The organism is Thermoflexus sp., from assembly GCF_034432235.1.
Taxonomy (GTDB): Bacteria; Chloroflexota; Anaerolineae; order Thermoflexales; family Thermoflexaceae; genus Thermoflexus.
This window is the reverse complement of sequence record NZ_DAOUCJ010000028.1, coordinates 1-41,459: the sequence shown is the minus strand read 5'-3', so window position 1 is coordinate 41,459 and position 41,459 is coordinate 1. Positions and strand designations below refer to the sequence as shown.

The following is a 41,459-nucleotide window of genomic DNA, read 5'->3' as shown; positions in this document are numbered from 1 at the left end:
GGCGCCGCGGGGGTCGGCGGCGGTGAGGTCGAAGACGAGGGCCAGGCCGGCCTGGCCGGCGCCCAGGCGGCGGATCGCCCGGGCGGCCAGGCGGAGGCGGGCGATGGGGGCGACGGGGGGGCACCTCCACCGTGACCCGCCCGTCGAGGAAGCGGGCGGCCGTGCCGGGGGTGACGGGGATCTCCTCGGGCGGCGGCAGGGGAAGGGGAGGCGGCAGGGAGGGGGCAGGCGCAGGCGGGGTGGGCGGCGGCAATGGGCTCTGGAAGGATGGCGAGGCCCGAGGCCAGGATGCGATCCGTCCAGGGGCGGAGGCGGAGGATCTCGGGGGGAACGCCAGGGGCTGCCCCACCAGGCTCATCACCCCGATCATCGCCACCAGGGAGCGCCATTGGACCATCCGAACTCCTGCGAAGAAGGACTCCAGGGAAAATTGTAAAAAGGGCAAATCGGTCGGTCAAGCCAGCGGTGCGGGAGGGGAGAGAAGCCGCTGTCCTGCCCATCCGGTAAAGGAGTGGGAGCGCCGGGCGCTGCATCCCGCTGAGCGCGGGCTTCATTGGGCGGGCTCGAGAGCGGAAAACGCCGCGTTCTTTCTGAAAACTGAAAAGGGCTGGCGGGATCCCTGGAAGTGTAGTATACTTCCCCCCTGGTGTCGGATCCCACACACCCTGGACCGGTTGGGGCGTGCCGGCGGTGCGCCGGCTCCCGCCGGGGAGAAGGGGTGGCGGATCAAAACGCATGCGGAGGAGGGTCTATGCCGCTGGTGACGATGAAAGAGCTGCTGGAAGCGGGGGTGCACTTCGGCCACAAGACGAACCGCTGGCACCCCAAGATGAAACCCTACATCTTCACGGAGCGAAACGGCGTCCACATCATCGACCTCCAGCAAACCATCCGCGCCCTCGAGAGCACCTATGCCCTGGTCCGCGATCAGGTCGCCCGGGGAGGAGTGATCCTGTTCGTGGGCACCAAGCGCCAGGCCCAGGAGACCATCGCGGCGGAGGCCCAGCGGTGTCAGATGCCTTATGTGAATTACCGCTGGCTGGGCGGCACGCTCACCAACTGGCGCACGATCCGGGATCGCATCCGTTATTACATCCAGCTGGATGAGATGATCCGCAACGGCGGGCTGGAGACGATGCCCAAGAAGGAGGCGATCCGCCTCCGTCGGAAATACGAAAAGATGCGCCTCAAGTTCGAAGGCCTCCGCCTGATGAAGCGCCTCCCGGACATGCTGTTCGTGGTGGATACCATGCGGGAGGCGACGGCGATCCGGGAGGCGAACGCCCTCAATATCCCGGTGATCGCCATGGTGGATACCAACTGCGATCCGGATCCCATCGACTACATCATTCCAGCGAACGATGACGCCATCCGCTCGATCAAGCTGGTCACCCGTCTGATCGCGGATGCGGTGGTGGAGGGCCTTCAGCTGCGCGAGAAGATGGGCGTGGCGGAGGCGATCGAGGAGGAGGTCGAGGAAGAGGAGCCGGCGCTGGAGCTGCGCCGTGTGTTCGAGGCCGAAGAGGAGGGCGAGGAGGCCGTGGGGCTCGAGGAAGAAGAGACGTTCGAAGAGCTGGAAGCCTGAGGATTCTTCCAAACCCCTGGATCCGGAGGGAGGTCCCTTGAACATCTCAGTGGACATGGTCAAGCGTCTTCGGGAGATGACCGGGGCTGGCATCCTGGATTGCCGCAAGGCCCTGGAGGAGACGGGCGGGGATTTTGAGAAGGCCATCGATTACCTGCGGGAGAAGGGCCTGGCGCGGGCGGCCCGGAAGCTGGAGCGGACCGCCCGGGAAGGCCTGGTGGTCGCCTATGTGCACCCGGGCAATCGGGTGGGGGTGCTGCTGGAGCTGAACTGCGAGACGGACTTCGTCGCCCGCACTCCTGAGTTCCAGCAGCTGGCCCATGACCTGTTGCTCCAGATCGCAGCCACCAGCCCCCGCTATATCCGGCGGGAGGAGATCCCCGCGGAGGTCCTGGAGCACGAACGCCAGATCTATCTGAAGGAAGCCCTGAACGAGGGCAAGCCCCCTCATATTGCGGAAAAGATCGCGGAGAGCCGGCTGAACCGGTTCATCCAGGAGGTTTGTCTTCTGGAGCAGCCCTTTATCAAAGACGAGGATCGCACGGTGGGCCAGGTGATCATGGAGACCATCGCCCGGGTGGGGGAAAACATCGTGGTTCGCCGGTTCACCCGTTATGAGCTGGGGGAGACCGTTGAGTAAAATCAAAGGCCGGGCCCGAGGCCCGGCCTTTGATTTTAACCCGATCGGGGAGGGGAAAGTGGTCTCGATGTCAGGCCCCAAATATCGCCGGATTCTCCTGAAGCTGGGGGGGGAAGCGCTGGCGGGCCCCGGGGGCTTCGGGATCAGCCCGGAGCGGGCCGCGGAGCTGGCCGCTCGCATTAAGGCGGTGAAGGAAATGGGGGTGGAGATCGCGATCGTCATCGGGGCTGGCAACCTGTGGCGAGGCCGCGATGGCATCGCCCACCGCATGGACCGGGCGACCGCGGATCAGATGGGGATGCTGGCCACGGTGATGAACGCCCTGGCCCTGCGCGATGCGCTGGAGCGCCTGGGGGTGCCTACCCGCGTCCAGACCGCCATCGAAATGCGGGCGATCGCGGAGCCCTATATCCGACTGCGGGCGATCCGCCACCTCGAAAAGGGCCGCGTGGTGATCCTGGGGGCCGGAACCGGAAATCCCTACTTCACGACGGACACCGCCGCCGCTCTGCGCGCGATGGAGATCCACGCGGACGTTCTCATTAAGGCCACCAAGGTGGATGGCGTGTATGACGACGATCCGATGGTGAACCCGAATGCCCGCAAGTTTGATAAACTAACATATATAGAGGCCCTGAACCTGCGCCTGAAGGTCCTGGACAGCACCGCCCTGTCCCTCTGTATGGATCACAACCTGCCGATCATCGTCCTCGATCTGTGGCAGCCGGATAGCCTGGAGCGGGCGGTGCGGGGGGAGCCTGTGGGAACGCTCATCGATGGTTGATGACCATGAGGCCAGGCCTTGCCCCGCAGTGCCCCCGGCGGCCTATCGGGGGACGCCGTGGGTTTCTTCCCGGGGGCGTTCGGAACGGGCTCGGTTCTATTCTTCTGGCTCGATGGCCCTCGCTCAGGCGGAGGGAAATCCGTTGTTCATGCGGGCGTTCCACCTCAGTGCCTTTGCGTTCATCCTGGATGGAGGTGAAGACCCGCGATGATCCCGAAACAGGTTTTCCGGGATGCGGAAGAGCGCATGCGCAAGGCCATCCGGGTGTTTGAAGACGAATTGAAAGGCATCCGCACCGGGCGGGCCTCTCCGGCCCTGGTGGAGCGGATCCCGGTGGAATACTACGGAACCCAGGTTCCTCTGGAACAACTGGCGATCATCCGGGCCCCCGAGCCCAATCTGTTGACGATCCAGCCTTACGATCCAAAGGCGCTGCCGGAGATCGAGCGGGCGATCCTCAAATCCGATCTGGGGTTGACCCCCAGCAACGATGGGCGGATCATCCGCTTGGTCCTGCCCCGGCTTACGGAGCAGCGCCGGCAGGAGCTGGTGAAGCTGGTGCATAAGCGCCTGGAAGAAACCCGCATCGCGATTCGGAACATCCGAAGGGATGCGCTGGAGGAGCTTCGAACCCGGCATAAGAACAAGGAGATGTCTGACGACGAGCTGGAGGAAGCCCGGGAAGAGGTCCAGAAGCTCACGGACCGATATATCGAAGAGGCGGAGAGGGTGGCTCAGGCCAAGGAGAAGGAGATCATGTCGTTCTGAGCCCCCTCGCCTTCTCATTCTCATCTATCCTGCATCCCGGGTTCCTGCCGTCGGCATCCAAGGAGGGGGTTTGTGAGGGAGAAGAACGGTCAGCAGATGGAGACGATGTTGAAAATCCCGACCCATATCGCCATCATCATGGACGGCAACGGCCGGTGGGCGAAAGCCCGGGGGCTCCCTCGGTTGGCGGGACATCGGGCGGGGACGGAGAACCTGCGCCGGGTGATCGAGGCGTGCGCCGACCTGGGCGTCCAGATCCTCACGATCTATGCGTTCTCCACGGAGAACTGGCGTCGCCCCCCCGATGAGGTGTATGGCCTGTTCGGCCTGCTGGAGCAGATGATCGATCGCGAGCTGGATAACCTGCACCGGAACGGCGTGCAGATCCGCCATCTGGGCAGCCTGGAGGGGGTGCCGGAGCGGCTTCAGCAGAAGATCCGCATGGCCATCGAGCGGACGAAGGGGAACTCCCGGCTGATCCTGTGTGTCGCCTTCAATTACGGGGGACGTCAGGAGATCGTCGAGGCCGTCCGCCGGATCATCGCCGATGGCGTCCCTCCGGAAGCGGTGGATGAATCCCTGATCTCCCGTTACCTGTATACGGCCGGGTTGCCGGATCCAGATCTGATCATCCGCACCAGCGGGGAGATGCGCCTGAGCAACTTCCTGCTGTGGCAGGCAGCTTATTCGGAGTTCTACGTGACCCCGGTTTACTGGCCGGATTTCGATCGGGAAGAGCTGCTGAAGGCGATCGAGGCCTACAGCCGGCGGGAGCGTCGTTTCGGGCAGATCAGCGAGCAACTGGCCCCTTCTCATCCATCGCGTTAGCCGTGCTGCGCCAGCGTCTCCTCGTTGCCCTCATCGCGATCCCTCTCCTGACCGCCCTGGTTCATCTGGGCGGATGGCCGTGGGCGGTAACGGTCAGTCTGATCCTGCTGGCTGCCGCCTGGGAATACACCCACCTGATCCGTCGCATCGGGTTCTCTCCCTCTCCGGGCTGGATCGGGCTGATGATCCTGGGTTTCCTGGGAGACGGGATGGCTTTCCTCCCGGGCTCCCGCGTGGCGGAGCTGACCCTCACGCTGGCCCCCCCGATGGCCCTGGTGTGGTTCTGGTGGATCCGGCGCACGGAGCATCCGGTTGCGGACTGGGCGTTCACTGCGGCCGGAGGTCTTTACCTGGGGTGGTTGGGGCGCTCCTTTGTCTGGCTCCGGAATCTGCCGGATCCTCACGGGCGCTGGTGGGTGGCTTTCGTGCTGTTCACCACCTGGGCGGCCGACACAGGGGCCTATCTGGTGGGCCGGCGATGGGGCCGGCATCGGCTGGCCCCTCAGTGGAGCCCCGGCAAAACCTGGGAGGGGTTCTTCGGAGGATGCCTGGCCGGCATGGGAGTGGGCGCGGTTCTGGGCTTTTTCATAGAGCTGGGCGCAGGGCCCGGAGCCCTGCTGGGGCTTTTGATCGGCAGCCTGGGGACTCTGGGGGACCTCTCGGTCTCGGTTCTGAAGCGACGGGCCGGGGTGAAGGATTCGGGGAATCTCTTCCCCGGGCATGGGGGGGTGCTGGATCGACTGGACAGCCTGCTCTGGAGCGGCATGCTGGCCTATCTTTACGCGCACTGGATTCAGGGCTTCTGACGCGGGAACATGGGGCCATGCGCGGCTTCTTGATTACCTTTGAGGGTCCTGAGGGAAGCGGCAAGACGACGATGGCGCGCTGGCTGAGCGGCTTCCTCCAGGGGAAGGGATATCGGGTGCTCTTCACCCGGGAGCCGGGCGGCACGCCAGTCGGGGAGGCCATCCGTGCGCTGCTTCACGCCCACGAGCACACGGACATGACCGCCCGGGTGGAGGCGTTGCTGTTCTGCGCCGCCCGGGCGCAGCTGGTCGAGCGGGTCATCCAGCCCTTTCTGGCCGAGGGCGGGGTGGTGATCTGCGACCGCTATGCGGATTCCACCCTGGCGTATCAGGGTTACGGTCGGGGCCTGGATCTGGAGGAGCTGCGGCGTCTGAACCGGTTCGCCACCGGCGGCCTGCAGCCGGACCTCACCTTCCTGCTGGACGTAGAGGTGGAACAGGGCCTGGCCCGCCGCCGGGCCTCCGGCGAGGCCTGGACCCGCCTGGACGCCATGGACCTGGCCTTCCATCAACGGGTGCGGGAGGGCTATCTCGCCCTGGCCGCCGCCGAGCCCGCCCGATGGGTGGTGATCGACGCCTCCCAGCCCATGGAGGCGGTGCAGGCGGCGATCCGCGCCCACCTGGCCGACCGCCTGGGCCTCCGCATCGAGTAGAATGAAGGCGAATCCCTTTCCCCAGGAGGAAGCCGATGGGCGAGTTCGACCCCCGACGTCCTTCTCCCTTCACTGCGTGCGAGCGGCAGCCGGTGACCGATGCGGGCGCCCGGGGCGCCTCCATTCGATGGATCATCGACACCCGACATGGCGCCCCGACCTACCGCCTGCGGGTCATCGAACTGGAGCCGGGCGGCCACACCCCGCTCCACGCCCACTGGTTCGAGCACGAGAACTTCGTCCTCAGCGGGGAGGGGGAGGTGCAGATCGGCGATCAGGTGTATCCGATCCGGGCTGGGGATGTGGTGTTCGTGCCACCCCACGTAACGCATCAGTACCGCAACACCGGGCAGGAGCCCCTGCGGTTCCTGTGCGGCATCCCCGCCGAATGGGTCCGGGCGGCGCGGCCCGATGTGTATGGGGAGCCCTGAGGGGGCATCCCCTTTATCCCGGGATGTCCTTGGAAGCGCAACCCGAGGGGATAGGAGACCAAACCCTCAGGGGATCCGGAGCACCACCTTGCCGAAGACCCGCCGATCCTCCAGGTAGCGATGAGCATCCGCGGCCTCCTCCAGAGGGAAGATCCGATCGATGACCGGGCGGAAGATCCCCTGTTCCACCCGCTCCATCACCGCCTGGAAATCCGCACGGGTGGCCCCGAAGGATCCCAGGATCTCCGCCTCCTTGTAAAAGACTCCCCAGAGATCGGTCTCTCCCCAGCGCCCGGTGGTCGAGCCGCAGAACACCAGCCGGCCCCGGAAGGCCAGCGAGGCCACGCTTTCCTTCCACGTGTCGGAGCCCACGTGCTCGAAAACGATATCCGCTCCTCGCCCCCCGGTGGCTTCCATCACCCGCAGGCTGAAGCGCGGATGTTCCCGGTAATTGATCAGCACATCGGCGCCCAGGGCGCGGGCCTTTTCCAGTTTGTCGTTGTTGCTCGCCGTGGCGATGACGCGGCATCCGAAGTGCTTGGCGATCTGGATGGCCGCCGTGCCGATGCCGCTGCCGGCGGCCAGCACCAGCACCGTTTCCCCCGGTCGGATGCGCGCCCGGCTCACCAGCATATGCCATGCGGTCCCGAAAGCGGCCTGGATGGCCGCGGCCGCCTCATATGAGGTGTTCGGCCCCAGGGGCATCAGATTGGCGGCTGGAGCCACCACATACTCGGCATAGCCACCCCAGCGGTCGACGCCCAGGATCTTCCGCCGCTGGCACAGATTATCCATCCCGGCGCGACAGAACTCACACTCCCCGCATACGATGAAAGCGCCCACCAGCACCCGATCTCCCACTCGCCATCCGGTTACGCCCTCCCCGAGGGCTGCGATCTCCCCGGCGGGCTCCAGGCCCAGGATATGGGGGAGTTTCGCCTTGCGGCCCTGCGCGCCGGCCCGGGTATAGAGATCGAGATGGTTCAGGCCGCAGGCATGCACCCGAACCAGCACCTCGCCGGGCCCCGGGCTGGGGGTGGGCACTTCCTCCACCTGCAACACCTCCGGTCCTCCTCGTCGGCGCATCAACACGGCTTTCATGGAGCCTCCCCTTGTTGCAGCGATCGGCATCTACGGTTGACCTCGAAGCCGCTTCAGCGGCGATGTCAGGCCGAGCCTAAGCGTCGGGGCTAAACTCAGGCCCCTCCTGCAGGCCGTATTTCGGTGCAAATATCACACGGGGGAGCTGGCGCTCATCGATCCGCCGGCATCCTTCCGGGCCCAGCTCCTCGAGCTGCCTCAACAACCGCAGGGCATCCTCCCGCAGGCGCGCCACGTCGATCCCCTGACAGTGATCCGGCACCGGGGCCAGGTGGGCCAGGCCGCGTCGCAGCATTTTCAATGCGCCGGCATAGTTGCCCCGCTGGATCTGATAGCAGGCCACGCCGATCTGCAGGATCCCCTGATAGAGCTCGCGGACCGGCCGGGTCTCCGCGCGCCATGCGTGCTCCAGCGTTTCGTGCTGTTCGAAATACTCCCCGGCGTTGAACTGCTCCAGGCCGCGCCGGACCTCCTCCGGCAGCGGCTCCGCGCAGCACGGCCATTCCCCGCTCATGGCGGTTCGCCCCTCCTGAGAAAGTGTATGAAAAACTCCCGAAGATCTCTCCTCTCCGCACGTTGCGCGACGCGGGGAGGGAGGAAATGTTCGGGGGGCAGGCGTGCCGAAGGCACCCGCCTGCCCGAAACGAGGGGATAAGCGAGCGCTGTTTTGCGGCAGGCGCGTAAGGGCTGAAGCGGCCCGCCTCATCAAACCGGACGGCGTGGGATGACCACGTATCCATGTTCCAGATCGCCGATCTGCTCATAGCCGGCCGGGCCGTGGAACCACACGTAGCCCGCGATATAAGCGCAAAAGGCAGCATCCAGCCGGTCTTCCCAGGATTTCAGGCTTCGCCGGGTTCGGGCTTCCGGCGGGGGGGCGCGCCAGGTCTCTGGCCAGTGAAGCGGAGGGTTGAAGCGCTCCAGCGCAAGGAGCTGGCGGTGCCACCGACGCAGCCCGCGAATCCACGGGCCCCGGCGCAGGCGCTTATAGCGAATGATCCGCCGGAGGCCGAACAGGGCAATCGCCGCGGGATGAGGGAAGACTTCGATGACGGCGCGGATGGGGGCCCCTGGGTGAAGGGGCGGCTGTAGCGTGAACCCCCAGATCGTCAGGATCTGGGCCAGGGCTTCCCCCCGCAGGCCGCCGAAGGAACGGAGCCAGCGCCGGTTCACCGGGTAGCCCCCGGCATGATGGCGTCCGAACCGGGAGGCGACCCACCGATCACAGGGCCGCGAACCCTCCTCGTTTGGGACGATCAGCGGCGCATCGATCCCGATGATGCATGGGTCTTCCCGATAAGGAGCCAGGAAATCCAGGATCTCCGCGTCGGAACGCAGGTCATCCGCCCAGGCCTCCATGGCCCAGTGATCCTCATCCCAGCGAAGCACCACCGCGGCCGTCGGGTTCCGTGGAGACCAGGCCAGATCCACACCGATCGCCCGCATGGCGCATCGACTTCTCCCCATCCCAAGATGTGCGCCCCTCTCCTGGAATCTGAGCCTTCCGGTATCCATATTTTCAGGTTTGCGAGGGGTCCCTCCGCTATCGCTGGCAACCCGGGCAGAAATAGGCGCTGCGGCCCTGGAGGACCTGACGGATGATTGGGGTTCCGCAGCGGAAACATGGTTGCCCCGCTCGCCCGTAGACCCGCAGATACCGTTGATGCTCTCCGCTGTCCCCCTCCGGCCGGCGATACCACTGGATGGTGGTCCCGTGATGGCGCAGGCCGGCCAGGAGGGCCTCTCGAATGCCTTTCCAGAGGCGTCGGAGTTCCGCCCCGGTCAGGGAGTTGGCGGATCGCATCGGATGCAGCCGTGCTCGCCAGAGCGCCTCGTCTGCGTAGATGTTCCCGATCCCGGCCAGCACCGATTGATCGAGCAGCAGCGCCTTCAGGCGCCCCCGGCGGCCGGCAAGCTGTCGGGCGAGATCCTCGGGCCGGAACTGCGGATCCAGGGGCTCCGGCCCCAACGGACGGAAGATGGGCTCCGGATCCGCGATCCAGTATAAACGACCGAACTTGCGGAGATCCTGGAACCGGAGGATGCGCCCGTCGTCCAGGATGAAATCGGCCCGGGCATAAGGATCCGGCGCGGAAGCGGGAAGCAGGAACAGGCGGCCGGTCATTTTCAGGTGGACCAGCCATGCTCCCGCGTCCAGGACGAACCAGAGGAACTTGCCCCGCCGCCGGACCTCCTGAATCTCTCGCCCTGTCATCCGCTGGACGAACTGGCAAGGGGCGGGAGTGGCCACACATCCAGGCCAGTGCAGGATCACATGGCCGATCCGGCGGCCCGTCACATGGGGGCGCAGCTCTCGAACCAGCGTCTCGACTTCGGGAAGCTCCGGCATAGTGGACGCCTGCTGAGCCCTGGGCTTTCAAAGGGATGGGTTCCATCCCCTCGCGTTCAGTCCATCAGCGGGACCTCCGCCAGGCGCACCGGTTCACCGACCCCCCGGGCCCGTGCTCGTTCGTAGACCAGGGCCGCCACAGCCACGTCCTCCAGAGCGATGCCCAGGGATTTAAAGAGCGTGATTTGATCGGGATGGGTGCGCTGCACCCGCCCGGCGACCACATCTTTCAATTCGTGGATCCGCTCCCATTGTAACCGTCCCCGCTCCAGAGGCTCCAGGAGATCGCCCGCTTCCCCTTTCCCCTGGTCCCGCGAATCGATGACGATCAAATCCGCTCGAACGATGGCTTCCTCATCCAGTTCCCGGCGGATCCACGCGTTAGAGCCGGCGGCGTTGATGTGCACCCCTGGCCGCAGCCAGGCCCCCCGCAGGACCGGCTCGCGGGCAGAGGTGATGGTGATCAGGATGTCCGCCTCCTCCGCGACGGCCTCCGGCCGATCCACTGCATGCACGGGGATCCCGAGGGTCTCCGCCATGCGGCGGGCGAACGCCTCTCGACGCTCCCGGGTCGGGCTGTAGACCCGGGCTTCCGCGATATCCCGGATGGCACAAACGGCCATGAGCTGCGTGGCCGCCTGACGCCCCGCTCCATATATGCCCACCCTTCGAGCATCCGGGCGGGCGAGGTAGCGGGTAGCCAGGCCGGTGGCTGCCCCGGTTCGCAGGCGGCCCAGCATATCGGCTTCGATCAGGGCGACCAGCGCTCCGCTTTCGACGTCGAACAACAACACGACGAAGCGGGCCTGCCCCCCGACGGTGGTGTAGGCCTTCAGGCCGACGTAGCCGACCCCGGGCCCCCCAGCGGCCATCACGTGGAGGGCGCCGCGGGGCCAGCGGACGCGAGCGCGAGGCACGTTGGTCGCCTGACCCTCGGCCTGGGCGCGGAAGGCCCATTCCAGCGCCTCGATAGCGTCGGCGATCGGCAGCAAGGCCCGCACATCCTCCTCGCGAAGCAAGAGGGCCATTCGGATTCCTCCGCGTTGCGGATTGAAGCTCTCCTGATCGGATAGAATCGTATTGAAGTCATCCCGGGAGCGCGCCGCGTGTCTTCCCATTCTATCGGAATTCGAATCGCCCTGAACGCCCAGCTGCTGGCCGGCGAGGCGTCCTATCGCAGCGCCGGGATCCATCGGTATATCGATGAGGTCCTGCGACGCCTTCCCCGGGTAGCCCCTCATATCGCCTTCACCGCGTTCATCGGACCACGTTCCTGCGCCCCGGAAGCGCCGGGGATCCGCTGGGTCCGGACGACCTGGCCGACCCATCGGCCGGTGGTCCGGATCCTGTGGGAGCAGCTGGTCATGCCGCTTCTTCTCGCCCGGGAGCGTTGGGATCTGCTCCATGCGATGGCCTTCGTCGCGCCGCTGGCGGTTCGCCTGCCGGTGGTGGTCACCGTATATGATCTGAGCTTCGTTCGCCACCCGGAAGCTTTTCGGGCGTGGAATCGGATCTATCTGCGCCTCTTTACCCGGCTGACCTGCCGGCGGGCGGCGGGGATCCTGACGATCTCGCAGGCGGCCCGTGAAGATCTCATTCGCCTCTGGAAGCTTCCCCCGGAGCAGATCGAAGTGGCCCATCCCGGGGTCGATCCCCGTTTCCGGCCGTTGCCGGAGGGGGAGGTGGCCGCGTTTCGGGCTCGATACGGCTTGCCGGATTCGTTTATCCTTTATGTGGGGACGCTGGAGCCACGGAAGAACCTGGGGGTTCTGCTGGAGGCCATCGCCCGACTTCGCCCATCCGTTCCTCTGATCCTGGTGGGCGGGCAGGGATGGAAACCGGCTTTTCGTCCCCGTTTGCAGGCCCTGGAGCGGGAAGGTCGAGCCCGCTGGATCGGATTCGTGCCGGACGCGGAGCTCCCCCTCTGGTATAATGCGGCCACCCTCCTGGCTTATCCATCCCGGTATGAAGGGTTTGGGATGCCGCCGCTGGAGGCGATGGCCTGTGGAACCCCGGTGATCGCCGCCCGGGCGTCCTCCCTCCCGGAAGTGGTGGGGGAAGCCGGCTTCCTGGTCGATCCCGACGACATCGAGGCCTGGGCGGAAGGGATCCAGACGCTGCTTCGGGATCATGCGCTTCGAGAAATGTTACGGGCTCGTGGGCTGACGCGCGCCCGCCAGTTTTCCTGGGAAAGGACCGCAAGGGTCATCGTGGAATTTTATAATAAAATCGCGCAGCGTTCCGTTTCCGGCCTGGATCCATGAACGCTTCCGGGGCCAGGAGGGAGCCAGAGGGGCTTTCCCTCAACGGGACTTCCTTTCCCGTCGCAGCCCCTCAGGCGGCAAATGGAGAGAGACCCGGAAAGAGCGCTGGCGGATGGGTCCTATGAGCGATCGAAGGATTCCGTGGTGGTGGCGATGGATTCGCATCGGCCTGGATCTCATCGTGATCCAGGTTGCTTTCGTGCTGGCTTATCTGATGCGTTACCGGTGGGAATGGTTCCGCGAGATCACCTTCGACGCCCCGTTTTCCGCTTACATCCCGTTCCAGATCGCCTGGACGGTTCTCCTGGTGCTGATGTTCCGCCTGGACCGGGTGTATCCCCCCCAGATGGGGGCGCCGTGGCTGGAGGAGATGTATCGCATCCTGAACGCGGTGGCCAAGAGCACCCTGGTCCTGATGGCGGTGGTGTTCTTCTCCCAGTCCCTTTTCTATTCCCGATTGATGTTCCTGGAAGCGGCCCTGCTGGTGGTCCTGTTGCTGGGGATCCTGCGGCTTTTCGAAAGCCGGGCGGAGCGGATCATGCGCCGGCGGGGTATCGGCGTGGTGCGGGCGTTGATCGTCGGGGCGGGGGATCTGGGGAGAGCGGTGATGCGGGCGGCCTTGGCTCGGCCGGAGCTGGGGTATCGGATCGTGGGGTTTGTGGATGATGATCCGGAGAAAGCCCGCACCGATATCGGCCCCTTCCGCGCTCGGGGCACCCTGGAGGATCTGCCGAAGGTCCTCCAGGAAGACCGGGTGGATGAAGTGATTATCACCCTCCCGATGGCCTTTTATGACCGGATCCAGGAGGTCGTCCGGCACTGTGAGGCCCGGCGCATCCCGGTGCGGATCGTCCCGGATCCTTTCCAGCTCACCCTAAGCCGCCTGGACGTGCGGGATCTGGATGGGATCCCTCTGATCGGCATCCGGGAGGCCCGCTTCTCCCCCTGGCAGTTCCGCATCAAGCGGGCGATGGATCTGGTTCTGGCGGCCCTTCTGCTTCTTCTCTCCGCCCCGCTGATGGCGCTGATCGCCCTGGCCATCAAGCTGGACTCTCCGGGCCCGGTGATTTTCCGCCAGGTGCGGGTGGGGAAGGAGGGTCGTCTGTTTACGATGTATAAATTTCGAACCATGCGGGTGGGGGCGGAGCAGGAGCAGGAACGCTTGCGGGCGCTGAACGAGGCCAGCGGCCCTCTTTTCAAGATCCGGAACGATCCGCGGGTCACCCGGGTCGGGCGGATCCTGCGCCGGCTGAGCCTGGACGAGCTGCCGCAGCTGATCAACGTATTGAAAGGGGAGATGAGCCTGGTGGGGCCGCGCCCGCCGGTGCCGGCTGAGGTGGAAGCCTACAAGCCCTGGCAACGCCAGCGCCTGGCCGCCGTGCCGGGCATGACCGGCCTCTGGCAGATCTCCGGCCGCAGCGATCTCACGTTCGATGAGATGTGTCTGCTGGACATCTATTACATCGAGAACTGGTCGCCGCTGCTCGATCTGGAGATTATGCTCCGCACGGTCCCGCGGGTCCTTATGGGACAGGGAGCGTATTAAGCCCTCTTTCCTCCCTCGGGATTCGTAGATGGCGTGATGGCCATGTCCACCTCCGGCGGATCTTCCTGTTCATCCAGTTCGTCACCCGGACCGAGAAATCCGGCGTGATTTCTGGGGTCGCATTTTCACCGTATCCTTCTATCGCTTCTCTGTGAACCCTCGTCTGGTCGATGCCGCCCTTCATCGATTGGTCTATAAAGGCCCTTTCGACAACGGGATAACGCCATGGGTTGGTAAGGAAAGGCGGCTTTTCCAGAAGGCAGCCCCTGTGGTATGCTGCTTCCTGCTGAGACGGAGGGAACCCCGGGATCTTTGAGGCCGGCGATGGACGAACCGCTGCTTTCCATCATCATCCCTGCTCACAACGAGGAGCGCCGGCTGCCCCGCGCCCTGGAGGCCATCGACCGCTTCCTGCGGTCCTGGGGCCAGCCGGCCGAGGTGATCGTCGTCGAGAACGGCAGCACGGATCGAACGGCGGAGATCGTGGAGGCCTTCGCGCGGGATCATCCGTATGTCCGTCTGATCCGTGACCCCCAGCGGGGGAAGGGGCGGGCGGTCCGCCAGGGGATGCTGGCCGCCCGCGGCCGCTATCGCTACATCTGCGATGCGGACCTTTCCACGCCCATTGAGGAGGTGGTGAAGTTCCTCCCGCCGCAGCTGGACGACTTCGATGTGGCCATCGGCAGCCGTGAGGCGCCAGGAGCCCGGCGGATCGGGGAGCCTCTCTACCGCCACCTGATCGGCCGCGTCTTCAACACCATCGTCCGCATCCTGGCGGTTCCCGGCTTCCAGGATACCCAGTGCGGCTTCAAAATGTTCCGCGCCGAGGCGGCGGAGGATCTCTTCCGGGCACAGCGGCTGGATGGCATGAGCTTTGACGTGGAGGTGCTGTTCATCGCCCGCCTGCGCGGCTACCGGATCGTGGAGGTCCCGGTGATCTGGTATTTCAACCCGGAAAGCCGCGTCCGGCTGTTCCGGGACAGCCTGAACATGTTCCGCGAGCTGCTTCTGATCCGCTGGAACGCGTGGAAGGGACGCTATGCCCGGTCGGAGTCGGTCTCGCCATCGCCGGCCGACGCTCGCTGAGGAGATGGCTTTCTGGCGTCGGGGCGTTCAGAACGTGGCGGGCCTGGATGAGGCGGGGCGGGGGGCATGGGCGGGTCCGGTGGTGGCGGCTGCGGTGATCCTTCCGACGGATCCCAGGGGCTTGCGCCGTGGGCTAGCGGGGGTGCGGGATTCCAAAACCCTGACCCCTGAGCAGCGGGAGGCCCTCTTTCCGGAGATCCTTCGGATCGCCCGGGGGGTGGGCATCGGGATGGCGAGCCCGGAGGAGATCGATGCCCTCGGCATCGTCCCGGCGACCCGCCTGGCGATGCTGCGGGCCCTGGAGGCGCTGCCGATCCCTCCCGAGGCGCTGATCGTGGACGCCATGACCCTGCCCGTCCCGCTGCCCCAGCGGGTTCTTTTTCAGGCGGATGCCCGCTGCCTGTCGGCGGCGGCGGCGTCCATTGTGGCCAAGGTCGCCCGGGATCGATGGATGGTGGAAATGGATCGGATCTACCCGGGATACGGCTTCGCAGGGCATAAAGGCTACGGCACGCCGGACCACCGTCGGGCGCTTCGGATCTACGGCCCCAGCCCCATCCACCGCCGGTCCTTCGCCCCGGTTCGCTCGCCTTCCCTGCTTTAGCCGGGGAGATCCTGCCTGCATTGCACAGGGAGCCCATGCGCGTCGCGCTGGTCCACGACTGGCTCAATCAGATGGGAGGCGCGGAGGCGGTGCTGGAGGCCCTGGTGGAGGCCTTCCCCGGCGCTCCCATCTACACCAGCATCTACGCCCGGGATCGGATGCCCGCTCACTATCGGGGCTGGGAGATCCACACCACCTGGCTGGACGCCATGCCCTTCATTCACCGGCATCACCAGCTTTACCTCCCGCTTTATCCTTTAGCGTTCGATGGGCTGAACCTCTCCGGATACGACGTCGTGATCTCGAATAAAAGCGGGTTCTGCCATGGGGTGGTCACGGGACCCTCCACGGTTCATCTCTGCTACTGCCTGACGCCGACCCGCTATGTCTGGGCCTACGAGGAATACATCGCCCGCGAGGGCCTGCCGGGGCCGCTGCGGCGCCTGCTGCGGCCGCTGATCACGTTGTTGCGGATCTGGGATCGGGCGGCGGCGGATCGGGTGGATGCCTTCATCGCCATCTCGCGGGAGGTGGCCCGTCGCATCCAGAAGTTCTATCGACGTCCCTCGATCCTTCTCCACCCGCCGGTGGATGTGCAGCGCTTTCAGCCTGCCGCCCGCACGGAGGATTACTTTCTGATCGTCTCCCGTCTGATCCCCTACAAGCGGATCGACCTGGCCATTGAGGCGTTCAACCGGTTGGGGCTGCCCCTGGTGATCGTGGGGGATGGCCGGGATCGTCGGCGTCTCCAGCGGATGGCTGGGCCGACCATCACGTTCCTGGGGAGGGTTCCAGCGGAGCAGCTGACGGAGCTTTATGCACGCTGCCGGGCCTTTGTGTTCCCGGGGGTGGAGGATTTCGGGATCGCGCCGGTGGAGGCGATGGCCGCCGGGCGGCCGGTGATCGCCTTCGCGGCCGGCGGGGCGCTGGATACGGTGGTGGAGGGCGTGACCGGGGTCTTCTTCCATGCGTCTACGCCGGAGAGCCTGGCGGAGGCGGTGCGCCGCCTCGAGGACCTGCGGTTCGATCCCGGGGTGATCCGACGCCACGCAGAGCGGTTTGACAAACAGTTGTTCCAGGAAAAAATAAAGAAAATCGTGGAGCTGGCGTGGGAATCCGCCCGTCGGGGCCATGATGTGGAACGGACCCTGCTGGATCGCTGGGGAGCTTCGCTTTCCTGACGGAAGGTCCGATGACGTTTGAGGAGCTGCTTCGAGTGTTGAAACGATGGGGGTGGCTGGTCCTGATCCCCACCACGCTGGGGTTCTTCGGGGCCGTGCTCGATCGTCCCCCAGCGCCTGCCTATCAGACCTCCATCCGTCTGGCGGTGGGGATCCGGCCGGAGGGCCGCGGGGATTACGACTACGAAGGCTACTACCGCTGGCTCTCCAGCGAATACCTGGCCGCGGCTGTTTCCGCCTGGGTTCGAAGCCGGGACTTCGCGGAACGGGTGGCGGCGCAGTTGCAGGCGGAGGGTCTCACCCTCTCGCCCCCCGCGGTTCAGGGGGCCCTGGCTTCGGATTATCAGCGGTCCCTGGTGGTTCTCTACGTCACCGCTTCGGATCCGGGGGTGACGGAGGCGATCGCCCGGGCGGCGGTGGCGGTGGCGCGTCGGGAGGTCGACCAGGTCTGGCCCCAGTCAGGGGAGGGGATGGCCGTGCTGACGCCGCTGGATGTCCCCGCCGCCTCGCCCACCGCGCCTCCCCTGCGCGCCCGGCTGGGACCGCTCTTCCGGATCGCCCTGGGCCTCCTGGGGGGATTCACCATGGCCTTCCTGGCCGATTTCCTGGATCCCCGCATCTGGGATCGAACGGATGTGGAGCGCCTGGGCTTCCGGGTGCTGGGGGAGATCCCTCGACGCCGGGGAAATGAATGAGCTGTTCGTCGAGAGGGGAGGAAGCCTCCTCGAACCCCAGGCCGGATGGCCTGAGCCATGTGAGGGAGCCCGATGAGCCTCTGGGATCTGATACAGATTCTGCGGCGATGGGGGTGGCTGATCCCGGTCCTGGCCATCGTGACCGCCCTGAGCGCCTTTGTCTACAGCCGGCTGCAGACGCCGGTGTATCGGGCGGTGGCGACGATCGCGGTGCAGCCGGCGCGGCCGGATTTCGGCCAGAGCCAGGCCGCCAAAACCCTCCTGAGCAGCTACGTGCAGATCATGTCCAGCGCATATGGGGGCGGGGATCTCCATCAGCCCTCGGCCAGCCGGGTGATCCAGGCCCTGCAGCTGGATATGACGCCCGAGCAGCTGCGGCGCAGCGCGATCTTCTCGGCGGATGAGCGCAGCCTCCTGATCGAGCTGGAGATCCGATCTTACGATCCGGAGATGGCGCAGCGGATCGCCCGGACGTGGGCGGAGCTTTTCATCGAGTGGCGTCGAACGGAAAACCAGACGCTGCGCCAGGAGGACCAGATCGATGCGCTCCTGGTGGATCAACCGGTCGCCGGCCGATTCCGTCCGCAGACGACCTTCAATGTGGCGGCCGGGGCGTTGATGGGGATGGTGCTGGGAAGCGCGCTGGCCCTGCTGATCGGCTGGATGGAGCTGGGGGCAGCCCGGGCGACGGAACACTGGTTGCTCCTCCAGCATTACCTTCGGCTCCTGCGACGGCGGGGGTGGGCGCTGATCCTCTTCCCGGTGGCCGCCGCGGGCCTGGCCTTCGTCTACAGCCGGCTGCAGACGCCGGTGTATCGGGCGGTGGCGACGATCGCGGTGCAGCCGGCGCGGCCGGATTTCGGCCAGAGCCAGGCCGCCAAAACCCTCCTGAACAGTTACCTCCAGATCCTCTCCAGCGTCTATGGGGGTGATGATCCCGCGCAGCCCTCCGCCCGCCGGGTGATCCAGGAGCTGGGCCTGGCGATGGCCCCGGAGCAGCTGCGCCGGAACATGTCCCTTTCCCTGGATGAGCGCAGCATGGTGATCCGTCTGGAAGTGCGCGCGCTAAATGGAGAGCTGGCTCGACAGATCGCCAAACGATGGGCGCAGCAGTTTGTGGAGTGGCGACAGAAGGAGAACGAGCGGCTCCGGCGGGAGGACCGGATTGACGCGCTGCTGGTGGATGAGCCCACGTATACCCGGTTCCGCCCTCAGACCCGCCTGAACGTCGCCCTGGGCGGCCTGGGCGGACTGCTGATCGGGCTGATCGTGCTGTTCTTTGAGGAAGGCCTGGAGAACCTTCGCCGATGGGTGGAAGCTCCTTCAGGAACCCCGCGGCGGGAGGAAATCCCGGAAGTCCTTTCGTGAACCTCGCATCCGGCAGCGGCGATGGAACCCCGATCCTGGCCGATGATATCCGAAGCCTACCGGATCCTGCGAGCGAACCTGGAGGCGCTGCGCCTGGAGCACCCGCTTCAGGTCTTGCTGCTGACGCCGGCATCCCCCGGAGAGCCGGCGGCGGAGGTCGCGCGGGATCTGGGCATCGCCTTCGCAGAGGCAGGCCGGCAAACCCTCCTGGTGGATGCGGATCTGGAACGGCCCCGGCTCCACGAGGAGCTGAGGGTTTCCTCCTCGCCCGGTCTTCGCGGCCTGCTCACCGGGATGGGAGGATCGATCGATGCAGCCCTGGTCGAGACCGGGATCCCCGGGCTCATCCTGTTGCCCGCCGGCGCGCCGGGGCCGGATCGACAGCCTCCCGGCCCGCGGAGGGTGGGGGAGCTCCTCCAGGCCCTCCGGCGACGGGCGGAGCGGATCCTGATTTACGCGCCGCCGGCGCAAACCGTGAGCTGGACCCTCACGCTGGCGGAGCACAGCGATGGCGCGCTCCTCATCGCGCGCGTCCGCCGCACCCGTCGGGCCCATCTCCTCCAGGCCCGCGAGGCCCTGGAACGGGTCCACGCCGCCGTGCTGGGGGTGATCCTCTGGGCGGGATAAGTGCCCCTGGTGGAAAGAGGAGCAGAGCTCCATCGGATCAACCAGCGTGAGTCCTCTACGTTACCCATCGACTCTTAGCATCCGCGCCAGGTTTTCCCTCGTCAGCAGGGCCACCAGGTGATCTTTCATAGGGCTTCGTAGGCTTCTTCTTCTTGCGCTTTCAGGGCAAGAATGAGATCCACTGCCCGGCGGAATTTGACCGCGCCCGAGCGCCCGGCGAACTCGTGCAGGCGCTGGGGATCGAGACGCTCCAGGTTCTGCAAGCGCAGCTCCCGCAGATAGACATCCAGGTCCCTCTCGGGGCGCAGGTAAATCAGGTCCAGCAGCGCCTTTTCCGGGAGGGCGATGAACGCCCGCTGGCCGGGGGCCACCTCTTCCAGCCGATAACCGAAGAAGAAATCGGAGCGCACGCGACGGTAGAGGGGAGTAGGGCAACTGCTTGCAGTTGCCCTACAGGGAATGCGGAACGCCGAACCGCTGCCCGAGCGTCGGATTGTCGGATAGAATGGAAAACGCTGGAGGTGCGGCGGGGTTCGGTCGGCCGGATCCCGCCCGCAAGCGCCCGAAGGGGGCGCAGGTGGGAGGGGATAGATTCCTACTAATCCCGAAACCCCAAGAGGAGCGGGAGATCCATGAAAGCGCTGATCCTGAGCGGAGGGAAGGGAACTCGCCTGTATCCTCTGACCTTCACCAGCGCCAAGCAGCTCATCCCCATCGCCAACAAGCCGGTTCTCTTCCGGGTCATCGAAACGGTCAGAGACGCAGGCATCACGGATATCGGGATCGTGGTGGGGGATACGGCCCCTGAGGTGATGGCGGCGGTGGGGGATGGGAGCCGCTGGGGGGTGAAGGTGACCTATATCCGTCAGGAGGCGCCCCTGGGCCTGGCCCACGCCGTGAAAATCTCCCGGAGCTATCTGGGGGACACGCCCTTCGTGATGTTCCTGGGCGATAATGTCATCCAGGGGGGGATTCGCCATCTGGTGCAGATGTTCCTGGAAAGCGACTACGACGCCCAGATCGTCCTGAAGGAGGTCCCTGACCCCCAGCACTATGGAGTGGCGGAGCTGGAAAACGGCCGCATCGTGCGGCTGGTGGAGAAGCCCCGGGAGCCGCGGAGCAACCTGGCGCTGGTGGGCATCTATCTCTTCCGGCCGCCGATCTTCGAGGCCGTGGAAGCCATCCGCCCCAGCTGGCGGGGCGAGCTGGAGATCACGGACGCCATTCAATATCTGGTGGAGAAAGGCTACCGGGTTTATCCCTATCTTCACACCGGGTGGTGGATCGATACGGGGAAGCCCATCGATATGCTTGCCGCCAACAGCTTGGTGCTGGAGGAGCTGGAGCCGCGGGTGGAGGGCTATGTGGATCGGGATTCCATACTGGAAGGGAAGGTGGTCATCGAGAAGGGCGCGGAGATCATCAACAGCCGGATCCGTGGCCCGGCGATCATCGGTGAACACACCCGCATTGTGAACAGTTATATCGGCCCCTTCACCAGCATCTATCATCACTGTGAGATCGTCAACAGCGAGATCGAGCACAGCATTGTGCTGGAGCATTGCCGCATTGAGGACATCCCGCGGATCGCCGACAGCCTGATCGGCCGCCGTGTGGCGATCACCCACTCGCCGATGAAGCCGAAGGCGTATAAATTCACCCTGGGGGACTACAGTCAGGTGGGGATCATCTGAGCAGGGATGCCATCGCGGGGATGTTCCCGGATTTTTGAGGCCATGGGGATCGCCCCCGGCGATCCGACCGGCCTCAAAATGATGTTTCGCCCTTCCTGGATGAAGCTTTACGGAGATGGATGAGAGAGCTCCATAGGTTGCCCCGGATGAGCCAGGTGTCGCTTTCCCGTTCGGAAAACCAGCGGGTGGTGATCACCGGGATGGGGGCTCTTTCCCCCCTCGGCCTGAACGTCCGGGCGTTCTGGGAGGGCCTGATCGCCGGCCGCTCCGGCATCGGTCCCATCACCCAGTTCGACGCCTCAGGGCTCCCGGTCCGCATCGCCGGCGAAGTGAAGGGCTTCGATCCGACCGTTGCCCTCCCCTCGAAAGAGGCCCGGCGCATGGCCCGCTGTTCCCAGTTCGCCGTGGTGGCCGCGCTGGAAGCCGTGCGGGACGCCGGGTTCGATGGGTTCCCGGATCCCGAGCGGGTGGGGACGTTGATCGGAGTTGGGATGGGGGGCTATGAGGTGGCTGACCGTCAGATCCAGATCTTCCGCACCCAGGGGCTGGCCCGAGTGAGCCCTTTCGCCCTCGTCGCTTCGATCCCCAACATGCCGAGCCACCACGTGAGCGTTTACTTCGGAGCGAAGGGCCCGATCGCCACGGTCGCTGCGGCCTGTGCCACTGGTGCCCAGGCGATCGGCGAGGCGGCGGAATGGATCCGCCGGGGCATCGCGGATGTGGTGATCTGTGGCGGGGTGGAGGCCCTGATCACCGATTTCGCCATCGCCGGCTTTGCGGCCATGCGGGCCCTTTCCACCCGGAACGAGGAGCCTGAGCGGGCCAGCCGCCCCTTCGACGCCCATCGGGATGGCTTCGTTTACGCCGAGGGCGCCGGGATCCTGGTGCTGGAACGGCTTTCCCATGCCCGCGCCCGGGGCGCCCGGATCTATGCGGAGGTCCTGGGTTACGGCAACGCCGCCGACGCCCATCACGTCACAGCCCCTGAGCCGGATGGGGCCGGAGCAGCTCGCGCGATGCGCTGGGCCCTCCAGGATGCGGGGCTCAGGCCGGAGGAGATCGACTACATCAACGCCCATGGGACCTCCACCCGGTTAAATGATCCGATTGAGACGATGGCGATCAAGCAGGTGTTCGGGGAAACCGCTTACCGGATCCCGATCAGTGCCACCAAATCCATGATCGGTCACACGATGGGCGCGGCGGGGGCGCTGGGCGCCATCGCCACGACGCTGACGCTGGTTCACCAGATCATCCATCCCACCATCAACTATGAAACCCCGGATCCCGAATGCGATCTGGATTACGTCCCCAACGTGGCCCGCCGCGCCCGGGTGCGCCGGGCGCTGGTGAACGCCTTCGGTTTCGGGGGACACAACGTCTCGCTGATCCTCGGGCGCTGGGAGGGCCCAGAGAGGGAAGCCCACGGTTGAACGTAGATCGGCATCTTGCCCTCTCCGTTCATGCTCAACCCCGTCCGTCTGGATCGGGATACAATACGGTTCCGATAGCGAGCTCGTGGTCTGGAAAGGGAGGTCCGGCCATGATCTGGCGCAGGATTCGGGAGCTTCTGGGCGGGGAGATCACTGAGGTTGATCCCGACGCAATATGGCTCTACGTGCAGTGTGAGCGGTGCGGGGCTCCGGTTGCCGTTCGGGCCGACCGCCGGTATGACCTGAACCCCGAGGAAGCCGGAACCGGCTATGTGCTGATTAAGGAGATCATGGACGACCGCTGTTTCCAGCTAATGCGAGCGGAAGTGCATCTGGATGGCCGTTATCGCGTGGTGAAACGAACTGTTGAGGGAGGGCGCTTCCTGACCCCTGAGGAGTATCATCAACTGCGCGGTGCGTGAAGCGCGCGTTGCCTACCCCTCAAAACGCATCAAACGGTGGGTCAGAGGATCGGTTTCCACTCCGGAGTGAGGGCTGGCGCTCTTTCGATCCCCTACTTCAATCGGGAGGCCTGAAACCGATGAAAGTCGTGCGCAACGAACGATATATCCAGCGTCGGGCGGCGATTGGCAACTGGGCCTTCCCCATCGGCTATATCATCCTGATCCTCGGATTGGTGACCTCTCTGCTATATCCTCAGCTTGCTTTCATCCCGGTCATCGCATTTTTCGTGGGGTTCGGGCTGACCCAGATCGGGATCTATTACATCCATCGCTTCGTGCGCCCGGACCGGCCAGAGGCGGCGTTGACCCAGGCGCTCAAAGGCTTGGATGATCGATATGTGCTCTATCACTATATGCTCCCCGCGGAGCACGTCCTGGTGGGCCCGGATGGGGTGCGGACCTTTGTCGTCAAATGGCAGCGGGGGGAGATCCGCTGTCGGAACGACCGGTGGTCCCAGCCGATGGGGCTTTTCCGGCGTTTCCTGCGCTGGATGGCTCAGGATACCCTGGGGAACCCGACCCGGGAAGCCCAGCTGGAGGCCGAAGCCCTCCGTCGTCATCTCGCCCGTCAGCTGGACGGGAGGGAAGTCCCGATCCAGCCCGTTATCGTCTTCACCCATCCGGAAGCGCGCCTGGATGTGGAAGGTAGCAGCATCCCGGTCGTTCACGCGCGGAAACTCAAGGAGTGGCTGCGAAAAGAGGCGCGCCAGAGCGCCCTCCCCAGGGATCTCCAGGAGGCGCTCCGGCGGATCCTCCCGGCGCCGGATTCGGAGGAGTGAGGGATGAGGGCGCGGGAGGCGCCCTCAGGCTCCCCGAACGCCTCAGCGGCAGGGCATCCAGGCATAACGGGTTCGCCGATGGAAATCGGCCTTCCGAGGCGCTAACGCGCCCCGCGTTGGCCTGTGCCGACGTGAGGACGCTTTTTGGCCGGCCGGTGGCCGGAGGCCTCTAAAGGTCGAATTCATTCGACGCCCTCCGCGCCGGGCGTCGGCGGGCGCGCCGATGGAAATCGGCCTCGTGAGGCGCTTTGTGCCCCGCGTCGGCTTGCGCCGACGCGTTCTGGCCGGCGCCGGCCGGCCGCTGGCCGGAGGCCCCCAGGTTGCATTCATTCGACGCATCTTGCCCTGTCGCCGCGGAAGCAGCTTCTACGGATTTAATGGGACAATTCGCCCGCGGCGGTCAGGGCCGGGTAGCCCTGGTGTTCCAGCTCGGCCAGGAATTTCTCCGCCTCCATGGCTGCCATAGCCCCGAATCCGGCCGAGGTGATGGCCTGACGGAACCATCGATCATGCACTTCGCCAGCGGCGAAGACCCCGGGAACGCTGGTGTGCAGTCGCTCGTTGACTTTGATATAGCCCGCCTCATCCATCTCCAGCTGCCCCCGGAACAGCGCGGTGTTGGGCTCGTAACCGATGAAGATAAATACGCCATCCGTGGGGAATTCCCATTCCTCCCCGGTCTTCACGTTCCTCAGCCGCACTGCCCGCACTTTGCCGTCGCCCAGGATGGCGGTGACGACGGTGTTCATCAGGAAGGAGATCTTCGGGTTGTTCCGGGCGCGCTCCTGAAGGATGGGCTGGGCGCGGAACTGATCCCGCCGGTGGATGATGGTCACCTTCCGAGCATAGCGGGTGAGGAACAGCCCTTCCTGGAAGGCGCTATCGCCCCCGCCGACCACCACCACTTCTTTGTCCGTGAAGAAAAAGCCATCACAGGTGGCGCATACAGAGACGCCCCGCCCCCAGAACTCCTGCTCGCCGGGGACGTTCAGGCGGCGAGGGGTCGCCCCTGTGGCCACGATCACCGCCTTCGCCTCGTATTCCTCGCTATAGGTGCGCACCCGGAAAGGATGACGCCGGAGGTCGACCTCGATCGCCTCATCGAACTCGAAGCGGGCGCCGAAGCGTTCCGCCTGTTGCTTCATGCGTTCGGCCAGCTCGGCGCCGCCGATGGGCTCCGGGAAACCCGGGAAGTTCTCCACCACATCCGTGGTGGCGATCTGGCCGCCGACGCTGTTGCCGGTGATGACCAGCGGCGAGAGATTCGCCCGTGCAGCGTAGAGGGCCGCCGTCAACCCGGCAGGCCCGGCTCCCAGAATGATCAGATTCTCCATTCGAGCTTCCCTCCGAAATGGACTCATAGGGTATACCATTGAGCTCGCATGCAGGATGACAGGATGTTCTTTTCCCCTCCTGGAGCCCTGCGAGCCCCCGGGGAAAAGATGCTTTAGAGGCCGAGCTGCCCTCGAACTCCCTGAAGGAAATCCATTCCCTGAGCGACGCCTGGCCCGGCGCCCCTTAATGACCCGCGCCGGGGGAAACACGGGCCGGGACGGGCTCCGGGATGGCCTCCCGGGCTGGCTGAACGCGCCAGATGCGGGTCGGATCCGTGATCCGGTCCGGGAAGAGGATGCCGTCCAGATGATCGATCTCATGCTGGAACACGCGGGCCACCAGGCCTTCCGCCCGGATTCGAACCCTCCGTCCATCCCGGTTCAGGCCCCGCACCATGATGGACCGGGCGCGGGGAACCCAGCCATACCATCCGGGGATGGAGAGGCATCCCTCCACCCCTTCGACGATCTCCGGGGAAGCCTCCACGATCTCCGGGTTGATCACCACATACAGCACGCCGCTCCCGGGGACCTCCTCATCCTCCGGGACCTCCACGACGATCACGCGGAGGGATTCTCCGACCTGGGGCGCGGCCAGGCCGATCCCCTCCGCCGCCCGCATGGTTTCGACCATATCATCGATCAGGCGCCGGAGGGCCGGCGTGATCCGCGTGACGGGCTCTGCCTTCTGCCGCAGGATGGGTTGATCCGCCAGGATGATCGGTCGCACGGCCATGGATGGCCCCTCCTCCTTACACTCCTCGAAATTTGATGCGCCTATCCCTGAAAAGGTGACATTCCATCTGACTTCTGATTTTAGGGGAATTGTGCTCAACCGGCTACCATTGGGTTCGGGGAATCCGGTCGCGCCTCTCTCCGGCAACGATGGGTTTTCTGGCGGAGCCTTCGCAGAGGGCCGGTCGCCCTCGGCGGCCTGACCGATCTCTAAAGCTCTTAGGGGATCAGGAAGGGGCTGTCCCACCGGGGAACCCTCATCCGGGGCCCGACGTCTTTTCTGTGAGATCCACAGAAAGAGGGGAGGTTCCCATGCGTTTGCTGCTTCCCGGGATCGTTTTGGGGCTGCTCCTAACCGCGTGCGCGCCGGCCGCGCGGCCTACCCCGGCGATGGCCCCTCCAGCGCCGGTAGGGGCCCGGCCTCAGATCGAGCGGGCGGGCGGGCCGGTGGCGGAGAATGCGCAACAGCTGAAAGGGGCGCCGTCTGTTGGAGCGCCTGCTGCCACGCCAGTCGCTGTGAATCCCCCGGGCGTGCTCCCCAACCCTGCCGCCCGCATGATCATCAAAAACGCGGAGATGCGGCTCGTGGTCTCCAGTGTCGATGAAGCCCTTACCCGCATCGAGGGGCTGGTCACAGATGTCGGCGGCTACATCCTGAGCAGCCGCACCTGGTTCCAGGATGAGGAAAAATATGCCAGCCTGACGTTCGCGGTGCCTTCAGAACGTTTCGAGGAGACCCTGGGCCGGTTGCGGCGCATCGCGATGAGGGTCGCGGATGAGAACACCTCCGGCCAGGATGTCAGCCAGGAGTATGTGGACCTGGAGGCCCGGCTGGCCAACCTGGAGGCAGCGGCGGCCCGGCTCCGGGAGTTCCTGAAGGAGGCGAAGTCGGTAGAAGAGGCCCTTCAGGTGGAAGCGCGGTTGCGGGAGCTGGAGGGAGAGATCGCCCAGGTGAAAGGCCGCATGAACTTCCTGAAGGGACGCTCCGCCTACTCGCTGATCACGGCCATCCTGGAACCGCTGCGCCCGACGCCGACCCCCACCCCCACACCGACGCCCATCGTCTGGAATCCTGGGGAAACGTTCCGTGAGGCCACCGGTGTGCTGGGGATCCTGTTGCGGGGCCTGGTGGATATCAGCATCTGGATGCTGGTGCTGGGCGGCCCCTTTGTGCTCCCGGCCGGGGCGATCGCCTTCGCAGTTGATCGGCTCCGGAATCGCCACCGGCCGAGGGCGTCGTAAATCCGTAGGGTGGGTTTCGGCCGGTTTGGAAAGCGCGGGATCTCTCCAGGTGGGGTCTAGGAGCTTGCCCGTGTTCCCGCTGAATCTGGAGCCTTTGACCAGGGCACGCTGACGCCGGAAGATAGGGAACCGGCTCCGGCCGGTCCAGAAACGTCCGCTCTTGCATGGTCCCCTCTCCCCCCAATCTTCGTTATAATCAAATCGATCCAACGGGAAGGGGGATCCGGATGCAGGAGATCACGCTTTCCCAGTATTGCGCAGAGATTGAGCGCCTCCTCCAGGATGAGGCTTACGACGAAGCCATCGCCCACGGCTTCCATATCCTGAAACGCTACCCAAAGTATTACCGGGTCTATCGCCTGCTGGGCCAGGCCTATCTGGAGAAGGGCCAGGATGAAGCGGCGATGGATCTCTTTGCCCGATCCCTTGGTGCGGACCCCGAGGATTTCCTCCCCCGTATTGGCCTCAGTGTGCTCTACGAGCGACAGGGGAAGATCGCTGAGGCTGCCTGGCAGATGGAGCGAGCCTATGAGATCCTCCCCTATAATGAGTTCATCCGCGAGGAGCTGGCCAAACTCTATGCCCGCCGTGACGGGGTGCCGCCGGAGTTCCTCCCCCTTACCCGGGGCGCGCTGGCCCGTCTCTACGCCCGGGGCCATTTATACGCCGCGGCCATCGCGGAGCTGGAGAGCCTTCTTCAGGAAGCGCCTCGCCGCTATGATCTGCGGGCTCTTTACCTGGAGGTGCTGTGGCGGGATGGACGTCGCCTCGAAGCCGCCCGGGCCGCCCAGAGCCTGCTGCAGGAGCTGCCCTACTGCCTGAAGGCCAACCTGATCCTAGGGGAGTTCTGGATGGCCAGCGGCCGCGAGGCCGACGCCCGGGAGCTGTTCCGACGGGCCGCGGCCGTGGATCCGGAGCTCACCCTGGTCCCGGATCTCCTTGGCCCCACGGCCTCCATCCAGCCGGCCTCCGTGCGAATCGAACGGCTGATCTATGTGCCCCCCACCCCGGCTTATGCCCGACCCCCGGTGGAGGAGGGTGAGATCCCCGAGTGGCTGCAGGCCTTAGGCCTTCCTCTGGGTGAGGCGATCCCATCCGCGGAAGCCCCTGCCCCGGTGGGGCAGGAGGAGGTTCTGGAGCTGGCTCCTGAAACTCCTCCCCTCGTGGAGATCCCGCAGGGGGCGCCTCCAGAGCCGATCCCCGAGCCGCTGGAATGGCTCCGCTCCGTGGAAGTGGGTCCGCCTCCCGAGGAAGAGATCGCCGCGCCGGTTGTTGGGGAGGAACCGGAATGGCTTCGCGCGATCGAAGGGGCTCCGCTCCCCGAAGAGGAGGGGCCCACAACGGTCGCAGAAGAGGGGCCCGAATGGCTTCGCGCGGTGGAAGCACCAGCGCCGCCCGGGATGGAGGAGGCCACCCCTGAAGCCGAATTGCCGGAGTGGTTGAAGGAGGATTTTGTCCTCCCGCCGGAACCACCCCCCTGGACGCCGGAGGAAGAGCTTCCGCCCCCACCGGAGGTCCCGTGGGAAGAGAAGGGATTCCCGGGTCTGGAGTGGCCGGGGCCTCCTCTGGGGGAAGCCCCAGAGATCGTCGCACCGCCCGAGGAGGTTGGGCCCGCGGAGGAAGCACCGCTTGGGATCTCTCAAGAAGAGGGGCTTCCTGCAACCGAGCTTCCCGCGGAAGTCGGGGGAATCCAGCCGGCGGAGGAACCCTCTGAGGGCCCGACCCCGGAGCTCGCCGGGCTGCCTCCGCTTCCGGAGTCCCTGAGCCCTGAGGAAGCCCTGGCCTGGCTGGCTCGGATCGCGGAGGGGAAAGAGGAAATGCTGCGCGCCCAAGCGGAGCGAGAGGCGGAGGCCCGGATGGCGGAGATCCTGGGCCGTCGTCCATCGGAAGCGCGGGAGCCCGCTCCTCCTTCGGAACCTGTGGAGGCAGCGCCTTCGCCGGAACTCCCGGAGATCCCATCCGGCGTGGAGATGGAAGAGGTGGCTGCGGAAGAGAAAGCGGCGCTCCCGGAATGGCTGCTGGCCCTTAAGCCGCCGGAGGAAGCGCTGGAGGCGGCTCCTTCCGAGGAGGCGCAATTCCAGGCGCTGCTGGAGGAGGCCGCGGCGCAGCCGCTGGAGATCCCCCCGGAGTGGATGTCAGAGCTCGGGCTGTTCCGGGAAGCAGCGCCTGTGGAAGCACTATCGGGTAGGGAAGCATTGCCCATCGAGCCCATGCCCCCGGAGCTTCTGACGGAAGCCCCGCCGGGGCGGGAGGAGGTGAGGGAAGCGGGGTTTGAAGAAGAACCCGCCCCGCCGATGGCTGGAACCCCGCCCGCTGTGGCAGCGCCGATCTGGGATCTGCTGGCGGTTGATGAGGGGGTTCCGCCCGCGGGGAAGGTGCCGGAAGCCCTTCCTCCCGTGGATCTCCGCTGGCTGGAGCGTCTGCAGGCGGTTCCGATCGCGGAAACGATGGCCGGGCCGCTGTTGGGGATCCTGGCGGAATATGAGGCCCGGCTCAAGGAGCAGCCGCGCGACCATGAGACCCGCCTGGCGATGGCCCGGCTGCTCTTCAATCTGGGCGACACGGCGCGCGCGGTTCGGGAATATCAGCGCCTCCTGCGGGTCGCCTCGATGCGCGATACGGTGATCGCCGACCTGGAGCAGGCCGTGCAATTGCGGCCTACCGACTCGCGGCTCTGGCAGGTTCTGGGAGACGCCTATCAGGAGGCCGGGAAGCTTCAGAAGGCCCTGGAGGCTTATCGGCAGGCTCTTGCCACTTTAGGCTCGTAGCCGCTGGCCTTGCGCCAGGGGGATCACCGCCCTTGAAGAGAACCAGACCCCGGAGGGGCATCCATGCGGATCGGGATCCTGAGCGACACCCATGATCATATCGAAAACACCCGTCGGGCCCTGGAGCTCCTTCGTCAGGAACAGGTGGAGCGTCTCTTCCACTGCGGCGATGTCACCTCGCCGGAGGTTGTCTCCCTTTTCGAAGGCTGGGATGTGCTGTTCGTCCGGGGCAATCTGGATCGCCTAAATGCGCTCGAGCCGGCCGTGGTTGCCCTGGGGCGCCAGCCCTTCCTGGGCGATGAGTTGAGCACCACAGTGGCCGGCCGTCGCATCCTCATCCTCCACGGCGATGATACGGAGCGCCTGAATCAGGCGATTGCATCAGGGGAGTTTGACTACATCTTCCATGGCCACACCCATCGGCGTCGTGATGAACGGATCGGTCGAACCCGGATCATTAACCCGGGCGCCCTGGGAGGGGTCCGGCATGAAAGCCGCTCTTTTTGCATCCTGGATCTGGAGACCGATGAGCTTCGCTTCATCGAGGTTGAGCCATGAAGGAGGATCTCTTCCCGCCGGATCTGCCGTTCCGTATGGCGGTGCCTATCGAGGTCCGCTTCCGGGATATGGACGCGATGGGCCATGTCAACAACGCGGTCTATTTCACTTACTTTGAGCAGGCGCGCCTCCATTACATCCGCCAGCTGGCTGGGCTTCCCCCTCCCCTGGAACCCTTTGGGATGATCGTGGCAGAGGCCCTGTGTCAGTATCGAGCCCCGATCACCATGGGGATGCCGATTCAGGTCTGGATCCGGGTCGCTGAAGTGCGTCAGCGGAGCTTCGTCTTCCTGTATAAGATCGAGCGCTGCGACAGCGGCCACATAATGGCCCTGGGACGCTCGGTGCAGGTGGCTTACGATTATGCGCAGGGAGTCCCTGTGCCGATCCCGGAGTCCTGGCGCGAGCGGTTCCTTCAATTCGAAGCGGGCACGATGTAACACTCAAAGCCCGTTTTTCTTCTTGTCCCCTGTGGCCTGAAAGGTCATAAAGGTAGCCGTTCGTCCTCTGCATCGAAGTCCAGCTGCGAAGGAGGAGGGTTCCGGGCGCCATGATCATTGTCGACGCCCATGAAGATCTGGCCTGGAATGCCCGGTCGTTCGGCCGGGATTACACCCGATCCGCCCATGCCATCCGGGAGCAGGAGGAGGGGACGGAGATCCCGAGTCTGAACGGGCGGTGCATGCTGGGTCTCCCCGAATGGCTGGCCGGCGGGGTGGCGGTGATCTTTGGGACGATCTTTGTGATGCCCGCGCACCGGGCCCGTTCTCCTCTGGAACGGACCTATCGAACGCCCGAGGAGGCCTATGCGGAGGGGATGGCCCAGCTGGATTACTACGAGCGCCTTGCGGACACCCAGCCGCGCTTTCACCTGATCAATACACGGAAAGATCTCGAGGTCGTGCTGGAAACCTGGAAGGAGCCTCATCTGGAGACCGATGCCCGGCGCATCGGGATCGTCCGGCTGATGGAGGGCGCGGATCCGATCCGACGGCCGGAGGAGGTGGAGGTCTGGTATGAACGGGGTGTGCGGATCATCGGCCTGGCCTGGGGGGCCACGCGTTACGCTGGCGGGACCGGGGAGCCTGGCCCTCTGACCGATGAGGGCCGTCGTCTCCTGAAGACGATGCAGGAGTTTCCCCTCATCCTGGACCTCAGCCATATGGCGGAGCGGAGCTTCTTCGAGGCCCTGGACCGCTACGAGGGCCCGGTGATCGCCAGCCACTCGAACCCCCAGGCGCTGGTGCCGGGAGATCGTCAGCTTTCCGATGCGATGATCCGGGCCCTGGCGGAACGGGATGGCGTGGTGGGAGTGGTGCTTTGTAATCGGATGCTGAAGAAAGGGTGGACGCGAGGGGATCCCAAGGAGGCAGTGACCATCTGGGATGTGGTGCGGGCGATCGATTACGTCTGTCAGCGGGTAGGGGATGCGCGCCACGTGGGGATCGGAAGCGATTTCGATGGGGGGTTCGGCGCGGAGTCCACACCGGCGGAATTCGACACGGTGGCCGATCTCCCGAAAATCGCCCAGGCGCTCCGGGAAGCCGGCTTCACGGAGGAAGACATTGAAGCCGTGATGAGCGGAAACTGGTTGCGGATCCTGCGACATGGGCTCCCGGGGTAAGCCGGTTGTGATCGGCGCGGGCTTTCCCCATCTATTTCCGGGTTGCAGGACGGGGCGAGGATCCGTAAGGGAGGCAAGGGATGTGGCGGGCAGGGGAGGGGCCGGAGGAGCGACCGATTCTGGTGATCGGAGCCGCCGGCCTGGATCTCAAAGGTTACGCGGCCGGGGCGATCCGGCTGGCCGCTACCAATCCGGGCCACGTGCGCCGGAGCGTGGGCGGCGTGGCCCGCAACATCGCGGAGAACCTGGCCCGCCTGGGCCATCCGGTCATCCTGATCTCGGCAGTCGGGAACGATGAGGCGGGGCAGTGGGTGCTGGAGCGAACCCGGGGCGCAGGGGTGGACGTCACGCATGTGATGGTGGTCCCCGAAGGGCGAACCGGGGTTTACCTCGCGGTCCTGGACGAACAGGGCAATCTGGTGGTCGCTGTGGATGACATGGGGATCCTCGAGGCGATCACGCCGCGTTATCTCCAGACATGCCGGGCCCTGTTTGAGCAGGCTGCCATGGTGGTGCTGGATGCGAATCTCTCCCCGGCCGCTTTGCGGATGGCGGTTCGCCTCGCCCGCCGCTTCGGTGTCCCCGTCGCCGCGGATCCGACCTCGCCGACCCTGGCCATGCGCCTCCGGCCGATCCTTCCCGAGCTGCATCTGGTGACGCCCAATACGGCGGAGGCCGAAGCGTTAACCGGGCTGCCGGTTTCCAGCGTGGATGAAGCGCTCTTCGCGGCCCGCTATCTTGCCGCGCTGGGCGTGCAGATCGCCATCATCACCATGGCCGAGCTGGGCCTGGTCTATGCGGCTGGGGATCTCAGCGGGCACATCCCGGCCTTGCGGACAGAGATCGTGGATTTCACCGGGGCGGGGGATGCGCTCACGGCGGCGGTGATCTTCGCGCTCCTTCACGGCATCCCGATCGAGGAAGCGGTCCGCCTGGGGATTGCCGCAGCTGCCCTGACCCTTCGCTCCCGGGAGACCGTTTCCCCGGACCTCAGCCTGGAGCGGCTGTATGAGCAGCTGGTGATTTGATTCAACCGCATGGGGGATTTCGGGGCTGGCCTGGCCCCCAAGAGAGCAGGGAGGAGTCATTCCGTCTCCTCGAAGCCAAGCCCAGCGGCGGATGTCCTCATCGAATGCCACTCGCCGGGAGAACGATCATGACATTGTTCATAGCCTGGATGGAACGGTTCTTCGAGCTTCGGGAGGAGTTGGCCTCATTATTGCGCGAGCTCGCCCTTCGGGAGTCGCCCACCACGGAAAAGGGGGCGGTGGATCGACTCGGGGAGTTTGTGGCGGATCACCTGCGGGATCTCGGGGCCCGGGTGGAGCGCATCCCCCAGGAGACGGTGGGCGATCACTGGATCGCCACCTGGGGGGACCCGGAGGCCTCAAGCCAGATTCTCACGCTCTGCCATCTGGATACGGTGTGGCCTCTGGGAACCTTGGCCCGGATGCCCATCCGGGAGGAGAACGGGCGGCTCTACGGCCCTGGGGTCTTCGACATGAAAGGCGGGATCGCCATCCTCCTGGGGGCCTTGCAGGGACTCCAGGCCCTGGCTGTTCGCCCTCCCCATCGGATCCGCATGCTCTTCACCAGCGATGAGGAAACCGGGAGCGAGACCTCCCGCCCTCTGATCGAGGAGGAGGCTCGGCGCAGCCATCTGGTGCTCTGTTTGGAGCCCGCGCTTCCCGATGGAAGCCTGAAGACCTTCCGGAAGGGAGTAGGGGATTTTGTGGTGGCGGCCTATGGTCGATCGGCGCATGCCGGGGCCGACCCCCAGCGCGGGGTCAACGCCATTGAGGAGCTGGCGTATCAGATCATGCGCCTGCGGGGTCTGGCGGACCCCCGGCGGGGCACCACGGTGACCGTGGGGGTGATCCGGGGTGGGACCCGCCCGAATGTGGTGCCGGAGTATGCGGAGATGGTGGTGGATGTGCGGGTGGCCACACGGTCAGAGATGGATCGGATCGAGAAAGCCTTCCGGAACCTGCGGCCGGTTCTGGACGGCGCTCGCCTGGAAGTAAGGGGCGGGTTCAACCGCCCTCCTATGGAGCGCAACGCGCTCATGGTGGCGACTTTCGAGCGGGCCCGTGCCATCGCCGCGGAGCTGGGGCTGACGCTGACCGAGGGGGGAACCGGAGGGGGAAGCGATGCGAATTTCACCGCGGCGCTGGGCATCCCCACCCTGGACGGCCTGGGGGCCATCGGGAACGGCGCCCACGCCCTGGATGAGCACGTGCATATCGATTCCCTCCCTCAGCGGGCCGCTCTGGTCGCCGCTTTGCTGACTCGATGGACGGTATTATAGTTGAAAGCGGATATCCTCTGTGAGGGAGGCAAGCCCATTCCGTTTTCGGATGGGTTTTGCCCATTGTGAAGCTTTCGATTCGTGGAAACAGAACGCGATGCACGATGAATGGGTCCGCGCCGCTGAGCTGATCCGAGGCGCTCGCTACCTGGTCGCCCTGACCGGCGCAGGGATCAGCACGCCGTCCGGCATCCCGGATTTCCGGAGCGAGGGTTCGGGGTTGTGGACGATCTATGATCCGATGGAGGTGGCCTCGATCTGGGCCTTCTCCAGGCGCCCGGAAGCGTTTTTCGAATGGGTGCGCCCGCTGGCCCGCATGATCCGGGAAGCCCGCCCGAACCCCGCCCACTATGCCCTCGCCCGTCTGGAGGCCGCCGGCATCCTGAAGGCGTTGATCACCCAGAACATCGATGAGCTCCATCAAAAAGCCGGCTCCCGCAACGTCATCGAGGTGCATGGCCATCTCCGGGAAGCCACATGCATTCGTTGCTATCATAAGGTCCCAGCGGAACCCTATCTGGAGGCCTTCCTGCGGGATGGGACCATCCCCCGCTGTGCACAGTGCGGAGGGGTGCTGAAGCCGGACATCATCCTGTTTGGAGAGCAGCTGCCCGTCCGGGCGTTCCTGGCGGCTCAGCAGGAAGCCCGGCGGGCCGATGTGTTCCTGGTGGCCGGCTCCTCGCTGGAGGTCGCCCCCGCGGGGGATCTGCCGATCCTGGCGAAAGAGCACGGCGCCCGCCTGATTATCATCAACCTCTCCCCTACGGCGGCGGATCGCTATGCGGATCTCCGGATCCGCGGCGATGTCGCGGAGGTCCTCCCGCGACTGGTGGATCAGGTGCTGGGACCGGCGGAGACTCCCGCTTCAGCGATCCGCCCGGAATGAGTCCGGGGGTTGGGAGTTCGGAGCACCCAATAGAGGAGAGCGCGAAGCCATCGGGGGAAGAGGGTAGGGCCGTTTCCCGCACCGTCCCATCGGGTGAGATCTTTAGGACCAAGCCATTGGGGAGGATCCTGAATGGCGTTGAAGGGAAACCTTCGGGATTTCAATACCACGCAGCTCCTTAACCTGATCCATCTGGCCCGGAAGACCGGGACCCTGACTGTAGAAAGCCGGAGCGGCACAGCCCGTTTGTGTTTTAAAGACGGCAAGCTGATTTATGCGGCGCTGGATCGCCAGGATGGGCGCCTGGTGGACGTCCTGATCCGGGCCGGCAAGCTTCAGCCGGAACAGCTGAAGGGGTTCGACCTCGCCCGCCTTCAGGATGATAAGGTGCTGGGCCTCAAGCTGATCGAAGCGGGCTATGTCACGCAGCAGGACATCCTGAACAGCCTGCGGGCCCAGATGCTGGATGTGGTTTACCGGCTGTTCTCCTGGAACGAGGGGGTTTTCCGTTTCGAGCCCGATCTTCAGGTGTTACAGAATCGCATCCCGGTCCCTATGGATCTGGAGAACATCATTATGGAGGGAGCCCGGCGCCTCCGGGAGGTGGAGCGTCTGAAGGAGGAGCTCCCGGATCTGGACATCCCGGTCCGGCTGACCAGCCGCCCGGAGGCCATACGCAAGGTGCAGCTGAGTGCGGAGGAGTGGCGGGTGATCAGCCAGGTCAACGGCCGGAACACCATCGAGCAGATCATGCGCCGTTTAAATATGGATGAAATCCAGATCCGGCGCATCATCTACGGGCTCCTCCAGGCCGGGTTGATCGAGCTGGGGGCTCCGCCGCCCGTCGCCCCGCCGCCGGGCGTGCCGGCCCGCGGGCCGGGGAGTGAAGTCTCCCGCTCCGTGGTGGAGAAGCTGATCAATTACTTCCGTCGGCTGTAGCGCTTTTGAGGACGGTTCCATCGTGGAAAGCGGCTCGATGTCGCAAAAGGGCTTTCCCTCCCGATTCGATCTGGATTGCGGGTTCTCGACCCATCAAGTGTTGAAAGGTTCGCCCCTTTCGGGCAGACTCCCTGGGAGGATAGCGACCCTATGCAAGCCGTGAAAATCGTGGTGACCGGACCCTTCGCCTCGGGGAAGACTCAATTCATCCGCACGATTAGCGAGATCGAGGTGGTCTCCACAGAGCGGCGGATCTCCACGGCGGCGGAGCGGGCGATCAAGGATCAGACCACAGTGGCGATGGATTTCGGGCGGATCACGATCGATAGGGATCTGGTGCTGTATTTGTTTGGGACCCCCGGTCAGCGGCGGTTTGATTTCATGTGGGAGATCCTGGCGGAGGGGATGCTGGGATTCATTGTAATGGTCGACAGCACAAGACCGGAGACGTTCCGCGAGGCTCGTAACATCCTCGACACGTTTCGCCGCTACGCCCAAACCCCCTTTGTGGTTGCCGCCAACAAGCAGGACCTCGAGGACGCATGGGACCCGGAAGATCTTCGCATCGCGCTGCGCCTGGATAGTCAAGCCAAAGTCCTTCCCTGTATCGCCACCCGGCGCGACAGCGTGAAAACGGTCGTCCTGGAGCTGCTTTACTCGATCCTCGAAGAGCTGTCGGCTTCCCAGCGTTAGCGTGGGTCCGTAGAGGCCGCTGGAGCGGCGACCGGGCGAGATGCGTCGATGTATTCGACCTGGGGGGCCTTTGGCCTTCGGGCGTTGAATGAATTCGACCTCAAGGGGCCTTCGGCCGGTGGCCGGCCGGTGCCGGCCAAAAGGCCTTCCGCGTCGGCGGAGGCCGACGCGGGGTGCGTTAGCGCCTCACAGGGCCGATTTCCATCGGCGCGCCACAGAACAGTTTCCGATCCTGGATTGGGCTTTTGAGGCGGAATGAGCTCGATTGTCACCGAACAGGGGATTGTCCATTACGAGGCGATCGGGCGGGGGCGGCCGGTGATCTTCCTCCATGGGTGGCTGGGATCCTGGGCTTACTGGATCGACACCATGAGCGCCCTGGCCCCCTACTGTCGTTCTTACGCGCTGGATTTCTGGGGATTCGGAGAGTCGGATCGGAAACGGGCCAGCTTCACCGTCCCCGATTTCATCGCCCTTGTGGTCCAGTTCATGGACCGCCTGGGGATCGCCTCGGCGGCGCTGGTGGGTCACTCCATGGGGGGGACGGTGGCCCTGGGGGTGGCCCTCGCACACCCGGACCGGGTAACACGGGTGGCGGTGGTGGGTTCCCCGATCGTGGGGACGTCGTTGAATTTCTTCCTCAAGATGGCTGGTCAGCCTTTCTGGGCTTTTCTGGCGTATACGTTCCCGGCGGTGGTGAAGGCGGGCACCTATCTGGCCTCGCCGACCATCACCCGGGCCTGGCGAACGTGGTATCGGATGTGGGAACGCGATCTCTCCCGGACCACCCTTCGTTCGTTTTTCCAGAGCATCGGCAGCCTCCATCGCACCGATCTGCGGCCGCTGCTCCCCCAGCTGCGTCCTCCGGTCCTGGGGATCTATGGAGCTCGCGATAATATCGTGAACCCGAACCAGGCGTTTCTCCTGGCGCGGGAAGCTCCCCGGGCGCAGATCTTCTGGATGCCCGAGGCGGGCCATTTTCCCATGCTGGACGAGCCGGAGCGCTTCCGGCAGGCCCTGGCCGATTTCCTTCTTCAGAATTCGTGAAGGGGTGGGATGGATGACCTTCAGGTTCTCCTCCCACCCTTTTCAATTTCCTCCCGTCGGTTAAGATACAATAACTTCAGGATGGTCAGGTTTGTTACGGGACTCGAGGCTGGAGGTATGGCTTCCAGCTCACAGGACATGGGGGAGGGATCAGATGAGCGGGAAGTTGCGCAAGGTAATCATCCGGGATCGCCGGCTGATCCCGCCCTTCAACGAGCCGGCGAGGGATCTCATGGTGATGAACAAGCCGCTCTGGCTCCATCAACGGGATCTCCTGGCTCCCTATTGCGATGAGGAGCTGGAGGTTCATTCCCTGGATGAGATCCCGGAGGATCGGGTTCCGACTCTGGTGTATCGGGACAATCTGTTCTTCGATGAGCCCTTCCTCCGGACGTTTCTGGACCGGGCGCGGCGGTTGGGGAAAGCATGCCGCGTGGCCTTCGCCCTGAACGATCCGGCGATCGTCCATCATGCGCTTCCTCTGCAGCGGGGCATCCGAAGAGAGGGAGACGTCTACGTCGCCGATATGTGGTATTTCCCCTATGGGAAAGAGCCCTATGCGCGCCCCCTGGTCATCGAAACCCTGGCCCGGGAGATCGGCTATTATCGAGTGCCTCGCTACATGGCCCCGAACCAGGGGGATCTCACGTTCTGGGTGCCCCTGCGGGCGTTCCTTTCAGTGGAGCACTGGGTCCACATCTTCATGGCCAATTCCCCCTTTGGGATCTTTGCGGAAGGTGCGCGGATGGAAGCTCAGATCCACCGTCTGGATGTCAAGCTTCGGATCCTCTGGCGGGCGATGCTGGAGCGCCGACAGGTCCTCTCCTCTTCCGCCATGATCCGCGTCGGGCGCAACGTGCAGATTGATCCGACGGCCATCCTGCAGGGTCCGACGATCATCGGAGATAACGTGACCATTGGGGCAGGGGCGGTGATCGCCAACAGCATCATCGGCAACAATGTGAACATCGGCCAGGGGGTCCAGGTGCTGCTGAGCGTGGTGGGGGATGGTTGTTTCCTTCCCTTCCGGGCGGCCCTCTTCATGACCACGATGATGGAGCATTCCATGGTGGCCCAGAACACCTGCCTGCAGCTGTGCGTGGTAGGGCGCGATACGTTCATCGGGGCAGGAACCACCTTCACGGATTTCAACCTGCTCCCCAAGCCGATCCGCACCCATTTCCGCGGCGAGCTGGTGGAGGCCGGGATGCCGGTCCTGGGAGGATGCGTGGGCCATCATTGTCGATTGGGATCCGGCCTGGTGATCTATCCCGCCCGCATGATCGAGTCGGACGTCGTCCTCTTCGCCACCTCGGACCGCCACGTCATTACGAAGAACGTGTATTACGAGGACAGCGATCATCTGCGCATCCCGGGCGGGACCGCCATGTATCCGCGCCTGTATCCCCGGGAAGGAGAAGCCCTCACGCCGGAGACCATTCTGGTTCCAGAAGAGCAGAGTTCCCTTTGAAGACGGGAGGCTACCCCATTGGGGGAGGTAGGAACCGCCTGTAGAAGCCGCTTCAGTTCCCTTAATTCCCGATCTCTTGATCAGCGCACGGCAGGGGATATGGGCGGATTCGCCTTTATGATCCACCCAATTGATCCCAGACGGGATGTCCAGCGCAAGTTCCCGCTGCTGGGCCGTTTGCTGCCAGAGCCAGCCATCCATTTCTTCTCCGCTTATTTCCCCCCGGTCTATCTCTCCCACGTCACCGGGATCCGCTCCGCGGCGACCGGGAAGGAGATTGAGGGCTGGCTGGTGGCTTGCCCGCTGACGCCGCAGCGTATGCTCTCGCTGCCTCTGGAACGGGTTTACCGCAAAATCATCGAGACCGGACGGCTGGCGGAGCGGCTGGGGGCGCAGATCCTGGGCCTGGGGGCCTTTACGGCGGTGGTGGGGGATGCAGGGGTCACGGTGGCCCGGCATCTTCGCATCCCGGTGACGACTGGAAACAGCTACACCGTGGCTGTCTCGTTGCAGGCCCTGCGCGAAGCGGCCCGACAGGTAGGGATCCCACTGGCGGAGGCCACTGCGGCCATCGTCGGAGCTGCGGGAGCCATCGGCCGGGTGGCCGCCCGGCTGCTGGCCCGGGAGGTCCCCCGCCTGATCCTGGTCGGACGCCGGGCGGAGCGTCTGGAAAACATTCGACCGCTGGTGGAGGCCGAGGGGGCACGAGCCGAGATCGCAAAAAGCCTCCAGGCCCTTCGCGAGGCGGATCTGGTCCTGGTGGTGAGCAGCTCTCCGGTGGCGATCATCGGGCCGGAGCATCTCAAGCCCGGCGCGGTGGTCTGCGATGTGGCCCAGCCCCGCAACGTCTCCCCCCTCGTGGCTGCGCAACGGGACGACGTCCTGGTCATTGACGGGGGCATCGTGGAGGTTCCCGGGGAGGTGGACTTCGGCTTCGATTTCGGGCTCCCTCCGCGGATGGCCTATGCATGTATGGCTGAGACCATCGCCCTGGCCCTGGAGGACCGCTGGGAATCCTACAGCCTGGGCCGTCGTCTTTCCATCGAGCAGGTCGAGGAGATCGCCCGCCTGGCGGAGAAACACGGCTTCCGGCTGGCTGGCTTCCTTTCATTCGGACAGCCGGTGAGCGAAGCGCGTCTTCAGCGGATCCGGGCGCGGGTGCCGTTCCCTGCCGGGCGCGCCTGGGGTTAATAGAAGTAGATAGGACCCGCACGATGGGGAGTTCCGATTCCACGCTTCAATGGCTTCATGCCGACTAACAGGGCTACGGTTCCCAGCATGAACGTGCGGGCTTCAAGCAGGATCAAACCCGCCTGGGTCATAGCGCGGGCCAGTTCCTCCAGCGTAAAAAAGGCCTCCACGGATTGCGGCAAATACGTATAGGCGGCCCGATCGCCGGCCACGATCGCTCCCAGCCATGGAACCACGCGATGAAAATACAAGCGATAGAATGGAGTCCACCATCGTCGAGGTGGGCGGATCGCCTCCAGGCAGGCCACTCGACCGCCCGGGCGGACGACCCGGGCTTGCTCCCGGATAGCGAGATCCAGGTTTGCGACGTTGCGCATCACAAACCCGGAGAACACGGCGTCGAACTGTTCGTCCGGAAAGGGAAGGCGCAGAGCGTCCCCGCCGACCCACTGGATGCGCTCACGACCGGGCTTCATGCGTCCGCGAAGCATCATCGGGAGGGTGAAGTCGCAGCCCACCACCAGCGCCCCGGGGCGCTGTCGCAGCGCTTCCGCCGCCAGATCGCCAGTTCCGGTCCCCACATCCAGGGCACGGGCATCCGGCGGCAGCGCGCAGGCACGGATGGCCTGTCGACGCCAGCGGAGATCCAGGCCGCCGGTCATCAGGCGGTTCATCAGATCATAGCGATGGGCGATGCGGGCGAACATCGCCCGGATCTGTTCCGGCTTCCGGGGGGTTGCGATCATGGGATCGCTCGAGAAAAGCAGATGAGAGCCGGGCCTGCGCCATTCATGCGGAGGTTGAGGCGGGGCGCTTTCGACGCCCCGCCCGGCCTCGTGATCTGGCTTCGCACGGGCTTATTTTACAGGAGAGGGAGAGAATGTCGATGACCTGGGGGGATCGCATGGAGGCTGCTCCGCTTCTGGAAGCGGACGTCCTGGCCCGCTGGGGACCCCGCCCCGGGGAAGGGCCGCTG

General features: G+C 65.1%; 42 protein-coding genes. 33 read left to right on the top strand and 9 right to left on the bottom strand.

Annotated features, from left to right (window positions below; genetic code table 11):
- The first annotated feature begins 751 nt into the window (after positions 1-751).
- From rpsB to VAE54_RS02990, 8 genes are all read left to right on the top strand, one after another.
- On the top strand, positions 752-1,585 hold the full coding sequence (gene rpsB / locus VAE54_RS03025; protein WP_322800455.1) for a 30S ribosomal protein S2: 834 nt from the start codon (positions 752-754) through the stop codon (positions 1,583-1,585).
- Positions 1,586-1,622: 37 nt separating this feature from the next.
- On the top strand, positions 1,623-2,225 hold the full coding sequence (tsf, locus tag VAE54_RS03020) for a translation elongation factor Ts (RefSeq protein ID WP_322800454.1): 603 nt from the start codon (positions 1,623-1,625) through the stop codon (positions 2,223-2,225).
- Positions 2,226-2,292: 67 nt separating this feature from the next.
- Positions 2,293-3,009 (top strand): UMP kinase, encoded by a 717-nt coding sequence (gene pyrH, locus VAE54_RS03015; protein WP_322800456.1) that lies wholly within the window; start codon positions 2,293-2,295, stop codon positions 3,007-3,009.
- A gap of 207 nt (positions 3,010-3,216) precedes the next feature.
- Positions 3,217-3,777 carry a ribosome recycling factor gene (frr, locus tag VAE54_RS03010; RefSeq protein WP_322800453.1) on the top strand — a complete coding sequence of 187 codons (561 nt, stop codon included), beginning with the start codon at positions 3,217-3,219 and terminating at the stop codon, positions 3,775-3,777.
- Between the two features lie 96 nt (positions 3,778-3,873).
- The gene (locus tag VAE54_RS03005) at positions 3,874-4,605 is read left to right on the top strand and encodes an isoprenyl transferase (RefSeq protein ID WP_416223763.1); all 732 of its coding nucleotides are present in this window, start codon (positions 3,874-3,876) and stop codon (positions 4,603-4,605) included.
- Between the two features lie 2 nt (positions 4,606-4,607).
- Positions 4,608-5,411 (top strand): phosphatidate cytidylyltransferase, encoded by an 804-nt coding sequence (locus VAE54_RS03000; protein ID WP_322800451.1) that lies wholly within the window; start codon positions 4,608-4,610, stop codon positions 5,409-5,411.
- A gap of 17 nt (positions 5,412-5,428) precedes the next feature.
- On the top strand, positions 5,429-6,064 hold the full coding sequence (gene tmk / locus VAE54_RS02995; RefSeq protein WP_322800450.1) for a dTMP kinase: 636 nt from the start codon (positions 5,429-5,431) through the stop codon (positions 6,062-6,064).
- Positions 6,065-6,099: 35 nt separating this feature from the next.
- The gene (locus VAE54_RS02990) at positions 6,100-6,495 is read left to right on the top strand and encodes a cupin domain-containing protein (RefSeq protein ID WP_322800449.1); all 396 of its coding nucleotides are present in this window, start codon (positions 6,100-6,102) and stop codon (positions 6,493-6,495) included.
- Positions 6,496-6,561: 66 nt separating this feature from the next.
- Here the strand turns inward: VAE54_RS02990 and VAE54_RS02985 are convergent, their stop codons facing one another.
- The 5 genes from VAE54_RS02985 to VAE54_RS02965 form a co-directional block, all read right to left on the bottom strand.
- Positions 6,562-7,596: a zinc-binding dehydrogenase gene (locus tag VAE54_RS02985; protein ID WP_322800448.1), complete on the bottom strand. Its 1,035-nt coding sequence runs from the start codon at positions 7,594-7,596 to the stop codon at positions 6,562-6,564.
- A gap of 76 nt (positions 7,597-7,672) precedes the next feature.
- Entirely contained in the window at positions 7,673-8,110 is a 438-nt protein-coding gene (locus VAE54_RS02980; RefSeq protein WP_322800447.1) for a DUF309 domain-containing protein, read from the bottom strand.
- A 191-nt stretch (positions 8,111-8,301) separates the two neighbouring features.
- Positions 8,302-9,042, bottom strand: coding sequence for a DUF429 domain-containing protein (locus VAE54_RS02975; protein ID WP_322800446.1), 741 nt, complete (start codon positions 9,040-9,042; stop codon positions 8,302-8,304).
- 97 nt (positions 9,043-9,139) lie between these two features.
- Positions 9,140-9,946 carry a bifunctional DNA-formamidopyrimidine glycosylase/DNA-(apurinic or apyrimidinic site) lyase gene (gene mutM, locus VAE54_RS02970; RefSeq protein ID WP_322800445.1) on the bottom strand — a complete coding sequence of 269 codons (807 nt, stop codon included), beginning with the start codon at positions 9,944-9,946 and terminating at the stop codon, positions 9,140-9,142.
- Between the two features lie 56 nt (positions 9,947-10,002).
- The gene (locus VAE54_RS02965) at positions 10,003-10,974 is read right to left on the bottom strand and encodes an ornithine cyclodeaminase family protein (protein WP_322800444.1); all 972 of its coding nucleotides are present in this window, start codon (positions 10,972-10,974) and stop codon (positions 10,003-10,005) included.
- A gap of 78 nt (positions 10,975-11,052) precedes the next feature.
- On the opposite strand from VAE54_RS02965, the gene VAE54_RS02960 reads away from it, so the two are divergent.
- The 8 genes from VAE54_RS02960 (at position 11,053) to VAE54_RS02925 (ending at position 19,317) form a co-directional block, all read left to right on the top strand.
- Positions 11,053-12,210 carry a glycosyltransferase family 1 protein gene (locus VAE54_RS02960; RefSeq protein WP_322800443.1) on the top strand — a complete coding sequence of 386 codons (1,158 nt, stop codon included), beginning with the start codon at positions 11,053-11,055 and terminating at the stop codon, positions 12,208-12,210.
- 121 nt (positions 12,211-12,331) lie between these two features.
- Complete coding sequence (locus VAE54_RS02955) at positions 12,332-13,756, top strand: undecaprenyl-phosphate glucose phosphotransferase (protein ID WP_322800442.1); 1,425 nt, start codon at positions 12,332-12,334, stop codon at positions 13,754-13,756.
- Positions 13,757-14,080: 324 nt separating this feature from the next.
- Positions 14,081-14,842, top strand: a complete 762-nt coding sequence (locus VAE54_RS02950) for a dolichyl-phosphate beta-glucosyltransferase (protein ID WP_322800441.1) — start codon at positions 14,081-14,083, stop codon at positions 14,840-14,842.
- Complete coding sequence (locus VAE54_RS02945; RefSeq protein ID WP_416223762.1) at positions 14,796-15,446, top strand: ribonuclease HII; 651 nt, start codon at positions 14,796-14,798, stop codon at positions 15,444-15,446. The genes VAE54_RS02950 and VAE54_RS02945 overlap by 47 nt, the downstream gene beginning before the upstream one ends.
- Positions 15,447-15,481: 35 nt before the next feature.
- Positions 15,482-16,627, top strand: coding sequence for a glycosyltransferase (locus VAE54_RS02940; RefSeq protein ID WP_322800439.1), 1,146 nt, complete (start codon positions 15,482-15,484; stop codon positions 16,625-16,627).
- A gap of 11 nt (positions 16,628-16,638) precedes the next feature.
- A complete protein-coding gene (locus tag VAE54_RS02935; protein WP_322800438.1) occupies positions 16,639-17,322 on the top strand; it encodes a hypothetical protein in 684 nt (227 codons plus the stop codon).
- 72 nt (positions 17,323-17,394) lie between these two features.
- Positions 17,395-18,690 carry a Wzz/FepE/Etk N-terminal domain-containing protein gene (locus VAE54_RS02930; protein WP_322800437.1) on the top strand — a complete coding sequence of 432 codons (1,296 nt, stop codon included), beginning with the start codon at positions 17,395-17,397 and terminating at the stop codon, positions 18,688-18,690.
- Positions 18,691-18,732: 42 nt separating this feature from the next.
- Positions 18,733-19,317, top strand: a complete 585-nt coding sequence (locus VAE54_RS02925) for a CpsD/CapB family tyrosine-protein kinase (protein WP_322800436.1) — start codon at positions 18,733-18,735, stop codon at positions 19,315-19,317.
- Positions 19,318-19,442: 125 nt separating this feature from the next.
- Here the strand turns inward: VAE54_RS02925 and VAE54_RS02920 are convergent, their stop codons facing one another.
- Positions 19,443-19,688: a hypothetical protein gene (locus tag VAE54_RS02920; RefSeq protein WP_322800435.1), complete on the bottom strand. Its 246-nt coding sequence runs from the start codon at positions 19,686-19,688 to the stop codon at positions 19,443-19,445.
- Positions 19,689-19,949: 261 nt separating this feature from the next.
- On the opposite strand from VAE54_RS02920, the gene VAE54_RS02915 reads away from it, so the two are divergent.
- The 4 genes from VAE54_RS02915 to VAE54_RS02900 all read left to right on the top strand — a co-directional run bounded on the left by VAE54_RS02915 (position 19,950) and on the right by VAE54_RS02900 (position 23,687).
- A complete protein-coding gene (locus tag VAE54_RS02915; RefSeq protein ID WP_322800434.1) occupies positions 19,950-21,011 on the top strand; it encodes a glucose-1-phosphate thymidylyltransferase in 1,062 nt (353 codons plus the stop codon).
- A 146-nt stretch (positions 21,012-21,157) separates the two neighbouring features.
- Entirely contained in the window at positions 21,158-22,444 is a 1,287-nt protein-coding gene (gene fabF / locus VAE54_RS02910; protein WP_322800433.1) for a beta-ketoacyl-ACP synthase II, read from the top strand.
- Between the two features lie 110 nt (positions 22,445-22,554).
- Positions 22,555-22,866, top strand: coding sequence for a hypothetical protein (locus VAE54_RS02905; RefSeq protein ID WP_322800432.1), 312 nt, complete (start codon positions 22,555-22,557; stop codon positions 22,864-22,866).
- A gap of 119 nt (positions 22,867-22,985) precedes the next feature.
- Complete coding sequence (locus VAE54_RS02900) at positions 22,986-23,687, top strand: nuclease-related domain-containing protein (RefSeq protein WP_322800431.1); 702 nt, start codon at positions 22,986-22,988, stop codon at positions 23,685-23,687.
- Between the two features lie 374 nt (positions 23,688-24,061).
- Here the strand turns inward: VAE54_RS02900 and trxB are convergent, their stop codons facing one another.
- Together trxB and def are read right to left on the bottom strand one after the other, a co-directional pair.
- A complete protein-coding gene (trxB, locus tag VAE54_RS02895; RefSeq protein ID WP_322800430.1) occupies positions 24,062-25,021 on the bottom strand; it encodes a thioredoxin-disulfide reductase in 960 nt (319 codons plus the stop codon).
- A gap of 184 nt (positions 25,022-25,205) precedes the next feature.
- Complete coding sequence (gene def / locus VAE54_RS02890) at positions 25,206-25,757, bottom strand: peptide deformylase (RefSeq protein ID WP_322800429.1); 552 nt, start codon at positions 25,755-25,757, stop codon at positions 25,206-25,208.
- A gap of 311 nt (positions 25,758-26,068) precedes the next feature.
- Between def and VAE54_RS02885 the strand changes: the two genes are divergently transcribed.
- The 13 genes from VAE54_RS02885 to VAE54_RS02825 all read left to right on the top strand — a co-directional run bounded on the left by VAE54_RS02885 (position 26,069) and on the right by VAE54_RS02825 (position 40,483).
- Positions 26,069-26,998, top strand: a complete 930-nt coding sequence (locus tag VAE54_RS02885; RefSeq protein ID WP_322800428.1) for a DUF4349 domain-containing protein — start codon at positions 26,069-26,071, stop codon at positions 26,996-26,998.
- Between the two features lie 227 nt (positions 26,999-27,225).
- The gene (locus VAE54_RS02880; protein ID WP_322800427.1) at positions 27,226-29,766 is read left to right on the top strand and encodes a tetratricopeptide repeat protein; all 2,541 of its coding nucleotides are present in this window, start codon (positions 27,226-27,228) and stop codon (positions 29,764-29,766) included.
- Between the two features lie 63 nt (positions 29,767-29,829).
- Positions 29,830-30,324, top strand: coding sequence for a metallophosphoesterase (locus VAE54_RS02875; protein WP_322800426.1), 495 nt, complete (start codon positions 29,830-29,832; stop codon positions 30,322-30,324).
- Positions 30,321-30,764 carry a thioesterase family protein gene (locus VAE54_RS02870; RefSeq protein ID WP_322800425.1) on the top strand — a complete coding sequence of 148 codons (444 nt, stop codon included), beginning with the start codon at positions 30,321-30,323 and terminating at the stop codon, positions 30,762-30,764. Before VAE54_RS02875 ends, VAE54_RS02870 begins: the two co-directional genes overlap by 4 nt.
- 110 nt (positions 30,765-30,874) lie before the next feature.
- On the top strand, positions 30,875-31,948 hold the full coding sequence (locus tag VAE54_RS02865) for a dipeptidase (RefSeq protein ID WP_322800424.1): 1,074 nt from the start codon (positions 30,875-30,877) through the stop codon (positions 31,946-31,948).
- Positions 31,949-32,028: 80 nt separating this feature from the next.
- Positions 32,029-32,976, top strand: coding sequence for a carbohydrate kinase family protein (locus VAE54_RS02860; RefSeq protein ID WP_322800423.1), 948 nt, complete (start codon positions 32,029-32,031; stop codon positions 32,974-32,976).
- 128 nt (positions 32,977-33,104) lie between these two features.
- A complete protein-coding gene (locus VAE54_RS02855; RefSeq protein ID WP_322800422.1) occupies positions 33,105-34,256 on the top strand; it encodes a M20 family metallopeptidase in 1,152 nt (383 codons plus the stop codon).
- A 97-nt stretch (positions 34,257-34,353) separates the two neighbouring features.
- On the top strand, positions 34,354-35,142 hold the full coding sequence (locus VAE54_RS02850) for an NAD-dependent deacylase (protein WP_322800421.1): 789 nt from the start codon (positions 34,354-34,356) through the stop codon (positions 35,140-35,142).
- Positions 35,143-35,274: 132 nt separating this feature from the next.
- On the top strand, positions 35,275-36,081 hold the full coding sequence (locus tag VAE54_RS02845; RefSeq protein ID WP_322800420.1) for a DUF4388 domain-containing protein: 807 nt from the start codon (positions 35,275-35,277) through the stop codon (positions 36,079-36,081).
- A gap of 150 nt (positions 36,082-36,231) precedes the next feature.
- Positions 36,232-36,774 carry an ATP/GTP-binding protein gene (locus VAE54_RS02840; RefSeq protein WP_322800419.1) on the top strand — a complete coding sequence of 181 codons (543 nt, stop codon included), beginning with the start codon at positions 36,232-36,234 and terminating at the stop codon, positions 36,772-36,774.
- A gap of 255 nt (positions 36,775-37,029) precedes the next feature.
- Positions 37,030-37,821 (top strand): alpha/beta hydrolase, encoded by a 792-nt coding sequence (locus VAE54_RS02835; RefSeq protein WP_322800418.1) that lies wholly within the window; start codon positions 37,030-37,032, stop codon positions 37,819-37,821.
- A 154-nt stretch (positions 37,822-37,975) separates the two neighbouring features.
- Positions 37,976-39,292: a hypothetical protein gene (locus VAE54_RS02830; protein WP_322800417.1), complete on the top strand. Its 1,317-nt coding sequence runs from the start codon at positions 37,976-37,978 to the stop codon at positions 39,290-39,292.
- A 117-nt stretch (positions 39,293-39,409) separates the two neighbouring features.
- Positions 39,410-40,483 carry a hypothetical protein gene (locus VAE54_RS02825; protein ID WP_322800416.1) on the top strand — a complete coding sequence of 358 codons (1,074 nt, stop codon included), beginning with the start codon at positions 39,410-39,412 and terminating at the stop codon, positions 40,481-40,483.
- Here the strand turns inward: VAE54_RS02825 and VAE54_RS02820 are convergent.
- Complete coding sequence (locus VAE54_RS02820) at positions 40,480-41,229, bottom strand: ubiquinone/menaquinone biosynthesis methyltransferase (protein WP_322800415.1); 750 nt, start codon at positions 41,227-41,229, stop codon at positions 40,480-40,482. The two genes, VAE54_RS02825 and VAE54_RS02820, sit on opposite strands and share 4 nt — an antisense overlap.
- Positions 41,230-41,459 lie beyond the last annotated feature (230 nt).

Bases quoted from the DNA above. Each gene is read 5' to 3' on its own strand.
- rpsB (WP_322800455.1), top strand. From the start codon at position 752: ATGCCGCTGGTGACGATGAAAGAGCTGCTGGAAGCGGGGGTGCACTTC.
- pyrH (WP_322800456.1), top strand. From the start codon at position 2,293: ATGTCAGGCCCCAAATATCGCCGGATTCTCCTGAAGCTGGGGGGGGAA.
- frr (WP_322800453.1), top strand. From the start codon at position 3,217: ATGATCCCGAAACAGGTTTTCCGGGATGCGGAAGAGCGCATGCGCAAG.
- VAE54_RS03005 (WP_416223763.1), top strand. From the start codon at position 3,874: ATGGAGACGATGTTGAAAATCCCGACCCATATCGCCATCATCATGGAC.
- tmk (WP_322800450.1), top strand. From the start codon at position 5,429: ATGCGCGGCTTCTTGATTACCTTTGAGGGTCCTGAGGGAAGCGGCAAG.
- VAE54_RS02990 (WP_322800449.1), top strand. From the start codon at position 6,100: ATGGGCGAGTTCGACCCCCGACGTCCTTCTCCCTTCACTGCGTGCGAG.
- VAE54_RS02985 (WP_322800448.1), bottom strand. From the start codon at position 7,596: ATGAAAGCCGTGTTGATGCGCCGACGAGGAGGACCGGAGGTGTTGCAG.
- VAE54_RS02980 (WP_322800447.1), bottom strand. From the start codon at position 8,110: ATGAGCGGGGAATGGCCGTGCTGCGCGGAGCCGCTGCCGGAGGAGGTC.
- VAE54_RS02975 (WP_322800446.1), bottom strand. From the start codon at position 9,042: ATGCGGGCGATCGGTGTGGATCTGGCCTGGTCTCCACGGAACCCGACG.
- mutM (WP_322800445.1), bottom strand. From the start codon at position 9,946: ATGCCGGAGCTTCCCGAAGTCGAGACGCTGGTTCGAGAGCTGCGCCCC.
- VAE54_RS02965 (WP_322800444.1), bottom strand. From the start codon at position 10,974: ATGGCCCTCTTGCTTCGCGAGGAGGATGTGCGGGCCTTGCTGCCGATC.
- VAE54_RS02955 (WP_322800442.1), top strand. From the start codon at position 12,332: ATGAGCGATCGAAGGATTCCGTGGTGGTGGCGATGGATTCGCATCGGC.
- VAE54_RS02950 (WP_322800441.1), top strand. From the start codon at position 14,081: ATGGACGAACCGCTGCTTTCCATCATCATCCCTGCTCACAACGAGGAG.
- VAE54_RS02945 (WP_416223762.1), top strand. From the start codon at position 14,796: ATGCCCGGTCGGAGTCGGTCTCGCCATCGCCGGCCGACGCTCGCTGAG.
- VAE54_RS02940 (WP_322800439.1), top strand. From the start codon at position 15,482: ATGCGCGTCGCGCTGGTCCACGACTGGCTCAATCAGATGGGAGGCGCG.
- VAE54_RS02935 (WP_322800438.1), top strand. From the start codon at position 16,639: ATGACGTTTGAGGAGCTGCTTCGAGTGTTGAAACGATGGGGGTGGCTG.
- VAE54_RS02930 (WP_322800437.1), top strand. From the start codon at position 17,395: ATGAGCCTCTGGGATCTGATACAGATTCTGCGGCGATGGGGGTGGCTG.
- VAE54_RS02925 (WP_322800436.1), top strand. From the start codon at position 18,733: ATGATATCCGAAGCCTACCGGATCCTGCGAGCGAACCTGGAGGCGCTG.
- VAE54_RS02915 (WP_322800434.1), top strand. From the start codon at position 19,950: ATGAAAGCGCTGATCCTGAGCGGAGGGAAGGGAACTCGCCTGTATCCT.
- fabF (WP_322800433.1), top strand. From the start codon at position 21,158: ATGAGCCAGGTGTCGCTTTCCCGTTCGGAAAACCAGCGGGTGGTGATC.
- VAE54_RS02905 (WP_322800432.1), top strand. From the start codon at position 22,555: ATGATCTGGCGCAGGATTCGGGAGCTTCTGGGCGGGGAGATCACTGAG.
- VAE54_RS02900 (WP_322800431.1), top strand. From the start codon at position 22,986: ATGAAAGTCGTGCGCAACGAACGATATATCCAGCGTCGGGCGGCGATT.
- trxB (WP_322800430.1), bottom strand. From the start codon at position 25,021: ATGGAGAATCTGATCATTCTGGGAGCCGGGCCTGCCGGGTTGACGGCG.
- def (WP_322800429.1), bottom strand. From the start codon at position 25,757: ATGGCCGTGCGACCGATCATCCTGGCGGATCAACCCATCCTGCGGCAG.
- VAE54_RS02885 (WP_322800428.1), top strand. From the start codon at position 26,069: ATGCGTTTGCTGCTTCCCGGGATCGTTTTGGGGCTGCTCCTAACCGCG.
- VAE54_RS02880 (WP_322800427.1), top strand. From the start codon at position 27,226: ATGCAGGAGATCACGCTTTCCCAGTATTGCGCAGAGATTGAGCGCCTC.
- VAE54_RS02875 (WP_322800426.1), top strand. From the start codon at position 29,830: ATGCGGATCGGGATCCTGAGCGACACCCATGATCATATCGAAAACACC.
- VAE54_RS02870 (WP_322800425.1), top strand. From the start codon at position 30,321: ATGAAGGAGGATCTCTTCCCGCCGGATCTGCCGTTCCGTATGGCGGTG.
- VAE54_RS02865 (WP_322800424.1), top strand. From the start codon at position 30,875: ATGATCATTGTCGACGCCCATGAAGATCTGGCCTGGAATGCCCGGTCG.
- VAE54_RS02860 (WP_322800423.1), top strand. From the start codon at position 32,029: ATGTGGCGGGCAGGGGAGGGGCCGGAGGAGCGACCGATTCTGGTGATC.
- VAE54_RS02855 (WP_322800422.1), top strand. From the start codon at position 33,105: ATGACATTGTTCATAGCCTGGATGGAACGGTTCTTCGAGCTTCGGGAG.
- VAE54_RS02850 (WP_322800421.1), top strand. From the start codon at position 34,354: ATGCACGATGAATGGGTCCGCGCCGCTGAGCTGATCCGAGGCGCTCGC.
- VAE54_RS02845 (WP_322800420.1), top strand. From the start codon at position 35,275: ATGGCGTTGAAGGGAAACCTTCGGGATTTCAATACCACGCAGCTCCTT.
- VAE54_RS02840 (WP_322800419.1), top strand. From the start codon at position 36,232: ATGCAAGCCGTGAAAATCGTGGTGACCGGACCCTTCGCCTCGGGGAAG.
- VAE54_RS02835 (WP_322800418.1), top strand. From the start codon at position 37,030: ATGAGCTCGATTGTCACCGAACAGGGGATTGTCCATTACGAGGCGATC.
- VAE54_RS02830 (WP_322800417.1), top strand. From the start codon at position 37,976: ATGAGCGGGAAGTTGCGCAAGGTAATCATCCGGGATCGCCGGCTGATC.
- VAE54_RS02825 (WP_322800416.1), top strand. From the start codon at position 39,410: ATGATCCACCCAATTGATCCCAGACGGGATGTCCAGCGCAAGTTCCCG.
- VAE54_RS02820 (WP_322800415.1), bottom strand. From the start codon at position 41,229: ATGATCGCAACCCCCCGGAAGCCGGAACAGATCCGGGCGATGTTCGCC.